This is a genomic window from Sphingomonas sp. SUN019, assembly GCF_024758705.1.
Classification (GTDB): domain Bacteria; phylum Pseudomonadota; class Alphaproteobacteria; order Sphingomonadales; family Sphingomonadaceae; genus Sphingomonas.
Genome location: NZ_CP096971.1, coordinates 2,675,009 through 2,730,184, shown reverse-complemented (window position 1 = coordinate 2,730,184; position 55,176 = coordinate 2,675,009). Strand labels below are relative to the sequence as shown.

Here is a 55,176-nt window from a genome sequence, read left to right as displayed (position 1 = left end):
GACTCCCGTGCTGGTCGATGCGACCACCGGCAAGCTCTCCGCCGCGGTGCCGATGCCGTGGTACATCCGCGCGATCGAGGTCAGCCGCCCGCTGCATTTCGGCGATTACGGCGGCCTGCCGCTGAAGATCATCTGGGCGCTGTTCGACATCGCCACGATCGTCGTGCTCGGCAGTGGCCTGTATCTGTGGATCGCGCGCGGCAGATCGGTCCGCCGCACCGACCGCTACGCGCCGCAACTGCAACCCGCCGAATGACCCGCAACCCGTACCAGTGGCGCTGGCCGATCGTGCTCGCCGTGCTGACGACGCTGGGGCTGATCGCGGCGTTGATCGGCGAGGGCGGGGTGTGGTGGCCCGCATCGTGGATCGCGCTGGGCGTGCCGCTGGTGCTGGCCGGCTGGCATATGTGGCGGCCGCGCTAGACTAATCCTCCCCTGCAAGGGGAGGTGGCTCGCGAAGCGAGACGGAGGGGTGTCGACCTCCGTTGCTATTGGTGACACCCCTCCGTCAGGCCTTCGGCCTGCCACCTCCCCTTGCAGGGGAGGATTGGGTTCTCAATTCCCCGCCACCGGAGCCGCAGGCGTCGCCGCCACCCCCTTCACATAATGACCGCCCGCCTTCACCTGCGCGGTCGACCCCGTCAGCGCCCCGCCGATCGGCTCCGCCCGTCCGCCCAGACACCCGGCGAGGAAATTCTCCGCCACCGCATTGAACGCGATCGAGTTCACCGGCCGCGCGAAGCCGTGGCCTTCGTCGGGGAACAGCACATAGGTGACGGGAATCTTCTTCGCCTGCATCGCCGCGACGATCTGGTCGCTTTCCGCCACGTTGACGCGCGGATCGTTCGCGCCCTGCCCGATCAGCAGCGGCACCTTGATCTTGTCGACATAGGTCAGCGGCGATCGTTCGGTCAGCAGCGCGCGGCCCGCCTCGGTCGTCGGATCGCCCATCCGCTTGTAGAATTGCAGCTTCACCGCCTCCCAATAGGGCGGGATCGTCTTCAGCAGCGTCTGCAGGTTCGACGGCCCGACGATATCCACGCCGCACGCGAATGTGTCCGGCGTCATCGTGACCCCCGCCAGCGTCGCGTAACCGCCGTAGGAGCCGCCGCCGATCGCGACCTTGTCCTTGGTCGTCACGCCCGACTTCACCGCCCAGTCGACCGCGTCGATCAGATCGTCGTGCATCTTCCTGCCCCATTGCAGGTCGCCCGCGGTGACGAAGCCCTTCCCGAACCCGGTCGATCCGCGATAGTTGACGCTCAGCACGGCATAGCCGCGGTTCGCGAACCATTGGTGATAGCTGTTGTAGCCATATCCATCGCGCGCCCACGGCCCGCCGTGCACCCACAGCACCATCGGCACGGGCTTGTCCGCCTTCCCGTCGCCGTTCGCATCCGCGCCCTTGGGCAAGGTCAGATACGACGTCAGCGTGAGGCCATCGCGCGCCTTCAACTCCTGCGGCCACATCGGCACCAGCGGCGCGCCGACCAGCTCGGGCCGCGCGATGTAAAGCTGCGTCAGCTTCTTCGATCCGCGGTCATACACCCACGTCGACGGCGGCGCTGAGACGGGATCGAACGCCACCAGCCAGCGATCGTCGGCGTCGGTGCGCGACGTGACGCTGAACTCGCCCTTGTTCTGGCTCTTGAGGAAGTCGAGATCGGCGCGGATGCTGTCGTCGACCGGGCGGTATTCGCTTTTCAGGTAATCATCCGAATAGGCCTGCAGCTTGCCCGTCTTCGGATCGAACAACCCGCTATCGACATCGGCCTTCGCACTCTCGCCGACTGCGGTCATCTTGCCGCTCGCCACGTCCTGCGCGAAGATCGCCGCGCGGTCACGGTTGCGTGAATCGGTCCAGTACAGCGTCTTGCCGTCGGTGGTGAAGCCGAGCGGATAGGTCGTCTGCGAATCGTCCAAGCCGAAACTGACGACCGGCTTCGCCTCCGGCACGTTGTTCACCACCCGGAACCAGTCGCTGCCCGCATCGGGGCGCGGCTTCGCCGCCAGCCGCAGGTTCAGCTGATCGTCGGCCTGGAAACTCGAATAGCCATCGTTCTTGAAGACGAGCGTCAGCTTGCCGGTGTTCAGATCCAGACTGTGGACGTCGTGCCAGCGCGGATCGCGGTTATTCACGCCGATCAGGATGCGGTCCTTGATCGTCGTGCTGAACCCGAGAGGGATGACGCGGGTCTTTTCGAACGGCGTGAAGGCGCGTTCCTTCCCGCTATTAACGTCGACGCCGTACAGCAGGAAATTCTCGTCTCCGCCCTTGTCGTTGATGAACAGCACCTGTTTCGAATCGGGCGACCAGAAGGTTTGGCGGATCGGCCGCGTCTTTTCCGCGGTCAGCGGCTTCGCGGCGGCGGGATCGGCGGCGGGCGCGACCCATACGTTCAACACCCCGTCGCGCGGCGCGATGTACGTGATCCACTTGCCGTCGGGCGACAGCTTGCCCGCGGTCTTGGTCGGATTGCCGAACAGTTTCGCCCGCTCGATCAGCGGCACGTCGCCGGTCTGCGCAGGTTTTGTTTGCGCGACCAGCGGCGCGGCGAGCATCACGCCCCCTGCCAGCAGGATGACTTTGCTCGAACGACGCATGATTCTCTCCCCGGTGTGTTGCCTCAACATTACACGTGTCCCGATCTCGGACAAGCGCGATTTGGGAACCCTTTGGCGCACCCGTCTGTTGTGTCGGACAGAGTGGAGGCGGTCATGGAACCGGTGTTTTTCGTACTTGCGATCATGGGCTGCGGCGACGGCGCAGAACTGTGCTCCGAGGCGCGCGTCGAACCCGCGCGCTACGTGACGATGGCGCAATGTCGCGCCGACCTGAACGCCGCGCTCTCGCGCAACACCGATCTGTCCTACCCCGTTATCAGCGCGGCCTGCCGCGCCAACGGCCCGCAATGGGTCGATAAGGATGCGGGCGCCAAGCGCGGCTAACGCGTTGCGGTGATGAAATAATCCAGCGCGGTCGAATCACTCAGCGCAAAACCCTTCCCCGGCGAGAATGACAGTCCGCGCACGTCGCTGACGGTCAGCCCGGCGTCCTTCACCAGACCGGTCAGTTCATCGGGCGTAAGAAACCGATCCCAATCATGCGTCCCGCGCGGGATGCGCCCTGTCCCCTCGGCCAGCGTAATCAGCGCCAGCCGCGACAACGGCGTCCGGTTGGGCGTAGACAGCACCAGCAACCCACCCTCCGCAACCGCCCCCGCCAGCCCGCGCACGAACGCCGCCGGGTCCGCGACGTGCTCGATCACCTCCAGGCAGGTGACCAGATCGAACGTCTCCCCCCCCGCCGCCTCGACCCCGCCGACACGGTAGTCGATCGTCAGCCCGCGCGCGTGGTCCCGCGCCACCGCGATACTTTCAGCCGCAGCATCGATCCCGGTCACTGCCGCACCCAGCCGCGCCAGCGGCTCCGCCAGCAGCCCCGCGCCGCACCCGACGTCCAGCACGCGCTTCCCCGTCAGCGGCGTGAACGACGCCGCATCCAGCCCGAAATGCGTATCCACCTGTTCGCGAATGTAGCGCAGCCGCACCGGGTTCAGCCGGTGGAGCATCGCCGACGATCCCTTCGGATCCCACCAGTCCGCCGCCAGCGCACCGAAATGCGCAGCTTCCCGCGCGATGATCGAGGACTCGTTGGTTGCGGTTGATACGGTTGCGTCGGACATAGACGCTTCGTAACAGGGCCGCCCTTCCACCCCAAGGAATTTGACCTTCCACATGGCGCGCATCGTGATGAAGTTCGGCGGCACGTCGATGGCCGGGATCGAGCGCATCCGAAATGTCGCCGCGCGCGTGAAGCGCGAGGTCGCGGCGGGCAATCAGGTCGCGGTCGTCGTCTCGGCGATGGCGGGGGAAACCGATCGCCTCGTCGGCTTTTGCCGCGAAGCCTCCGCGCTCTACGATCCGCACGAATATGACGTGGTGGTATCGGCTGGCGAACAGGTCACCAGCGGATTGCTCGCCATCGCGTTGCAGGCGATCGGCGTCCCGGCGCGCTCATGGCTCGGCTGGCAGCTCCCGATCCGCACCTCCGACGGACACGCATCGGCGCGGATCGGCGAAATCGACACGACCGCGCTGAACGAAAGTCTCGCGAGCGGCGAGGTGGCGGTCATCCCCGGCTTCCAGGGCGTTGCCGCGGGATCGCGCGTCACCACGCTCGGCCGCGGCGGATCCGATACGTCGGCGGTCGCGATGGCGGCGGCGATGAAGGCCGACCGCTGCGACATCTACACCGACGTCGACGGCGTCTATACCACCGACCCCCGCATCGTCCCACGCGCGCGCAAACTCGCCAAGGTGACGTATGAGGAGATGTTGGAACTCGCCAGCGTCGGCGCGAAGGTGCTGCAGACGCGCTCGGTCGGCCTGGCGATGAAGGAAAAGGTCCGCGTTCAGGTATTGTCGTCGTTCACCGGCGACGATGCCCCGATGGCGGACACGTTGCCCGGCACGATGATCGTCGGCGAAGAGGAGATTGAAGACGTGGAACGCCAGCTCATCACCGGCATCGCGCACGACAAGAATGAAGCGAAGATCACGCTGACATCCGTGCCCGACAAGCCCGGTGCGGTCGCCGCGATCTTCGAACCGCTCGCCGCGGCCAACATCAACGTCGACATGATCATCCAGAACATCGCGCACAACAGCAACGGCCGCACGGGCTCGACCGATGTGACCTTCACCGTCCCCTCGGCCGACCTGCCGCGCTCGATCGAGGCGCTGAACCAGGGCCGCGAGGCGATCGGTTTCGCCGAGCTGGTCCATGACTCCCGGATCGCGAAGATCTCGGTCGTCGGCGTCGGGATGCGCAGCCACGCGGGCGTCGCCAGCACGATGTTCACGACCCTGGGGCAACGCGGCATCAACATCCTCGCCATCTCGACCAGCGAGATCAAGGTGTCGGTCCTGATCCACGAGGACGAGACCGAACTCGCCGTCCGCGTCCTGCACACCGCCTACGGGTTGGATGCGGAGGACGTCGCGGCCTGAGAAGGCTGGCACAAGACAGCCGCCCCCGCTAACCCGCCGCGCATGACCACCACCACCATCGGCGCAGAGCGCCTTCAGCGCCGCATGGCGCGCGGCGTCGCGTTTCTCGGGTCCGAGGTCGCCATCATGGCGGGCGCGATGTCGTGGGTTAGTGAGCGCAACCTCGTCTCCGCCATGTCCAACGCCGGGGGGTTCGGGGTGATCGCGTGCGGGGCGATGACGCCCGCGCTGCTCGATGCCGAGATCGCAGGCACGAAAACCCTTACCGGCAAACCGTTCGGCGTGAACCTGATCACGATGCACCCCGACCTGTTCGAACTGATCGCGGTCTGCGCGAAGCACCAGGTCGGTCACGTCGTCCTCGCGGGCGGCCTTCCCCCGAAGGGCAGCCTCGAAGCCATCAAGGAAACCGGTGCGAAGGTCATCTGCTTCGCTCCCGCGCTCAGCCTTGCGAAGAAACTCATTCGCTCCGGCGTCGACGCGCTCGTGATCGAGGGGATGGAAGCGGGCGGCCATATCGGTCCGGTCTCGACCAGTGTGCTCGCGCAGGAAATCCTGCCCGAAGTAGCCGAGCAGGTGCCCGTCTTCATCGCCGGCGGGATCGGCCGCGGCGAGGCGATCGCAGGCTATCTCGATCAGGGCGCGTGCGGGGTCCAGCTCGGCACGCGCTTCGTGTGCGCGCACGAATCGATCGCGCACGCCAATTTCAAGAAAGCGTTCATCCGCGCCTCGGCCCGCGACGCGGTCGCCAGCGTCCAGATCGATCCGCGGCTCCCGGTCATCCCGGTCCGCGCGCTGAAAAACGCCTCCAGCGAACTCTTCACCGCCAAGCAACGCGAAGTCGCGCAATCGCTCGACGAAGGCGCGCTCGCGATGGCCGAGGCGCAGTTGCAGATCGAACATTATTGGGCTGGGGCGCTCCGCCGCGCGGTGATCGACGGCGATGTCGAACACGGCAGCGTGATGGCCGGCCAGTCGGTCGGCATGGTCACGAAGGAAGAACCGCTCGCCGAGATCATCGCGACGTTGATGGCCGAAGCCGCACACGCGCTGGAGAAACGCGCGCAATGAGCCAGATTCGGTGACCGAAGAGCGCGACGGATTGCCGATCCGTGCCTTCGTCGACGCCGCGAATTGGGAGGCTTGGCTGGCGCAGCAACCACGCGACAGCGTCGGCGTGTGGCTGAAGCTCGCCAAGAGCGGCAATCCCGAATTTTCGGTCACGAAGCCGCAGGCGATCGACGGTGCGCTGATCCACGGCTGGATTGACGGCCAGCTCAATCCCTATGATGCGCTGTGGTGGCTGATCCGCTTCACGCCGCGCAAACCTCGCAGCAAATGGTCCGAGAAGAACCGCACGCGGGCGATCGAGTTGATCGCGGACGGCCGCATCGCCGCCGCGGGCCTGCGTGAGATCGACGCGGCGAAAGCCGACGGCCGGTGGGACGCCGCCTACGCGCCGCAATCGACCGCCGCGGTTCCTGACGACCTCGCCGCCGCGCTCGCCGCGACGCCCGGCGCGCGCGCGTTCTTCGACGCGCTCGACGGCACCAACCGCTACGCGATCCTACACCGCACCGCCGACGCCAAACGCCCCGAAACCCGCGCCACGCGTATCGCGAAGTTCGCGACGATGTGCGCGGCGGGCGAAACGATCTACCCGGCGCGATCGGACCGGAAGAAAAAGTAAACGAAAAATTAACCATTCGCGCGCACCCTCTGATTACAAAGGGAAGAAAAGGGTGATTGCGATGCTAACGCAGCTACGGCCGCCGGTATGGGCGGCATTGGTGCTGATCCTCGCCGGATGCGCCAGCCGTCCCGAAGTGGCGGTTACACCGCCGACGATGTACGTCCCCGCACAGGTCGCGGAAATGCCCAAGGGCGCGTCGCCCGGCATGAGGATACCCGCGCGATTGGCCGACGGCAGCTACGCCACCCCCAACCGCGTACTGACCCCTGCCGCCACCGTCTGGCATCTGCGCGCGGCGCTGAACGTCGCCGCGCTTGCCTGCCGCGGTGTGCAGGAAACCACGACGGTCGCGCAGTACAACGCGCTGCTCCAAACGCAGAAGGCCGCGCTGAAGGACGCCGAGGCAAACCTGTCGGCCGAATATCGCGCGAGCGGTGGCGACTGGCAGGATCGCTACGACGATTCGATGACCCGTCTGTACAACTACTTTTCACAGAGTTTCGCGCGCGACGCCTTCTGCGCAAACGCCGCCGCGGTGCTCGCCGACAGCGCCACGGTCGCGCCCACCGCACTCCCCACCTTCGCCGCGACGCGTCTGCCGATGCTCGACCGCCCGTTCACCGATTTCTACGCGGCCTATGACGCGTGGCGCGCCCGCACCGCCTTCCCGAACCCGGTGATCGCGATGAACACGCCCGTCCGCCGCGCGCCGTCGTCCACGCCACGCCTGCAAGTCGACGTCGCCGATCTGGGGGAATAGCGCGTCGCGGGCGGGGTTCCGCCCGCCGCCCGCTTCGGTTAACACGCGCTGGCATGACGCTCGGCGCGACAGATCAGCCTCCTGAAGGGCGTTTCGAGGGAACCGAGCACCGCTTCCCCGTGCGCGTCTATTTCGAGGACACCGATCTGTCGGGCGTCGTCTATCACGCCAACTATCTGCGCTTCATGGAACGCGCGCGTTCGGACATGCTGCGCCTCGCCGGGATCGATCAGCGCGCCACCTTTGAAGCGGGCGAAGGCTCCTACGCCGTCGCCGACCTGACCATCCGCTACGCCGCACCCGCACGGCTGGACGACGCACTGATCGTCACCAGCCGCATCACGCACGTCCGCGCCGCGGCGGTTTCCATTCATCAACGAGTCATGCGCGGCGAGCTTGTGCTGACGCAAGCCGACGTCGTGGCGGCGCTGGTCGCACCGTCGGGGCGCGCACGGCGGCAACCGCACGACTGGACCGACCGCTTCGCCGCGCTCGTCGCAAAAGGGGACACGACGCCTTGAACCCGTTCTTCAATACCGACGCCGCCACATTGTCCCCGATCGCCTTGTTCATCCAGGCCGATTGGGTGGTGAAGTTCGTCATGCTCGGGCTGTTGCTCGCCAGCGTGTGGACGTGGGCGATCATCTTCGGTTTCTGGCGGCGCATCGGCCGCACGCGCAAGGAAACCGAGGCGTTCGAACGCGATTTCTGGAAGGCCGACGACATCGACGCTTTCTACAAGACCCGCGCCGACACCGATCTGCCGTCGGCGCGCATCTTCGCCGCCGGGGTCGCCGAATGGCGCCGCTCGACGCAGGGCACGACGATCGACCGCGGCGGCACGCGCGAACGGCTGGCGACGACGATGGGCGCGGCGGTCGCGACCGAGATCGACAAGCTCAGCGACCGGCTGAACATCCTCGCCACGGTCGGATCGGTCGCGCCGTTCGTCGGGCTATTCGGCACCGTGTGGGGCATCATGCGCAGCTTCACCAGCATCGCGAGCGCACAGAACACCTCGCTCGCGGTCGTCGCGCCGGGTATCGCCGAGGCGCTGTTCGCCACCGCCATCGGCCTGTTCGCCGCCATCCCCGCGGTCATCGCCTACAACCGCTTCAGCCACGGCATCAACCGCATCGAAGCGCGCCTGAACCGCTTTGCCGACGGTTTTCATGCCACCTTGAGCCGTCAGCTCGATCGCGAGCGCTGACGTGGCGATCAACCTTCCCTCGCAGAAAAGCGGCAGCCGCCGTGCGCCGATGGCGGACATCAACGTCACGCCATTGGTCGACGTGATGCTCGTCCTGCTCATCATCTTCATGGTCACCGCGCCGCTGCTGACCGCCGGCGTCCCCGTGAACCTGCCCGACAGCCGCGCGAAGCCGCTCGATCAGGATGCGGAGCCGACCGAAATCTCGCTCGACGAACAGGGCCGCATCTTCATCGCCAAGGAAGAGGTGTCGCAACAGGCGCTGCCACAACGCCTGGACGCGATCGCTGCAAAGGGCACCGCCGACGCCCCGCCACAGGTGTTCCTGCGCGCCGACAAATCGCTCGACTACGGCCGCATCATGCGCGTGATGGGCGAACTCAACCGCGCCGGGCTGAACCGCGTCGCGCTGGTCACGATCGGCGACGAGTAAGCCTGCGGTGGAGCGCAACGAGAAGATCGGGCTTGGCGTCGCCGCGGCGGGACATGTCATCCTGTTCGGGCTGCTCTCGGTCGGCTTCCTCGCCACGCCCAACCCGGAAAAACTGAAGACCCAGCCGGTCGAGGTCAGCCTGGTCGACGCGGTCGCGCTGGAGGCCACCGCCCCCGCCGCAGTCGAACCGCCCGCGCAATCGATCGCGCCCGAGCAAGGCGCGCCAGAAGACGCCGCGCCACCCGCCCCGGTCGAAGCCGCGCCCGAGCCAGAACCCGAACCGGTCCCCGCCCCGCCGCAACCGCAGCCCAAGCCCGCCCCTGCCAAACCTGCGCCGAAACCCGCCCCGGCTCCCAAACCCGCGCCGGTGAAACCGAAACCGAAACCGCCGACCCCCGCCGCGGAAAAGGCCCCGGCCAAGCCGACGAAACCCGCACAGACCGCCGCCGCCAAACCCGCGAAAAAGCCCCCCGCCGCCGCGCGCGGCAGCGGATCGACCGACACCGCGAAAACCACCCGCCCGCGCGGCAGCCGCCTCGGCGACGATTTCCTCAAAGGGCTGACCGATACGCCCTCGAAAAGCCGCACCCCCACGCCCCCCGCGGCGCGGATCGGCGCGCAGGCGGCGGCGAACATCGGCTCGGCGATCCTGCGGCAGGTCCAACCCTGCGCCGACCGTCAAGTGAACCCCGGCCCCGGCGCGGAACGGATCCGCGTGACGATCAACCTGCGCATCAACCGCGACGGATCGCTCGCCGCACGCCCCGTGATCCGGTCCCGCGACGGCGTCGACGACGACAACAGCCGCTATGTCGCGCGCGTCGATGATCTCGCCATCGCGACGTTCGTCGGCTGCGCGCCGCTCCGCGGCCTGCCCGACGAACTTTACGACGTACCCGGCGGGTGGAGTAATTTCACCTTGCGCTATAAGCTTCCCGGCTAAGGATAGTATCGATGTTCCGACCGCCACTCGCTCTCGCCCTCACCCTGCTGCTCGGCACCTCCGCGGTGGCGCAGCAGACCGCGCCCGTCACGCCGCCCCCGCTGCCCGCGACCGCGCCCCCCGCCCCGCAAAGCCAGGAGCTGGTCGTCGACGTCACCGGCGGCATCTCCGCGCCGATGCCGATCGCGATCCCCGCGATGGCGACCCCGGCGGTCGTCAACACCGCCGCCAAGCCGACCGACGTGATGGGCCGCGAACTCGCGCAGATCGTCACCAACGACCTGAAGAACTCCGGCCTCTTCAATCCCCTCCCGCCCGCGCAATTGCGCACCGTGATGTTCCCCGAAGTCACCGCCCCCGCGTTCGATTACTGGGGCGGTTCGGGCGCGCAGGCGTTGGTGCAGGGCTTCGTCCGCGCGAACGGCGATGGCACGCTGACCGTCGGCTGCTATCTCTACGACGTCTCCGCGCGCACTGAACTCGCCCGCCAGGGCTTCGTCGTGTCGCCCGGCGACTGGCGCCGCGCCGCGCACAAATGCGCCGACACGGTCTATGCGCGGCTGACCGGCGAAGGCCCGTATTTCGACAGCCGCATCGTGTACGTCAGCGAAACCGGACCAAAGGGCCGCCGCATCAAACGGCTCGCAATCATGGATCAGGACGGCGCGAACCACCGTTTCCTGACCAACGGCCAGTCGATCGTGCTGACCCCGCGCTTCGCGCCGAACCAGCAGTCGATCGTCTATATGAGCTATCTGAACGACAAGCCGTCGATCTACGTCTACGACATCGGCAGCGGCCGTCAGCGCCTCGTCGTGTCGAACGTCAGCCTGGCGTTTGCGCCGCGCTTCTCGCCCGACGGGCGCTCGATCCTGTTCTCGATGGCGCAGAGCGGCAACACCGACCTCTACCGCGTCGCGGCCAGCGGCGGCGCGCCGCAGCGGCTGACCAATTCGCCCGGCATCGACACCGGCGGCAGCTATTCGCCCGACGGCCGCCGCATCGTTTTCGAAAGCGATCGTTCGGGCGGGCAGCAGCTCTATGTGATGAACGCCGACGGTTCGAACCAGCAGCGTATCAGCTTCGGCGGCGGGCGTTATGCCACGCCGGTCTGGAGCCCGCGCGGCGACCTGATCGCCTTCACCAAGCTGGGCGGCGCGTTCCGTATCGGCGTGATGAACGCGAACGGCGGCGGCGAGAAATTGCTGACCAACAGCTGGCAGGACGAAGGGCCAAGCTGGTCGCCCAACGGTCGCGTGCTGACCTTCCTGCGATCGGCGCAGGGCAGCAGCGGCAAGGCCGATCTGTGGTCCGTCGACCTGACCGGGGTCAATGAACGTAAGATCCCGACCCCGCTCGACGGCTCCGACCCGGCGTGGGGACCACTTCGGCCGTAAAACTGTTATTGGGGGCGATAACGGGGACGACATCTCACTTTAGGAGACCGATAATGGCCAAATTCACGACCACGCTTCTGCTGGCGACCGCGCTCGTCGCGACCGCCGCCTGCTCGAAGAAGCGCCCCGAAGTCCTCCCCCCCGCTCCCGGCGAGGCCCCCGTCGATCCCAACGCCGGTGCTGGCGCCGGCCCCGTCACCGGCGCCGCAGTCCCCGGATCGGCCGAGGATTTCAAACGATCGATCACCAGCGACACGGTCAATTTCGGGCTCGATATGTACGATATCAACGGCACCGCACGCGGCATCCTCGATTCGCAATCCGACTGGCTGCAGCGCTACCCGAATGTCCGCATCACGGTCGAAGGCCACGCCGACGAACGCGGCACGCGCGAATACAACCTTGCCTTGGGTGACCGGCGCGCGAACTCCGCCAAGAACTATCTCGTCTCGCGCGGCGTCTCCGCGGCGCGCATCACCACAATCAGCTACGGCAAGGAACGCCCCGCCGCCCTGGGCTCGGACGAAGCCAGCTGGGCGCAAAACCGCCGCGCCGTAACGGTGGTGCTGAACTGAAACCAGTCCTCCCCTGCAAGGGGAGGTGGCAGCGCGCAGCGCTGACGGAGGGGTGTCGCGCTATCGAGAGGGCGACACCCCTCCGGCGCTACGCGCCACCTCCCCTTGCAGGGGAGAATTATCGAAGCCCCACCTTCTCCCCCAACCACCGCGCCGCCGCCTCCGGCGTCGCCTTGTCGGCATCGCGGTCGACCATGTAATTCGCCTCGCGCATCGCGCTCACCGGTATTCGCCCGACCAACGGCCGCAACGCCGCCACGAACGCGGCGTCCTTCGCCCGCTCCGGCGACACCAGCAGGATCGCATCATACCCCGGAATCGCGCGCTTCGGATCCCTCAGCACGGCCAACTTATCCGCCGCGATCCGCCCGTCCGATGAAAACGCGCTGATAACATCAGCCCGCCCGCTCGCCAGCGCGCGATACATGAACGTCGGGCTGTACGGCGTCGCCGCCCTGAACCGCAGCGGATAGGCCCGCTTCACCGCCGCCCACTCCGACCGTTCGAGAAACTCCAGATCAGACCCGAATGTTAGCTCGGGTGCAACCCACACCAAATCCGCAAGCGTCGCCACCCCCCGCCTGCGCGCATCGTCGCCGCGCATCGCGAACGCATAGGCGTTCTCGAACCCCAGCGCCCCGACCAGCCGCACGCCGTTGGTGCGCTGCGCCCATTCCCCGATCGCGCGTACCTGTTCCGCCCGCGGCGGCACGTCGGTCCGCTTCATCTGCCCGGTCCAGAGCGTCCCGGCATATTCGACATAAGCGTCGATCTCGCCCCCCGCGACAGCGCCGTAAGCCACCGCAGACCCCAGCCCGTCACGATACTCCACGCGATACCCGGCACGCTCCAGCCGATCCCCGATCAGCCGCGCAAGGATATACTGCTCGGAAAAGTTCTTCGCCCCGATCACCACCGTCTTTGGCCCCGACCGCCACAATGGCGCTGTCGCCACGACGACCCCGACGGCCAGCAACCCCAGCGCCACCCCCGTCAGCCACGGCCGCCGCGTCCGCAAGCCCCGCTCCGCCAGCCCGAGCAGCGCGTCGACCGCCAGCGCCAGCCCCGCCGCCGACACGCACCCCGCCAGCACCAACGCCCACGCCTGCGTCTGCAACCCGGCGAAGATCAGGTCGCCCAGACTCGGCTGGCCCACCGTCGTCGACAGCGTCGCCGCCCCGATCGTCCACACCGCCGCAGTCCGGATTCCCGCCATCACCACCGGCAGCACCAACGGTGCCTCGACCAGCCGCAACTTCTGTGCGCGCGTCATCCCCACACCATCCGCCGCCTCGATCACCGCCGGATCGAGTCCGGTCAGTCCCGTCACGGTGTTCCGCAGGATCGGCAGCAAAGCGTAGAGCGTCAGCGCGATCAGCGACGGCAGGAATCCCAGCGCAGGCACCCCGCCCCCGACCAGCGCCGACACCCACAGCAACACCGGATAGAATAACGCCAGCAATGCCAGACTCGGGATCGTCTGCACCAGACTGGCGAACCCCAAAGCGACCCGCGCCACCCGCGGCGATCGCGCCGACCACACCCCCAGCGGCAGGCTGATCGCGATCCCGAGCGCCAGCGCGCACATCGCCAGCAACAGATGCTGCGCCGCCAGCCCCGGCACCCGCGCGAAGGCGTCCCAGAAGGCGCTCACGCCTCAAGCCCCGCCATCCGTCGCGCCTGCTCGCGCGGCACCGCGACCAACGCCTGCGCCGCCGCCCCGCCCGAGCCCGCCACCAGCGCGCGCGGCGTCTCGTCCGCCACGATCCGCCCCGCCTGCATCACCAACACCCGCTCGGCGAGCAGCAGCGCCTCCGCCATGTCATGCGTCACCAGCACCGTCGTCAGGCCCAGCCGGTCGTGCAGCGCCCGGATCGCCGCCCCCAGCACGTCGCGCGTCACCGGGTCGAGCGCCCCGAACGGTTCGTCCATCAGCAACAGCTTCGGCCCACTGGCCAGCGCGCGCGCCACGCCCACGCGTTGCCGCTGCCCGCCCGACAATTCGTCCGGCATCCGCGCGCCCAGATCGCGCGGCAGTTCGACCAGATCGAGCATCTCCGCCACCCGAGCGGCATCCTCCGTCCCCGCCAGCCGCAACGGCACCGCGATATTCTCGGCAATTGTCATGTGCGGGAACAGCCCGACATTCTGGAACACATACCCGACACGCCGCCGCAGCAACGGCGCAGGCTCCGCCCCCACATCCCGCCCGTCGACCGTCACGCGTCCAGCGCTCGGCTCGACCAGCCGGTTGACCATCTTCAGCAAGGTCGATTTCCCCGACCCCGACGTCCCGACCAACGCGACGAAACTGCCGCCCGCCACCTCCAGCGTCACGTCGTCGACCGCGGCGGCCCCGGCGTAGCGCCTCGTCACGCCATCGAAGGCGACGGCTGGACCGGTTTGTTCTGGCATCGCGGCGTGTGATGCGGGATGGACAGACCAGCGTCAAACGGAGGAAAGATGAAGGCGATCCTGATCACCGGCGGCGGCTCGGGCATCGGCCGCGCAGTCGCGCAGCATTTCGCCGCGCAGGGCTGGCGCGTCGGTCTCGCAGACATCAACGAACGCGGCCTCGCCGAAACCGCAGCACTGCTCCCCGCCGATCGCACCACCATTCATCCGATGGACGTGCGCAGCATCGAGGATTGGGAGGAGACGCTCGCCGCCTTCACCAAGGCCAGCGGCGGTCGCCTCGATGTGCTGTTCAACAACGCCGGGATCGGCCAGGGCGGCCCCTACGGCCAGATCGCGCTCGACGAACTCGACCGCGTCATCGACATCAACTTCCGCGGCGTCGCCTACGGCGCCCGCGCGGCGTACCCGTATCTGAAGGCGACGCCCGACAGCTGCCTGCTCAACACCGCCTCGGCCTCCGCGATCTACGGCTCGGCGGGCCTCGCGCTCTATTCCGCCACCAAATTCGCGGTACGCGGGCTGACCGAGGCGCTCGACGGCGAATGGGCCGCCGACGGCATCAAGGTCCGCGACCTGATGCCCGGCTTCATCGACACCCCGATCCTGTCGCTTCGCGCGGACGGATCGAACCGCACCGCCCGCGACGCGGTGGTCGATGCAGGGCTGGAATTCACGCCCATCGAAACCGTCGCGCAGGCCGCCTGGGACGCGGTCCACGGCGACAAGGTTCACGCCGTCATCGGCAAGACCGCCCGCCGCCTTACCTTCGCCGCCCGGTGGACGCCCGGACGGCTGCGGAAATTGATGCGAAGCCGGGTGCTCAACGACTAAATCCTCCCCTGCAAGGGGAGGTGGCGCGCAGCGCCGGAGGGGTGTCGACCCCTCGATAGCGCGACACCCCTCCGTCAGCGCTTCGCGCTGCCACCTCCCCTTGCAGGGGAGGATCAGAAGGCTGAGCTAACCATCCAATATCGTATCAATCGCCTCGGCCAGCTCGATATCCCGCTCGCTCAGCCCACCCGCGTCATGCGTGGTCAGCAAAATCTCCACCCGGTTCCACACGTTCTTCCATTCCGGATGATGCTCGGCCTTTTCCGCGATCAGCGCGACCTGCGTCATGAAGCCGAACGCCTCGGCGAAATCGGTGAACACGATCGACCGCGTGATCGCGTCGCGCGCCTCGTCGTAATCCCAGTCGGGCAGGCCGTCCAGCGCATCCGCCCGTTCGGTCTCGTTCAATTGCTCGACCATGATCCGGCTCCTTCCCGCGTGCGATGTCACGGGGTATGGCGTAGGGCATGGACGGGCAAGACCTGATCGGCGAAGCGCCCTCCCCCGACACGTTCGAGCGCGTCGCACGCGCCACGATCGAAAAGCTGCCGGCCGAATTTCGCGCGCATCTCGGTGAAATCGTGCTGATCGTCGAGGAATTCGCCGACGACGAAACGCTCCGCGGCCTGAACATCGAACACCCGCTCGACCTCACCGGCCTGTACCACGGCCGCCCGATTGGGGAGAAATCGGTGTTCGAGAGCGGCGCGACGCCCGATCGCATCCACCTCTACCGCCAGGCCATTCTGGCCGAATGGTGCGAAACCGGCGTCCGCCTCGACGATCTGATCGCGCACGTCACGATCCACGAGATCGGCCACCACTTCGGCCTCAGCGACGACGATATGCACGCGCTGGAAGACGCGGTGGCGGATTGAGCCTGCTGCGGTTCGACCGGGTGGCGTGCGTCCGGCGCGGGCGAATGCTGTTCGAGGGGCTGTCGTTCACGCTGGAGCCGGGCGGCTCGGCGATCGTCACCGGCCCCAACGGCGTGGGCAAATCGAGCCTGATCCGCATCGCCGCCGGTCTGCTGCCCCCCGCCGCGGGCCGCGTCGAACGCGCCGACCCACCCGCGCTGCTGACCGAAGCCGCCGCGCTCGACCCCGAACGCACGCTGGCGCAGGCGCTGGACTTCTGGGCGAAGATCGATGGCGTTACGTTTGCCCGCATCGACGAGGCGCTGACCGACCTCGACCTCTCCGACCTGATCGACATCCCCGTCCGCCTCCTCTCCACCGGTCAACGCCGCCGCGCCGCACTCGCCCGCGTCCTCGCGTCGCCCGCAAGCCTGTGGCTGCTCGACGAACCCGCCAACGGCCTCGACGTCGCCGCGGTCGAGCGCCTCGAAGCCCTGATCGCGCGCCATCGCGAAACCGGCGGCGCAACGCTGATCGCGACCCATCAACCGATCGAAATGGCCGACGCGCAGGCGATCACGCTCCACCACCCCCACCCCGGCGAAGGCCAGGGCCCAGTTTCGGACCGCTTGCAACTGGGCCCCGGCCTGCGCCGGGGTGGTGCAGGGGTGGAGGCGCAATGATCCCCCTCATCCTCCGCGACATCCGCCGCGGCTACGCCTCGGGCGGCGCGACGCTGATCGTCGCCTTCTTTTTGCTCGTGACGACCCTGTTCCCGTTCGCGATCGGCCCCGACACCAAACTCCTCGCAAGGATCGGCGGCGGCGTGATCTGGGCCGCCGCGCTGCTCGCCGCCCTCCTGCCGGTAGAACGCCTGATCGCCCCCGATCTCGATTCGGGCGTGCTGGATCAACTGGCCACCCGAGGCATCCCCCTCCCCGCGATCGCCGCCACCAAGATCGCCGCCCATTGGCTGGCCTTCGCCCCCCCGCTGATGATCGCCGCCGTCATCGCCGCAGGCCTGCTCGACCTCTCCGCCGAAACCCTGCTGCTGGTCGAAGCAGGCCTCGCGATCGGCACCCCCGGCCTCGCCGCGCTCGCGGTCGCCACCGGCGCGCTAGTCGCAGGCCTCCGCGGCGCAGGCGCTGTCGCTGGCTTGGTCATGCTCCCGCTCGCCATCCCGCTGCTGATCTTCGGCGCAGGCGCGATCGAAGGCGGGCCGGGCGGGCTGAAACTGTTAGCGGCGGTCAGCCTCCTGCTGGTCGCAGGCGCGCCGTTCGTGGCGGCGGCGGCGATGCGGGCGGGGATGGAATGACGTCAGTGAAACGTAGGCGGCGTTCCGACAATGGCGTAGTGAGCCCAGTGTTCTAACGGTATTGCTTGAACGACTTCGGCGAATACGGTCTCTCCAGCAATAGCCTTATCAAACCAGAACGAAACATCCCCATCGGATCTGCGCTCGACATATATTGGCCGAAACCCCACCGCCTCGAACGACGCAACGACAGAGTCGGCATGTTCTGGCTTGATCCGGATACGTGCGCCGACCCGCCGATCCGATGGCGGTCGCTCGCTCAGCGTGACCACCGCGCCCAGATCGCGGTCGGCAGCACCAGCCCCCGCGCCTCCTCGCGCACGCCCAGTTCCCCCGCCTCCACCGTGCCCGGCAAATCAGCAAAAGCCTGCCGCAGCATCTCCCCGATCGCCAGCGCCGACATCCGCACGGCGTAAACCGTCAGGAACAGCGCGCGGGACTCCGCGTCCAGCAACCGCCGGCAATCCGCGATCAGTCCCGGCAGGTCTTCCTCCAGCCGCCACACCTCGCCCTCCGGCCCGCGGCCGTATTTCGGCGGGTCGAGCAGGATCGCGTCGTAGCGCCGCCCGCGCCGCACTTCGCGCGCGACGAACTTCGCCGCATCGTCGACGATCCAGCGCACCGGCTTGCCCGAATGGCCCGACAGCGCCGCGTTCATCCGCGCCGCCTCGACCGACTTCTTCGACGCATCGACATGGACGACGCGCGCCCCCTTAGCCGCGAACGCCAGCGTGCCGACGCCGGTATAACCGAACAGGTTCATCACCTCCGGCGCGTCCAGCCCCTCGATCTTCTCGCGAATCCAGCCCCACACCGGAGCCATGTCGGGGAAGAACCCCAGATGCCGGAACGGGGTGGTCTGCGCGTGGAAACGCACGTCGTCCCACGCCAGCGGCCAGCCCTCACGCGGAGTCGGCTCGGCATAATGCCATTGTCCGCCCCCGTCCTCGTCCGCGCCGGGAATGAACTCCCCCGTCGCGCGCCAGTCGTCGCTCGCGGGCGCCCACAACGCCTGCGGCTCGGGCCGGATGAAACGGAACCGGCCATAGCGTTCGAGTTTCCGGCCGTTGCCGGAATCGATCAGGCCGTAGTCGGCCCAGGGTTCGCCGATGAGGGTCTTCAGGTCCACGCCGACCTCACGCAGGGGTCGCGCGCGGCGACGTATTCGCTGACCGCATCGAACGTCGCATCGACCGTATCGAACCGCTCCGCACGATCGAACAGATCCCCGATCCGGCCCGGCAACGACGGCCGCAGTCCCGTCGCCCGCTCCACCGCGTCGCGGAACTTCGCCGGATGCGCGGTCGCCAGCGTCACCATTGGCACGCCGTCCACCGCCTGCCGCCGCGCCGCCGCCAGCCCGATCGCAGTATGCGGATCGATCACTTCGCCCGAATGCTCGCTCGCCCAGCGCATCGCCAGCGCCATCTCGTCGACATCGACCCGTTCGCTGAAAAACAAGCCACTCGCGCCCTGCGACTGCGCATTGGTCAACCGCATTGCGCGACTGCGCTCGAAATCCTTCATCTGCGCCGCTAGCGCGCGCCCGTCGCGCCCGCCCAGATCGAACAGCAGTCGTTCAAAATTCGACGACACCTGAATATCCATCGACGGCGTCGGAGTCGCAATCACCTCCCGGCTCGAATAGTCCCCGGTCGAAAGAGCACGCGCGAGGATGTCGTTGACGTTGGTCGCCACCACCAATTTGGCGATCGGCAACCCCATCTTCGCCGCGACATAGCCGGCGAACACATCGCCGAAATTCCCCGTCGGCACGCTGAACGCCACCGCGCGTTCCGGTCCGCCCAGCCGCACCGCTGCATAGAAATAATAGACCACCTGCGCCATCAGCCGCGCCCAGTTGATCGAGTTGACCGCGCTTAAGGTGAACCGCGACGAAAACGCCGGGTTGTTGAACATCGCCTTCACCAGGCCCTGCGCGGTGTCGAAATCGCCGCGGATCGCGATGTTGTGGACGTTGGGCGCGATCACCGTCGTCATCTGCCGCCGCTGGACGTCGCTGACGCGTCCCTCCGGGTGCAGCATGAAGATGTCGATGCCGTCACGCCCCGCCACCGCGTCAATCGCCGCCGACCCCGTGTCGCCGCTGGTCGCACCGATGATCGTCAGCCGCGTATCGGTGCCGGTCAGGAACTTCTGGAACAACTGCCCCAGCAATTGCAGCGCCACGTCCTTGAACGCCAGCGTCGGGCCGTGGAACAACTCCATCAGCCACTGGTCGTGGTCGACCTGCACCAGCGGCACGATCGCCGCATGCGAAAACCGCCCGTAAGCCGCCTCGCACAACGCCTTCAATTCGTCGCGCGTCAGCGATCCCGCGACAAACGGCGCCATCACCGCCACCGCCGTATCGACGTAGGACAACCCCGCCAACCCGGCGATCTCTTGCGCGCTCAGCGTCGGCCAAGTCTCGGGCAGATACAGCCCACCATCGGAAGCCAAGCCCGCCAGCGTCGCGCCGCGGAAATCGAGGGCGGGCGCATCCCCGCGGGTGCTGACGTACCGCATGGGAAGCGCGGTTAGCGGGGGTCGCCGCTCCGGGCAATCCTGCGCCGGACCGCAATGACATAGATCACCGCCGCCACGATCGCGAAGAAGAACCACTGGAACGCGTAGGCAAGGTGGTTGTTCGGCACCAGCGACACGTCCGGCCGCGTGTTTGCGGTCAGCCCCGCCGCGGGCGTATCCGCCACTAGCAGCATTTCGCGCGGGGCCTTATCGAATATCTTCGCGATCAACGGGCGCGCGTCGGGCGCGTGGCTGATCCAGCCCGACACTTTGCCGCCCCGCCAGGCGACCTTCGCGTCCACCGACCGAGTCGTCCCCAGTTGCACCCGAAACCCCGGTCCCTCCGCCCCGGTGCGGCAGTTCGCGATCATCCGGTAACCGGCGTTCCCCGCCCCCGACCGGTCGATCGACACCGGCTCCAGGCAAAACGCGCTCGTCCGCCGGAACAACAGGCTGTCGTCGGGAAAGCGCGGAAAGGCCGTAGCGGGCAGCGATGGATTGGCGGACAGCTGCGCCAGTTGCGCCTCCTTCTCCGGCAGGCGGATGAGCAATTGCCATAAGCCAAGCCCGATCATCGCCGCCACCGCCAGCGCGACGATCACGCTCGGCACCACCGGCCAGCGCCTCATTTCGCGATCCGTCCCTCTTCCGCCGCGTTGCGATATTCCAGCGCGAGCAGCCAGCCCTTCGCGAGCCTGAGCGACGCAAGCACCGCGCCCGCGGTGATCGGCACCCACAGGATGACATGGACCCACCACGGCGGCCCGGCCGACAGCTCCAGCACGATCGCCGCCGCCACCACCGCCGTACCCAGGATCAGCGTCAGGAACGCCGCCGGCCCGTCACCCACGTTGAAGCTGTTGAAATCGAGCCCGCACGCCGCGCATTCCGGCGCAAACCGCGCCACACCCGCGAACAACGTCTTCGCGCCGCACCGCGGACACAGGCCCTTCAGCCCGCAATCGAGCGGGCGCGGCTCTTTCGTGGCCGCGCCCTTATCGATCATCCGCCCCAATTACCCACCGTGCACCGGCGCGCCCCAGCCGCCCCAGACATAGACCGAGACGAACAGGAACAGCCACACCACGTCGACGAAATGCCAATACCAAGCCGCCGCTTCGAAGCCGAAATGCTGTTTCGGGGTGAAATCGCCGCGATACGCGCGGATCAGGCACACGATCAGGAAGATCGTACCGATCAGCACGTGGAACCCATGGAAACCCGTCGCCATGAAGAACGACGCGCCATAGTTCAGGCCCTTGAACGGGAACGGCGCGTGGGCGTACTCATAGGCCTGGATCGCAGAGAAGATCGCGCCCAGCACGATCGTGATCCACAGCCCCTTCAATACGCCGTCGCGATTGCCGACGCCCAGCATGCCCCAGACGCCGGTCTTTTCGCCACCGCGCTGGTTGTGGATCATCGCGTGATGCGCCCATGTCACTGTCGTGCCCGAACACAGCAGGATCAGCGTGTTGAGCAACGGCAGTTCGAACGCGTTGATGACTTCCAGCCCCTTCGGCGGCCATTGCGCGACCAGCGCCGCGCCTTCCGCTGCGCGTTCGACCTGGCCCTCGACGAAGCTCATCGCGGTCGGGAACAGCGAGAAATCGAAGAACGCCCAGAACCAGCCGACGAAGAACATCACTTCGGACGCGATGAACAGGATCATCCCGTAGCGGAAATGCAGCTGCACGACCGGGGTGTGATCGCCCGCGTGCGCTTCCTTGATGACATTGCGCCACCACGAGAACATCGTGAACAGCACCGCGGAAAGCCCTGCGAAGAACAGGAAACCGCCACCGTTGGGCTTGCCGACATGGCCACCGTGCATCCACATGATGCCGCCTGCGGCCATCGCCAGCGCGGAGAACGCGCCGATCAGCGGCCAGATATCGGGCGGAAGGATATGGTAATCGTGGTTCTTGGCGCCGGCCATCGGAGCTTCCCTGTCGTCTAAGTCGGTCTGTCTGATACGGCCCTAGCTTGCCGCTTTGCCGGAATCCACCGGGTAAAACGTATAGCTGAGCGTGATCGTGGATATGTCGTTCGCATCCGGGTCTTTCAGGATCGCGGGATCGACGTAGAAGATCACCGGCATCCGCACCGTCTCGCCGGGCTTCAACGTCTGCTGCGTGAAGCAGAAGCATTGGATCTTCGTGAAATATTTGCCCGCCTGCGCGGGCGTGACGTTGTACGTCGCGGTCCCGGTGACCGGCACCGCCGCGCGGTTCGTCGCGGTGAAGAACGCCATGTCGCGCGCGCCGATCGCCACGGTTTCGCTAGCCGCCTCGGGCGCGAAACGCCACGGCAGCTTCGGACTGACGTTCGCGTCGAATTCGATCCGCACCTGCCCGCCGACCGCGCCGGGGGCCTTCAGTCCGACCTGCGTCGTGCCGTTCAGCCCGGTCACCTGACAGAACAGCCGGTACAGCGGTACGCTGGCCCAGGCGAGCCCGGTCATGAAACAGATGCCCAGCACCGCGAACATCGCCGTCCGGCCCTTGCCCGCAAACACCCGCGGCGCTGCAGCCTGCGTCGCCATCAGTGGTTCATCCCTGCGCGGATCTTCACGATCGAGATCGCGAATACCAGGATCACGAACGCGCCCAGCAACAGCGCCATCACGGTCGCGCGGCTTTTTTGCCGGCGGCGGATCAGGTCTTCGTCGTCACGCATCATGCCAGCACCCAGCGATCGACGACCAGCGCCGCAAACACCACGAAGAGGTAGAGGATCGAGAATTTGAACAGCCGCTTTTCGGGCGTCATCTTGTCCTCGGCTCCCGTCCGCCGCACCGCGACGCGGTACGCCAGCCAGCCGAAATACGCCGTCGTCGCGACCGATACGATTCCGTAGATCACGCCCGCCAGCCCGAGTGGCCATGGCGCAACCGCGGCGATCGCCATCGGGATCGTGTAGATGCCGATATGCTGCCGCGTCACGACTTCGCCCGCCACCACTGGCAACATCGGCACGCCCGCATTCGCGTAATCGGTCTCGACGAACAGCGCGAGCGCCCAGAAATGCGGCGGGGTCCACAGAAAGATCAGCATGAACAGCAACACCGGCATCAATGTCACATCGCCGGTCGCCGCGGCCCAGCCGATCAGCGGCGGAAACGCGCCCGCCGCCCCACCGATGACGATGTTCTGCGGCGTCCGCGGCTTCAGCCACACCGTATAGACCAAAACGTAAAACAGGATCGAGATCGCGAGAATCACGGCCGACAGCACATTCACCGCCAGCCCCATCAGGATCACCGCGAAACTGCCGAGCCCGACGCCGAAATGCAGCGCCGCCTGCCGCTCCATCCGTCCGCCCGGCAACGGCCGCTTGGCGGTGCGCCGCATCGCCGCGTCGATATCCGCCTCATACCATTGGTTCAGCGCGCCCGCGGCACCCGCCGCCAACGCGATGCACAGGATCGCGGTGAAGCCGATCACGGGATGGATCGGCACCGGCGCAGCCAGCATTCCACACAATGCGGTGAACACCACCAGCGTCATCACGCGCGGTTTGGTCAACGCCAGAAAGTCGCGCCAGTCGGCCGGCGCCATCAGGGGGGTCGCGATGCTCATGATATGACCAGCGCCTATAGTCGCTTCGCGCGCACGAAGAAAGGCTCTGCGCACGCTGGCGCTAAGCCGTTCGCCCCGCACCAAAATCCGCATCTAACCCGTTTGGGTGATGCGCAATATCGTTACGGCCGTGATAACGATGTCACGAGGCGACGGACAGCAGCGACCGGGGGGTGCGCGCGGCCGTCGCCCCGAATCTACCCGGGGGCGGCGGCCGACATCGCGCAGATGTCGGCCGCTACGGGCAGCTTCCCGGACGGGCGCGCGGGTCTAGGCTCGCGCGTCGTTCGGGGCCGCCGGGCCGCGCGATTCATGCGACGCTTCGCGCGGTCCGGTGGCAAGCCTCAGCGGCGCTTCGCCAGCCAGTCGACCAGCAATCGTGTCACCGCCGCGGGCCGCTCCTGCTGCGTCCAATGCCCGCATCCGTCGAGCAGATGCCCCTCCAGGTCAGGCACGTTCGGCCGCATCAGCGCGACCGGATCAGCGACCGCGCCGAACAACGTCGTCGCCGGATCCTTCGTGCCGCCGATGAACAACGCGGGTTGCTCGATCCGCCAACCCTGGAACTGCTGCAGCCACTCGAAATCGCGTTCGTGGTTGCGATAGCGATTGATCGGCCCGCGAAACCCCGACGATTCGAACTCGCTCACGTAATAGTCGAGGTCCGCGGGCGTCAGCCATGCCGGAAAAGGATCGGGATCGACCATCTTGTCCAGCAGGGCCGCCCCCGCCGGCTTGTCGGGCCACGTTCCCGGCGGCGCATCGCCCGAGATCGCGAAATAGAACTTCCGCAGGAAATCGCGCACGTCGCGCTCCGCCTCCTCTTCGGGCGGCCCCTCGGCCTGGAACCACTCCTGATAGAAGAACCGCCCCTTGTCGGTGAACGCCTGCCGGAACACCTCGGTGAACGGCCTCGCAGGCACCCCGGCATACGGCACCGACAACGCCGCGACCGCACTGAACCGGTCGGGCCGGGCCAGCGCCGAATTCCACACGATCGGCGCGCCCCAGTCATGCCCGGCGAGGATCGCAGGCGCGTCCGGCTGCAACGCATCCGCGACCCCGACAAGATCGCCGACCAGCCGCTCCATCGCATAATCCGCGACTGCCGCCGGCCTGTCCGACCCGCCATAGCCGCGCACGTCGATCGCCGCCGCGGTGAAGCCCGCATCCGCGATCGGCCCCATCTGATGCCGCCAGGAATACCAGCTCTCGGGAAAGCCGTGGACAAGGATGACCAGCGGCCCGCTTCCCTCGATCGCAACGCGCAAGTTAACCTCACCGGTGTCGATCATGCGGAAGTCAGGCATTTCATGCTCCTGTTATCTCGTTGCATATAGTCGCGTAATATGGCGCATCATGCCGGGGCACCCGCACCAAGCTCACCCGTCGGGTCGAGCAAGGTCAGCGCCGCGCCGTCACCCGCGGTCGCTGCGTCATGCCAGCGCCACAGCACCAGATTGACGCCGTCCGGTCGCTGGAACGACGGCACGAGCGCGCCGGCGCAATCCGCTGCGACCAGGCGATCGACCAAGGGCCAAGTCGGCGGTACGCCTCGCTCAATCGCGTGGATCGTCCGCCACGCGCAAGCCAGATCGGAAGCCGTTACCTTCAACTTTTCGCAGATTGCAGGATCGGTAAGGTCGACGATCACGTCTGCCGTTACGTCATAGGCGACAAGCGTGCCGGGCCGGATCAGATCCTGATGCATTTCGGCGATTGCGGTGTTGTAGTCGCGAGAGAGATAAAGCGCGAGAACGCCCGGAGGATTGAAGCGCCCGCCGGTGACGTGTGATCCGCTATCGAACGGCCGCTGCTGCCAGCGAACCCCGAGCATCCGCCAGAAGCGGCCTGATAGCGGTGCGAAGAGCGAATCTATCGCCACTTTTATGCCGGTCGCGTCAATCCGCCGCCACCGACGTCAGGCATGGACGCCCTGTTCCATGCTTTCCAACGTCCACATCACTGCCGCCGCATGACCATCCTCGACCATCTGCTCAGCTGTGCGATTGCCGAAACCGGGGATCGGCTGATGCTTGAACCAGATGATCGCGCGACCTTCGTCGCCCGCCATCTCGGCCGCCCGCGCGATGATCCGCGCGATTTCGCCCAGTTTGGCCTGCACCGCCGGACTTCCCGGTCGGGCAGCCATCGTGTTGCGGTTCAGATGCGCCAACTTCGACAACCGCGTCATCGGCAACCGCAACCGGTCGGCCATGCGCTTCGGCGCGATCACGTCGCCGTCGCGAATGTCATCCAAAAAAGCAGCAAGCATCAGGCACTCCTTGCCCGATACATGCACCCAAAATGATTTCACTTCAATGATCACGCCCCAAACGAAAACGCCCCGCGGTTTCCCGCGGGGCGCTTCGTATAAGGCATCAGCGGCGCTAAGCCTCAGTCAAACCTCAGTGCTTGTGATCCTCGATCACCGGCAGCGTCTCGAACTGGTGGTACGGCGGCGGGCTGGATAGCGTCCATTCCAGCGTCGTCGCGCCGTCGCCCCACGGGCTGTCGCCAGCGGGCTTGCCCGCGATCAGCGACCAGATGACGTTGACGAAGAAGATCACCATCGACGCGGCCATGATCTCGTAGCCGTGCGAGGCGATCGCGTTCCAGTACGCATAGGCGTCGGGATAATCCGGATACCGCCGCGGCATCCCCTGCAGGCCCAGGAAGTGCATCGGGAAGAACAGCACGTTCACGCCCAGGAAGAACACCCAGAAGTGCAGCTGCCCCAGGAACTCATTCATCATCTTGCCCGACATCTTCGGGAACCAATAGGTGAACCCGGCGAACAGGCTGAACACGGCACCCAGCGACAGCACGTAGTGGAAATGCGCCACCACGTAATAGGTGTCCTGCATGTAATCGTCGACGCCGCCGTTGGCGAGCACGACGCCGGTCACTCCGCCGACCGTGAACATGAAGATGAAGCCGATCGCCCAGACCATCGGGGTCTTGAAGCTGATCGAACCGCCCCACATCGTCGCGATCCAGCTGAAGATCTTGATGCCGGTCGGCACTGCGATCACCATCGTCGCCGCGGTGAAGTACATCTTGGTATTCACCGAAAGGCCGGTCGTGAACATGTGGTGCGCCCACACCACGAACCCGACCACGCCGATCGCGACCATCGCGTACGCCATGCCGAGATAGCCGAACACCGGCTTGCGGCTGAACGTCGAGATGATGTGGCTGACGATGCCGAAGCCCGGCAGGATCATGATGTACACTTCGGGATGGCCGAAGAACCAGAACAGATGCTGGTACAGCACCGGATCGCCGCCGCCCGCCGGATCGAAGAACGTCGTCCCGAAATTGCGGTCGGTCAGCAGCATCGTGATCGCCGCGGCCAGCACCGGCAGCGCCAGCAGCAGCAGGAATGCGGTGACCAGCACCGACCATACGAACAGCGGCATCTTGTGCAGCGTCATACCCGGCGCGCGCATGTTGAAGATCGTGGTGATGAAGTTGATCGCGCCCAGGATCGACGACGCGCCCGCCAGATGGAGCGCCAGGATCGCCATGTCCGTCGACGGTCCGGGCTCGCCATAGGTGGACAGCGGCGCATACAGCGTCCAGCCGTTGCCCGCGCCGCCGAAGAACGGCGACGCCAGCAACAGGGTGAAAGCGGGCACCAGCAGCCAGAAGCTGATGTTGTTCATCCGCGGGAACGCCATGTCCGGCGCGCCGATCATGATCGGCACGAACCAGTTGCCGAAGCCGCCGATCATCGCGGGCATGACCATGAAGAACACCATGATCAGGCCGTGCGCCGTCACCATCACGTTCCACAGATGGAGCGATTCGTCGAAGCTCGCCTCGCCGCCGTGCAACATCGACGCCCAACCCTGCAGATATTGCACGCCCGGCTGCGCCAATTCGACCCGCATCAGGCCCGACACCGCGCCACCGATGATCCCCGCGACGATCGCGAAGATCAGGTACAAAGTCCCGATATCCTTGTGGTTCGTCGACATGAACCACCGCGCGAAAAAGCCCGGTTTGTGATCCGCATCGTGATGTTCGTGCGCATGATCGTCATGCGCCTGAAATGCGGAGGGGTTGAGTGCGGTGTCGGTCATGGTCTCAGCGTCCAGCGTCGCCGGTCGCCCCGGCATTGCCGGTGGCGCCCTGCGGGGAAGTGGGGGCGGTGGTGGTGGCGTTCTCGACCGGGCCGGTCGTATTGGCGGTCGCGGCCGCAGCATCGGTCGCCGCGGCGGCATTGTCGGCGCCCGCCTGCGGGATCGCGGCATTCGACGGCTGACCGGCGCCAGGCATGCTGCCGCCCTTCGCCGCGATCCATGCCGCGAACTGCGCCGGGCTGACCGCTTCTACCGCGATCGGCATATAGGCGTGACGCGCACCGCACAGTTCGCTGCACTGCCCGAAATACAGGCCCGGCTTCTCGATCGTGAAGCTCGTCTCGTTCAGGCGGCCGGGGATCGCGTCCAGCTTGATCCAGAAGGCGGGGACCGCCCAGCTATGGATCACGTCGTTCGCGGTCGTGATCAGCCGGATCGGCACGCCGACGGGCAGCACGACGCGGTTGTCGGTCGCCAGCAGCCGCGGGCCGTCCGCATCGGTGCGCGCGCGCTCGCCCGCGCCGATGTCCTTGGCTTCCTTCAGCATGTTGGCGGTAATCTCGACGCCGCCGTGGTCAGGATATTGATACGACCAATACCATTGGTTGCCGATCGCCTTCAGCGTCACCGCGCCCGCGGGCGCGGGCTTGAACTGCGCCGACAGCAGGCCGATCGACGGCACCGCGATCGCTACCAGGATCAGCACCGGGGCCAGCGTCCAGATCACCTCGATCGTGGTGTTGTGGCTGGTCTTCGACGGCACGGCATTCGCCGCCTTGCGATACCGGAACGCGACCCAGAACAGCAGCCCGAGCACGAACAGCGAGATGACCGTGATCAGCGGGAACAGGATGACGTCGTGGAACCACTGCGCGCGCTCACCATTCTTGGTGACCTGCGGCTGGATACCGATCAATCTGTCGACCGGCATTCCGATACCCGGCGTCGGGCGCAGCGCGGGCGCCGAATCCATCGCCAGCGAAGGCGACGCCGGAGCGGCGGTCGCGGGCGCGGCGGCCGACGTCGGCGCGGCGGCGGAAACATTGCCCGGCTCGGCGGCGGCTTGCGGCGCAGCCTCGACCGTATTGGCCGGCGCTTGCGCCCATGCGCCGCCCGCACCGGCGAGCATCAGCCCCGCCGCCAGTACGATCGTCTTGAAACCGGTCTTCAGCATCTTGTCCGTCTCACCCCTGCAGGCGCGCATCTTGAATCGGCACGCGGGCGGAAATACGCCCGTTTGGTCGGGCCTATACGCACCACACCCCCCGGCCTCAAGCGGCTCGACGTATTTTTGATGGAGGCCGCCGCGCCAATTGCGCCGGCCGCCGCCCGCGCTTAGGTGGAAAACAGACCGATCGCCATCAGGAGCGCGCTTTGACCGACGACGAGGTGCTGGCCGAATTCCGCGCCGCAGAGGCATTGCTCGAAGGCCATTTCATCCTGTCCTCGGGTCTGCGCAGCCCCCGCTACCTCCAATGCGCGCGCGTCCTGATGGACCCGCGCCGCGGCGCGCGGCTCGCCGAGGCGCTCGCCGCGCGCATCCCCGCCGATCTCCGCGCGCGCATCACCGCGGTCGTCTCCCCCGCGATGGGCGGCGTGATCGCGGGGCATGAGATGGCGCGCGCACTGGGGGTGGAGGCGATGTTCGTCGAACGCCCGACCGGCAGTTTCGAACTCCGCCGCGGCTTCCGCCTCTCGCTAGGCCAGGAAGTGCTGATGATGGAGGATGTCGTCACCACCGGCCTCAGCAGCCGCGAAGCGATCCGCGCGATCGAGGAAGCAGGCGGCAAGGTTATCGCGATGGCCTCGCTGATCGATCGCTCGAACGGCGCAGCCACCTTCGACATTCCCTTCTACCCGCTGATCCGGCTCGACGTCCCGACCTACGAGGCCGACGCGCTGCCCCCCGCCCTCGCCGCCATTCCCGCGATCAAGCCGGGGAGCCGCGCGGCGTGATCCGCGCCCTGCGCTTCGCCGCCGCGCTGATCGCCGTGTTTCCAGCGGCGGCGAACGCGAAGACGATGGCGCGGGGCATGGGCGGCGTTCAGCAGGTGATCGATGGAAGCGACATCAGGCGCGGTGGGGAGGTCATCGTCAGCCGGTCTGACAAGGTGCTGTATCAGGATCGCTGGGGCTCAGGAATCACCGCCGCGTCGGGCAAATGGCGCTGGGCGTCGGTCACCAAACAGGTGATCGCCACGCTGGTGATGCAGGAGGTGGCGGCAGGGCGCGTCGATCTCGACCAGTCCGTCGCGACCTATCTGCCCACCTTCGCCAGCCCGAACGCGAAGCTGGTCACGGTGCGCCAGTTGCTGCGCCACCAGTCGGGCCTGCCCAACCCCGACGACACCGCCGCCTCCCCCGACGCGATCCCCGCCTATGACGCGCCGGGCTACAAGGGGAGCCGCGACCCGCTCACCGGCTATTGCGCCGGTCCGGTGAAGGGGCCGCCGGGCGGCGATTGGTCGTACAACAATTGCGATTATGTCGTCGCCGGGGCCTTGCTAAAGGCGGTTACCGGCAAGGATTGGCCGTTGCTGGTGCGCGAACGGATCGCCGGACCATATGGAATGATATCGGTCGGGTCGTTCCCCACCCCTCGCCCGGTCGTATCGGGTACGATCGGGGGCAAGCCCGACAGCGGCTTCGATCTTGCCGCCTTCGGCGCCGCGGCGGGGCTGTACGGCACCGCGCGCGACCTGTGGAAATTCGATCGCGCGCTGATGAAGGACAAGCTGCTGCCCGCCGCCGCGCGCGCGGAAATGTGGGACGGGCATCCGCAGCTCGGATCGATCGCGCTGGGGCAATGGTCGTTCACCGCCCCGCTGAAGGGCTGCCCCCACCCCGTCCGCGTCGTCGAACGGCGGGGGCAGATCGGCGGCGTGCAGGTGCGCAACTTCATCATGCCCGAATGGGACGCGGTGGTGATCGTGTTCGCCGATCGCGCCGAGCTCGATTTCGGCGAAGTGTGGCAGGGCAAGGGGTTCAGCCATGACCTCCTCGCCGCGGCGGTCTGCGCATGACGCCTACCTCTCACCTGCGTCTGGGCGTCAACATCGATCACGTCGCGACCGTGCGCAACGCGCGCGGCGGGGATTATCCCGATCCGGTGCGCGCGGCATTGCTGGCGGCCGCAGCGGGCGCGGACGGGATCACCGCGCATTTGCGTGAGGATCGCCGCCACATTACCGACGCCGACATCGCGCGCCTCGCGGCCGAACTCACCGTGCCGCTGAACCTGGAGATGGCGGCGACCGACGAGATGCTCTCGATCGCGCTGCGCCATCGCCCGCATGCCGCCTGCATCGTCCCCGAAAAGCGCGAGGAACGCACGACCGAGGGCGGGATCGACGCCGCGGGCCAGCACAACCGTCTCGCCCCGATGGTGGCCGAACTCAGGAACGCCAACATCCGTGTGTCGCTGTTCATCGAACCCGACGCGCGCCAGATCGAGGCCGCGCTGCGGCTCGGCGCGCCGGTCGTCGAACTCCACACCGGGCGCTATTGCGAGCTGGAGGGAGAGGCGCGCGCCGCCGAACTCCGCCGCCTGACCGACGCCGCCGCGCTCGCCGCCAGAAACGGGATCGAGGTCCACGCCGGGCACGGCCTGACCTTTGACAACGTCGCCCCGATTGCGGCGATCCCACAGGTGAGGGAACTCAACATCGGGCATTTCCTGGTGGGGGAAGCGATCTTCATCGGCCTTGCCGAAAGCATCCGCCGCATGCGCGCGGAAATGGATGCGGCGCGGTGATCATCGGTCTCGGCTCCGACCTGTGCAATATCGAGCGTATCCAGGCCTCGCTCGACCGCTTCGGGCAGCGGTTCGAAAACCGCGTCTTCACCGAGACCGAACGCGCGAAGGCCGCGCGGCGGCCGTTCACGAAGGCCGGCACGCTCGCCAAACGCTTCGCCGCGAAGGAGGCGTTTTCGAAGGCCGTCGGCACCGGGTTCAGGGCGGGCGTGTTCATGCGCGACATCGGCGTCGTCAACGCCCTCTCCGGCGCGCCCACCCTCGCGCTGACCGGCGGCGCAAAGGCGAGGCTTGACGCGATGATCCCTGACGGCCACGCGCCCCGCATCCATCTCACCCTGACCGACGATCATCCCTGGGCGCAGGCCTTTGTGATCATCGAGGCGGTCCCCCAAGAGTAGGCGCGTGTGTCCGAGGAACTGGCGTTGACGGGCGAACCTCCCGCTACCGAAACCACCCCGGCAGCGAAACCGCGCCGCGGCGTCGACTGGTGGGGTGAGGTCAAGGGCCTGTTCTGGCTGATCCTCGCGGTGCTCGGCTTTCACAGCTTCATCGCGAAGCCGTTCTACATCCCGAGCGAATCGATGCTCCCGGGCTTGGAAGTCGGCGACCGGCTGGTGGTCAGCAAATTCGCCTATGGCTGGTCGTTCGTATCGCCCACCATCCCGAATCCCGCGGCGATCTTCCGCGAAGTCGTCCTGCGTCAGCCGCAGACCAGCTGGTCGGTGCAGATTCCCTTCACGTCGGGCCGCATCTGGGGTGAAATGCCGACCCGCGGCGACGTCGTCATCGTCACGCCACCGGGCCAGACCAGCGACTACATCAAGCGCGTCGTGGGCCTCCCCGGCGACACGCTCGCGGTGCGCGGCGGCACGTTGATCCTGAACGGCAAGCCCGTCGTGCGCGGCCCGCTCCACTATCGCGAGCTGCCGGTCGACGCGAACGCCACCTGCGACCCCGATCAATATTACGATGCGCGCATCACGAAAGCCGACGGCAGTCTGGTCTGCCGCCTGCCGATCGTTACCGAAACGCTCCCCAACGGCCGCCGCTTCGACACCGTCGAACTCGGGCCGAGCGCGGGCGACGATTATGCGCCGGTTCGCATCCCCGCCAACCACGTCTTCCTGATGGGCGACAACCGCGATCGTTCGGCCGACAGCCGCTTCTCGATCCTCGGCGCGCGTGGGCTTGGCGGGCCGGTGCCGTGGGAGAATATCGGCGGGCGCGCCGAATTCATCACTTTCTCGGTCGACGGCACCGCGACGTGGAACCCGCTGACGTGGTGGGGCGCTCTGCGACCGGGCCGCGCCGGCACATCGCTGCATCCGGAGACGAGCCAGTGACCGAACACGTTCAGGTCGTCGACGGCGCCAGTCCCAACGAGGTGCAGGATCCGCGCACGCGGTTCGAGATCAAGCGCGCGACGGTATGGCTCGGGCTGGCGTGCGCGATCGCGCTGGTCGTGCTGCTGATCCAGCCGTTGCTGCTGATCTTCGCCGCGCTCGTTTTCGCATCGATGCTCGATGGCGGGGTTCGCCTGCTGAACCGCATCCTGCCGATCGGGCGCGGCTGGCGGCTTTTGATCGTCGTCCTGCTGGTCATCGCGTTCATCGTCGGCACCTTCTATATCGCGGGCGTCCAACTGATCGAACAGGCGACGCAGCTCCGCTCGACGCTGGAGGTGCAGGTTCAGCGCGGCGCGCAGTGGCTGTCGGCACAGGGCATGATGCCGGGCACGTCGGACCTGAACGGCATGCTGCGGCAGGCGATGGGCTCGGTCGGGCGCGTCACCTCGTTCCTCGGCACCGCCGCCAGCGCGCTGACCAGCTTCTTCATGATCCTGGTGCTGGGGCTGTTCCTGGCGATGGAGCCGAACATCTACGAACGCGGGCTGCAGTGGATGGTCCCGGTCGACAAGCGCCGCGAATTCGCGATCACGCTGCGCCGGATGGGGGAAACGCTGCGAAAGCTGCTGGCCGGGCGCCTGCTCGGGATGGTGGCGGAAGGGATCATCACCTGGATCGCGCTGATGATCGCGGGCGTGCCGATGGCGGCGATCCTCGGCATCCTGACCGGCCTGCTGGCCTTCATTCCGAACATCGGCGCGTTCATCTCGGGCGCGCTGATGGTCGCGGTCGGTTTCTCGGCCGGATACGACACCGGCATCGCCGCGATCATCGTCTATGTCGTGGTGCAGACGTTCGACGGATATATCCTGCTGCCGATCGTCGCGCGAAAGACGGTCGATCTGCCGCCCGCGCTGACGCTGGGCGCGCAGATCCTGACCAGCGCGCTGTTCGGCATCATGGGCCTGGCGCTCGCCGATCCGATGACCGCGATGATCAAGGTCGCGCTGGAACGCCGGTCGGAGGCCGCAGCGGAGGAAATGGACGCGGAGGAACTGGTCGCATGAAGATCGTACTCCACGATTACTGGCGCTCCTCGGCCTCCTACCGCGTGCGCATCTGCCTGAACCTGAAAGGGGTGAAGTACGAAACCGTCCCGGTGAACCTGCTCGACGGCGCGCAGGCGTCGGCCGAAAATCGCGCGATCAACCCGCAGGGCTTCGTGCCGACGTTGGTCGTCGACGGCCGCCCGCTCGTCCAGAGCCTCGCGATCGTCGATTTCCTCGATGCGAATTTCAAGGATCCGCCGATGGTGTCGGGCGACCCGTTCGTCCGCTCGGCCCAACTCGCCCGCGCCTTGCTGATCGCCGCCGACGTCCATCCGCTCAACAATTTGCGCGTGCTGAAACGGTTGGAAACGCAATTCGGCGCGGATCAGGCGGCGAAGGACGAATGGTATCGCCACTGGATCGTCGAAGGGCTGACAGCGCTGGAACAGATGGTCGGCGACGGCCCGTTCCTCGGTGGCGCATCGCCCGACATCTCCGACATCTGCCTCGTCCCGCAACTCGCCAACGCTCGCCGCTTCGACGTGCCGGTCGATCCCTGGCCGAAGCTGCAAAAGGCCGAAGCCGCCGCGCTCGCGCTACCGGAGGTGCAGGCCGCCGCACCCGAGCGCGTGAAGCCCTCAAACTAGCGAATCGAACAGCGCCAGATACCGCGCGACCGAATCCACCCCCGGCGGCGTAATCGGTGCCGGCCGCGCCGCGCCGCCCAGCCAGCGATCGAGCGCCGCGACCAGCGCGTCATTATCCTCCCGCGCCACCACATCCCCCAACGCCGCCGACGAAACGATCTCCCGCATCGCAGGCGAACAATCGGTCGCCACCACCGGCGCACCTACCGACAGCGCCTCGCGCAACACGCCCGGCACGCCCTCATAGTCCGACGTCAGCGCGACAACCGCCGCCCGCTCCATCGCGCCCAGCGGATCGGCGCTATGGCCGGGCAACAGCACGCGGTCCGCCACCCCCGACGCCGCAGCCTGGGCCGTCAGCGCCCCCCGCTCCGCCCCCTCGCCCAGGATGACCAGCGCCACCGACGTGTCAGCCAGCCGCGGCAAGGCGGCGATCAGACGGTCCCACCTCTTCTGCGGCGCAAGCCGCCCCACGCCCAGAATATACAGTCCCGGCAAATCCAGCCCTACCGCCCCCGCAATCCGCATCGCAGGCGGGTTCGGAATGACCGCCACCCGCTCGCGCGCAATTCCCGTCGCCGTGATCGTCGCATCGGCCATCGCCGGGGTCATCGCCACCATCCGGTCGAGGAAATGCGGATGCAGCCGCAGCCACGCGCGATGCCCCGCCCCCACGATCGCCCCGTGATCGCCACGGTCCAGCGCATTCGACACCTTGCCCACGATCGGCGGACAGCCCCCGCGCAACCGCATCCGCGTCCATGCCGCCACGCTGGTGTAATGGCTGCCGGGGCAGAAGATCACATCCGGCCGCAACTGCGCCACGATCCGTGGCACGGCGAACAGCGCGCGATACGCCGTCGATCCCAGCACGATGAGTTCGACCCCGTCGCGCAATTCCGCCGCCAGCGGCCCCTCGCACGACCCGACCAGCAGCGTCACCCGCCGGCCGCTTGCGACCCAGCCGTCACACAGACGTAACAGCGCGCGTTCAACCCCGCCCCCGGCGAACGTCTGGGCGTAACTGAGGATGTGCTGGGCGTCCGCCATCTTGAAACCGCGATGCTACAGCCCAGATTGCCGCCGAAAGAAACCATATTCCGCTGCAACCGGCCCACGGCCTTCCCGGGCTATGACAGGAAATCCCTCTTGGCAGCGAACCCTTCACCGCCATCGATGACGACCCGCACGATCGACCCCGAACTGCCCGATATCGCGGCGCTGGAGCCGGTGCGGTCGATCAAGCGGCGCTGGCCGACGATTCTTGGCGGGGTGCTGACCGTCGCGATGATCGTGATGCTGGGGCGCGAATTGCTCGGCTCGGGCCTAGCCGGGCTCAGCCGCGCGGTGCCCGATTCGCCTTGGTTCTACGTCTTCTTCACGCTCCTGTACCTGTCCGCCCCGACCGGCGACTGGATCATCTTCCGCCGCCTGTGGCGCTTGCCCGCAGAGGGCTTCGTGGCCTTAAACAAGAAGCGGATCGCGAACGACGTCGTGCTCGGCTATTCGGGCGAGGCGTATTTCTACGCCTGGGCGCGCGCGCGGTCGAACATGGTCGCCGCCCCGTTCGGCGCGGTGAAGGACGTGTCGCTGCTGTCCGCGATCGCGGGCAATGCGGCGACGATCCTGCTCTGCGCGCTCGCGCTCCCGCTCGGCCACAAACTGATGCCGCCCGACGTGCTCCACGCCGTCGCCAGTTCGGCCGCGATCACCGTCGCGATCAGCGTGGCGATCCTGCTGTTCTCGAAACGCGTCTTCTCGCTGCCCCGGCACGATCTGTGGTGGGTCTTCGGCATCCACTGCCTGCGTCTCCTCGCCAGTTCGACCTTCGTCGCGCTCGCCTGGCATTTCGCGATGCCGGGGGTCAGCGTCGGGATGTGGCTGTTCCTCGCCGCTGGCCGTCTGCTCGTATCGCGCCTGCCGCTGATCCCGAACAAGGATCTGCTGTTCGCCAGTTTCGCGATCCTCCTGATCGGGCAGGACCGCGCGCTGTCGGAAATGATCGCCTTCTCCTCGGCGCTGACGCTCGCCGTCCATTTCGCGTTGATCCTGCTGTTCGGCGCGGTCGCGCTGGCGCAGGGCAAGAAGGTCTGGCGGCGGTGATCCGCCCCGCGCTGATCCTCATGTCGGTAATCGCCACCCCGGCGACCGCGCAAATCCTCGGCACCGACGCCGCCGCCTGCACGTCGCGCATCGGCCCGGCGATTCAGGTCGCGATCACCGGGTTGAAGGACCGCAAGGGCGATCTGAAGCTCGAACTCTACCCCGCGACCGAAGCCGATTTCCTGAAGGACGACCGCGACCTGATCGCCGCGGGCAAGACCTTCCGTCGCATCCGCGCGCCGACCCCCGCCTACGGCCCGACGACGATGTGCATCCGCGTGCCCCGGCCGGGCCAATATGCGCTGCTGTTCACGCACGACCGCGACGGCCGGAACAAGTTCAACTTCTGGTCCGACGGCGCGGGCTTCGCCTCGAACCGCAAGCTCGGCCGCTCACGTCCGAAGCTGGAGGAAGCGACGATCAGCGTCGGGCGCGGCGTCGCCACCACCCATATCCGCGCGCAATATCTCCGCGGCTTCGGCGGCTTCGGCCCTTTAAAGGCACGCTGAAATGCGGGTCGTCGACGTCAACGAACTCTATTCTCCCACCGGCGGCGGGGTGCGCACGTATATCGACCGCAAGATGGGGCTGATGGCCGATCTCGGTCACGAATTGATCGTCATCGCGCCGGGGCCGGACGAGCGGATGGAGGAACGTCCCGGCGGCGGCCGCATCCATTACCTCAAATCCCCGCCGCTGCCGTTCGACAAGAATTACGGGCTGTTCTGGGACGCCGAACCCGTCACCGCGCTGCTCGACTCGCTCGATCCCGACGTCGTCGAATGCTGCTCGCCATGGAAACCGGCGTGGATCGTCGGCGACTGGCAGGGTCGCGCGGTTAAATCCTACTTCATGCACAACGACAACATGGCCGCCTATGCGCAACGCTGGTTCGAGGGCGTCGCCAGCCACGAACGGATCGAACGTGCGTTCGGCTGGTACACCCGGTATCAGGCGCGCTTCCTCGACAAATACGATTGCGTCGTCACCAACGGCCCTGCGCTGGAAAAGCGCCTGCGCGCGCGCGGACTGCGGATCGACGCCGCCATGCCGCTCGGTATTGAACGGCGTCATTTCTCGCCCGATTTCCGCGACGAAGCCCTGCGTCGCGCGCTGCTCGAACAATGCGAATTGCCAGAGGACGGCCTGCTCCTGCTGGGCCTTGGCCGCCATCACCCCGAAAAGCGCTGGACGATGATCGTCGACGCGGTCGAACGCGCTGGCGCGTCGCTCCCGGTCGGTCTCGTCCTGCTCGGGCAGGGCATCGAAACCGACCGGATCGAAAAGCGCATCGCCGGTTCCCCCCACATCCGCCTGTTTCGCCCGGTCTACGACCGCGAACGCCTCGCGCGAATCATGGCGAGCGCCGACGCGCTGATCCACGGGTCGGAAGCCGAACCGTTCGGTCTCGTCGCCTCCGAAGCGATGGCCTCGGGCCTGCCGCTGATCGCGCCTGACACCGGGGGTTGCGCCGAGATCGCCGACCCGCACTCAGCCGAACTCTACACCGCGCGCGATGCCGCTTCCTGCGCCGCGGCGATCGCGCGGATGCACGCGCGCGATCCCAAACTCCTGCGCCGCGCCGCGCTGATCGCCGCTACCCACGTCCGCAGCGACCGCGACCATACGGTCGACCTGATGGCCTATTACGCCGCTCAGGCCGAGGCGAAGCGCCGCACCCTCACCGCCGCTTGAACACCGAAATCATCTCGTTCCCCAGCGGCGTCCGCGCGGCCAGCCGATAGTCCCGCGCCACCGCCGCGATAACGATCGCGCGTATCTCGGGCCGCTCGCCGATCGACAGCGGCCGCATCACGATCACCGCCGGTTTCACCGCCAGCACGCGGCGCACCTCGGCCTCCTGGTCGACCCCGATCGCGCCGGTCTCACGCGTCCGGTACAAATGGCTGGGAAAGACATAGCGCGTCACGCGGCAGCGCCCGGTCGCCGGATACAGTTTCGTCGTCCCCGAATAGACCCACAGGCACCCCGGCCCGCGCCCCACCGCCGTCGCCAACGCCGCAAATTCGCCCGGCCCTCCGCGCATGACGCGATTGACGACGATTGTGATCTGCCCGGCCAGCGCGACGACGCCCAGGATCGCCAACCCCGCGCCCCGTCTCGCGCCCCAGAATCGCGCGCCCAGGAATCGCGCTGCGCACACCGCCAGCGGCGCCACGGCGGGCAGGGCATAATGATCGAACCAGCCGCCGATCACGAACACGCCGAACAGCGCCGTCGCCGCCCACAGGATCGCAAACCGCCTGCCCTCGCCCGTCCCGCCTGCAGCGGTCCCACGCGCCGCAAACGCCATCGCGGCGAGCGGCGACAGCAACAGAACCAGTTTCGCCAGATTGCCCCAGCGTTCGTGCGGCGGATCGCTGTTCCGCCCCATGATCGACCACAGGTTCGCAAACCAGAAGGCGTCGAGCGCGCCGAGCGCCCGGTAATAGGCCACGATCCCCGCAGTCGGCGCGAACGCCAGCGCCGCCAGCCCCACAGCGCGCATCGCCAGCAGCATCGGCGCCCGTCCGTTGCGCCAGTCATGCACGATGATCCACAGCCCGAAGAACGCGCCTTCGAACACCGCCGACGTCTTGATCGTCAACGCGGTGCCGACCAGCGCCATCGCCGCCGCATCGCGCCACCAGCGCCGCGCCGGATTGCTTACGATCAGCAACGCCGCCGCCGCCATCGGGAAATTGTAGAACACCGGCGATTGCCCGCCCTGCCCGCCCGCCACGTTCAGCCAAAGGATATAGGCGACCCCGGCCAGTGTCGCGCCACGCCCCCACCCGGCGCGCATCGCGATCCGCCCGACGATCCACGCCGTCCCCACGACCGCGCCCAGCGCCATCGCCTGATACGCCCAGATGCCCCACCAGAACGGCAGCGCCGCGGGCGGCATGTACAGCAGGAACAGTCCCACCGGCTTCCTGTCCCACACATCCAGATACGGCACCGCCCCGCGCCACATCGCATCCGCGGCCGCGAAATAGAAATCCTCGTCGACATGAACCACCGGATCGCCGAACGTCGCCGCGCGCGCCGCCACGGCGACCAGCAACAGGATCAGCAACCGGTATCGATCGATCGCGCGGACCATCATCGCCGCGCCGGTAGAGAATCGCTCTCGCCGCGTCGACGCCGTTCTGTCACGTTCGCAGGCCAAGGCGCTCCAGACGCGTATCGTAAAGGGGATTCTCAATGACGCAGTTCGTCAGCCGCCGCTCTTTGCTGACCACCGGCACGCTCGGGCTGGGCGCGTTCTCCATTCCCGGCTTTGCGCAGACCCCGACGATCAGCGCCGCGCGCGGCTTCACGCATTCGGTGGCCAGCGGTGAACCCGGCCCCGACGCGATGCTGTTCTGGACCCGCTACGTCCCCGCCAGCGGCGATTCGGCGACGCTGAAGGTGGAGGCGAGCGAAACGCCCGACTTCTCCCGCGTCGCGGGCGGCGGCGCGATGACCACCGGCGCGTGGCGTGACTGGACCGCGAAGATCACGGTATCCGGCCTGCTGCCCGGCCGCATTTACCACTATCGCTTCGTCGCCCCCGACGGCGCGATGTCCCCCGTCGGCACCGCAAAGACCCTGCCCGACGACCGCGCGCGCCAGTTCCGCACCGCGATCTTCAGCTGCTCGAACATCGGCTTCGGCTTCTTCAACGCCTACGCCCACGCCGCTGCGCGCGACGACATCGACCTCTGCGTCCACCTCGGCGACTATTTCTACGAGTATGCGCCGAACAATTATCCCGCGACCAAGGACGCGATCCCCGGCCGCGTGCCGCTGCCCGCGACAGAGATCATCCACCTCGCCGACTATCGCCTGCGCTACGCCAGCTACCGCGCCGATCCCGATTTGCAGGCGCTGCACGCGAAATTCGCCATGATCGCGCAGTGGGACGACCACGAAAGCGCCAACGACAGCTGGGAGGGGGGGGCGCAGAATCACGATCCGGCCAAGGAAGGCGACTGGAACACGCGCCGCGCCGCCGCGATCCAGGCGTATCGCGAATGGATGCCCGTGTCGGACGAGGCATGGGAATCCTACGACATCGGCACGCTCGGCACGCTGTTTCGCACCGAAACCCGCCTGCTCGCGCGCACGCATCAGCATGAGATCGAGGATATCGCGGTCGGCCCCGATCCGGCCCGCGCGCTCGCCGCCTTCCGCGACGGCGCATGGCGCGATCCCACCGCGACGATGATGGGCACCACGCAGGAGGCTTGGCTGGCGCACGCGATGCGCAAATCGGTGCAGGCGGGGAAACGCTGGCAGGTGGTCGGCTTCGGCACGATCATGGGCAATACCAGCACCCCGCCGCAGGCGCGCGACTGGCTGACCGAGAACAACCCGCGCGCCCGCGCCTATGTCGACCGGGCGATCATGGCGGCGAAAGCGGGCCTGCCCTCCAATCTAGACGGTTGGGGCGGCTATCCCGAGGCCCGCGCGCGGTTCCTGAATGCGGCGCAGGCCGCGCAGGCCAATCTGATCGTCATCAGCGGCGACAGCCACAACGCCTGGGCCTACGACCTGGCGCAAGGCTCCGCGGTCGGGGTCGAATTCGCCGGCCAGGGCGTGACCTCGCCCGGCTACGAAAGCGCGCTGGCCGCCGATCCGAAGGTCGTCGCAAAGGCGATGGTCGCCGCGAACCCCGAGCTAAAATGGTGCGACACCTCACGCCGCGGCTATATGGCGATGACCCTCACCCCCGACCGCGTCACCAACGACTGGCTGTTCGTCGACACGATCAAGTCGCGGACGCCGCGGGCGAGCGTGGGGCACACCGCAACGGTGCGGCGCGGACGGGCGAAGATGGAGGCGTAACACTCCCTGCTACCACCCCGGCGAAAGCCGGGGCCCAGTTGCCAAGTTTTTCGTGAGAGAGCGCAGACCGCGCCCCATAAGACGCTGCAACTGGACCCCGGCTTTCGCCGGGGTGGTGAGGAAGGCGCCGTTACTCCCCGCGCTCGATCGGCCCACCTTCGATCGGCAACGCCCACCGAATCTGGTCGCGCAACATCGCCTCCAGGTCCGCCGCCCCCTGATCGTGCGCCGTCGCGCGCTTGCGCAGCAACGTCGCCAACAGCGTCGCGCGCGTCGGGGGGCTGCGCAGGACGCGCCCCTTCTCCAGCGCACGGGTCAGCGATAGCGAGAGCCGGGTCATACGGTAGTTTGTAGGCGGTTCCCGTTACGCACGCCTGTTCGATTCCGGTTAACGCGGCCTTGTCCACAACATCGCATCGCGCGGACTCTCCGTTACCGGCCGCAGCGCCGCGACCCCCGACCGCGCAATCCACGCCGCCTTCTCCGCTGCGCTTGTCGTCACCCGGTGATCCCACGCATGGCCTCCGCCCGCCGCGACCTTGCGCGCAATGTCGCCGTAAATCCCCGCCGCCGCCAGCACCGCCCAGCGCGACCGGTACGGCAGCCGCGCCGCCCCAACCCGTGCGCTGTCCTCATGCAGCGCCGCACGGGCCGCCAGCCGCCGCGCCAGCACCGCCAGCCGATCGCGGAACGGCGGCTTCATATGCTGCCCAGGCGGCATATCCATCTCGACCAGCCACTCCTCGGGAACATAGCACCGCCCAACCCGGTCATCCTCCTCGATATCGCGCGCGATATTGGCCAGCTGGAACGCCAGCCCCAGGTCGCACGCCCGGTCCAGCGTCGCCTCGTCGTCGGGCGACACCCCCATCACCACCGCCATCATGCACCCCACCGCGCCCGCGACATGGTAGCAGTACCGATACAGGTCATCCTCCGACCGCGGCCGCCACTCCGCCGCATCCAGCGCGAACCCCGCGATCACATCGCGCACGAATCGCGCCGGAATGCCCGTTTCCGCAACAACGATGCGCAACGCATCGAACGCCGGTTCTCCGACGACTTCCCCCGCCAGCGCCACCTCGGTCTTCACGCGAACGTCGTCGAGACGCGCCTCGACGTCGGCGACGTGCGTCATCCCATGCCCATGATCCTGCCCGTCGACCGCGTCGTCACACGCCCGGCACCACGCATACAGCAGCCACGCCCGCTCGCGCGTCGCCCGGTCGAACAGCTTCGACGCCACCGCAAAACTCTTCGACCCTCGCGCGATCGATGCGCGTGCGGCGGCTACCAGCGCAGCTCGATCACTCACAGATCCGCCGCGCTCATCCGCACGATCGGCTGCGTCGGCACGTGCGCGCTCATCCGCTCCAGCAGCACGTCCAGCGTATCCGCCACGATCAGCAGATCGCGGTGCTGCGCGCGCAGGAACCCCACCTCGCCCATCTTTTCCCAGAACGCGATCAGGTGATCGTAATAACCCGCCGCGTTCAGCAACCCGACCGGATCGGCGTGATAGCCAAGCTGCGCCCAGCTCAGCGCCTCCCACAATTCGTCCATCGTCCCCGTGCCCCCGGGGATCGTCACGAACCCGTCCGCCAGATCGGTGAAGCGGGCCTTCCGCTCATGCATCCCGCCCACGACGTGCAATTCGGTGAGGCCACGATGCGCAACCTCGGCATCGACCAGCGCCTGCGGGATCACCCCGATCACCTCACCCCCGGCCGCCAGCGCACTGTCGGCGATCGCCCCCATCAGCCCCAACCGCCCGCCGCCGTAAACGACGCCGATCCCACGCTCGGCGAGGGTACGGCCGACTTCACGAGCGATCTCCAGATACATCGGATCTCTGGGCGTGGCGGACCCGCAATACACAGCAAGCCGCTTCACACCCCCTCCAGCATCAGCGCAGCCGTCGCCTTCGCACTCCCGACGACGCCCGGAATCCCCGCCCCCGGATGCGTCCCCGCGCCCACGAAATACAGGTTCGGGATCGCGTCATCACGGTTATGCACCCGGAAATAGGCGCTCTGCAGCAACGTCGGCTCCAGCGAAAACGCGCTCCCCAGATGCGCGTTCAGGTCGTGCGCAAAGTCCTTCGGTGTATAACTGAACTTGGTCACGATCCTGTCGTGGATGTCGGGGATCAGCCGCCGCCCGATCTCGTCCAGGATACGCTTCTCCAGGATCGGCGCGATGCGGTCCCAATCCTCGGGGAACTTGCCCTGATGCGGCACGGGCGCGAGCACGTAGAAGGTCGAACATCCCTCGGGCGCCAGCGCGGGATCGGTGACGGTCGGGTGGTGCAGATAGAGCGAGAAATCCTCCGGCACCGTCCCATGGGTATAGATGTCGTCCAGCAACCCCTTATAGCGCGGGCCGAACAGGATCATGTGGTGCGGGATGCCCGGCCACGTCCCCTTGATCCCGAAATGCGTCACGAAAAGCGACGGCGAATAGCTCTTCCGCTCCAGTTTCTCTGCCGACCGCCGCGCCGCGCCCGATCCGCGCAGCAGATCGCGGTACGTATGCACGATGTCGCTGTTCGCCGCGATCATGTCGGTATGCTGCCGCCAGCCGCTCGCGGTTTCCACGCCGGTCACGCGGTCGCCGATCGTCTCGATGTTCGTCACCGGATCGCCCAGCCGGATCACCCCGCCCAGCCGCTCGAACTGCGCGACCATGCCCGCGATCAGCCGGTTGGTCCCGCCGCGCGCGAACCACACCCCGCCGTCGCGTTCCAGCTTGTGGATCAGCGCATAGATCGCGCTGGTCGTCATCGGATTGCCACCGACCAGCAGCGTGTGGAAGCTGAGCGCCTCGCGCAGTTTCTCCGACTTCACGAAGCTCGACACGATCGAATAGACCGACCGCCACGCCTGATATTTCATCAGGCTCGGCGCGGCCTTGATCATCGACGCGAAGTCGAGAAACGCGACCTTCCCGAGCTTCTCATAGCCTTCGTGGAAAACCCCCGCGGAGTAATCGAGGAACTTGCGATACCCCGCCACATCGTCCGGGTTCAGCTTGGCGATCTCGGCCAGCAGGATGCTGTCGTCGTTGGTGTAATCGAAGTTCGTCCCATCGGGCCAGTTCAGCCGATAGAATGGCGTGACCGGATCGAGCGTCACGTCGTCCGCCATGTCGCGCCCCGACAGCGCCCACAATTCCTTCAGGCAATCGGGATCGGTGATGACGGTCGGCCCCGCATCGAAGGTGAACCCGTCACGCTCCCAGAAATAAGCGCGCCCCCCCGCCTTGTCGCGACCCTCCACGATCGTCGTCGCGACCCCCGCGGATTGCAGCCGGATCGCAAGCGCCAGCCCGCCGAACCCGGCCCCGACGACGATCGCACTCTTCATTTACCAGCCTTTGCTCTGTGTGCCCTGACCACCCCGATCGCGCGCCAGAACGGCACCGGCGGCTTGCCCGAGAGGACGCGCAACTTGTCCGCCGTCGTCGATCGGCCGGCATAAAATCGCCCGATCAACCCCGGCCGCAACCGATAGAATCGCTCCAGCACGCGGTAACGCCCATCGGGATCGGCCGCACGGAACAGCATCGCGTCGAGCATCCGGTAGAAGCCCCGCGCGTCCCACGCCGCCTTCGCATAATCATGCGTCAGATCGTGCAGCGCAGCGCCCGACAGATCGCCAGTCTGCGCGATCCTCACCGCCAGCCGCACCGCATCGGGCAGCGAATAGCCCGTCGTCGGATGGAACAGCCCCGCCCGTGCGCCCGCCTTGGCGACCTTCGCCCCGCCCGACCGCCAATATGCCTCGAAATCGCCCCCGATCACCACCGGCAACGCCCCGCGCTCCTCGCGACGCGGGGTATTGGCGGGCCACGACGGCGCGACCGCCCACCCCTTCGCCTCGGCATAGACCTCGATCCGCCGGTTCAGCGCGCCAACGTTCAGGTCGGGCTTGTCGGCATAATAGGTATCCTCGACGAACACCCGCGTCGGCGAAAACGGCAGGCAATAGACGAAGCGATAGCCGTCATATTGCGTGACGGTGGCATCCATCACGATCGGCCGGTCCAGCCCGTGCCCGCCCGGCACCTCGATCTCGCGCCCGACAAACTTCTGCCACCCGCACTCGAGCATCGACAGGTCCGCCGCCCCGCGCGCGTCGATCACGCCCCCCGCCTCCACGCGGTCGCCATCGCTCAGGACCACCGCGGTCGCGCTCGTTGCGGACACCTTCCGCCCCGTCATGATCGCATCCGCGGGCAGCGCGGCGCGCACCACCGCGTCAAGCCGCTCGGACTCGATCGAATAATAGGGTTGCGTGAATGCGCGTGAATGCGCCGGAAACGCCACGTCATACCCCGGCCACGCGTGGCAGACGAGCTTGCCCAGCAGCCAGCGATCGTCCTTCGCCACGTCGGCGTCGAAGAACGACCAGATGTGGTTGCCGCCCAGCATCTCGCCCGCCTCGATCAGCCGGATCGACACGTCGGGGCGCTTCTCTGCCAGCGCCAGCGCGATGAGGCACCCCGCCAGCCCGCCGCCGACGATCGCCAGGTCACAAGTTTGGGAGGTCGGCATCCTCCCAGCGCCTAGCCCAAGGATCGTGTGCGCGAAAGGCCCGCGGGGCATGGCGCGCTCACGACCGGCGGTGTATCCGCTCGTCCGTGACCGTCACCCTCGCCATCCTGCTCTCCGCGCTCGCGATGACGCTCATCGTCGGCGTGCGCTATCTCATCACCAGCGGCGGCTTCGCGCTGGCGACGCGGGTGCGGCATCCCGGTCTCTACCGCGGGCTCGACGCACAGATGCGGCGCGAGATCGCGTACAGCCTGGCCGCCGCCGCGATCTACGGTATCCCCGCCGGGATCGTCGCCTGGGGCTGGCAAAATCGCGGCTGGACGCAGATCTACAGCGACGTCGCCGACTATCCGCTGTGGTATCTGCCCGTATCTATCCTGCTCTACCTGTTCGCGCACGACACCTGGTTCTACTGGACCCACCGCTGGATGCACCGTCCGAAGCCGTTCCGCATCGCGCACGCGGTCCATCACGCCAGCCGCCCGCCCACCGCCTGGGCGGCGATGGCGTTCCACCCGATCGAATCGCTGACCGGCGCTGTGGCCATTCCGCTACTGGTCTTCGTAATTCCGATTCATGTTGCGGCACTCGGGGTGGTGCTGGCGGTGATGACCGTTATGGGGGTCACCAATCATATGGGTTGGGAAGTTTTCCCGCGGTTCATGTGGAGGGGACCATTGGGGGCATGGCTCATAACCGCCAGCCACCATCAACGTCATCACGAGCGGTACGGATGCAATTATGGCCTCTACTTCCGGTTCTGGGATCGCCTCTGCCGCACCGATGACGGGATCGGCGATTTCGCGCGCGCCCATGCCGTGGCGGCTGGTCGCGCTGGCCAGCGCGGCGACGTTCCTGATGGGGGCCACCCCGGTCGCGCGGCTTGACGTCGGCATCGACAAGGTCCGCTCGGCGAAGGGCCTGCTGCGCGTCTGCCTGACTGCCGATCCGGCCAATTTCCCCGCCTGCGTCGACGATGCCGACGCCGTCACACGGTCGATCCCCGCCTCCGACCGCACGATCAGCTTCGACGGTCTGCCGCGCGGCAATTACGCCGTCGCCGTGATCCACGACGAGAACGGCAATGCAAAGCTGGATACGTTCGCGGGCATCCCGAAGGAAGGCTTCGGCTTCTCCCGCAACCCCGCAATCGGCTTCGGCCCGCCCCGCTTCGCCGCCGCACGCTTCACGTTGGACGGCGACGCCGCGGCGCAGAATATCCGGCTGCGGTATATCCTGTAATTCACGGCGGCGGTCAGGGTCGAAACGGCCTTCGAGAAAATCCTCCCCTGCAAGGGGAGGTGGCAGGCGCAGCCTGACGGAGGGGTGTCACCCTATCGAGAGGGCAACACCTCTCCGGCGCTGCGCGCCACCTCCCCTTGCAGGGGAGGATTGAAGAAGCACCCCTACAACCTAACCAACGCCCCCGTCGCCACCACCGGCCCGGTCGGCAGCCCGGTCGGCGATCCGCCCTTCGGCTCGATCGACACCGCCAGCGTGACCCCCGCCGCCAGTGCGTCGCGATCGGCGCGCGGCAGCGTGATCGTCGACCGCCCCACCGCCACCATCAGCCCCAGGGATTTCGGCACGCCATCCGTGCCGATCCGCCACAATTCGGCGTCGCGCTCGCTCGGCACCGCCAGATCGCCCGCGACACGCACCGCACCCGATGCCGGATCATAGATCGCGACGAACGGCTTCCCGCCCTCCGGCGCGGCATCGGACGGCACCATCGCCGCGGTCAGCCCGATCGGCATCGTCGTCGGCGCGCCCGGCACGCGCACCATCACCCGCTCGGGCGGCCGCAGCACCAGCACGCCGGCCAGCGCCGCCGCCATCAGGGACGCGACGCCGGTCGCCCAGCGCCACTTGCCCGCGCCGCCGTCGATCGCACGCATCACGCGCGCCTCCAGTTCGGGCGGTGGTGCGACCGGCGTAACGCCGTCCAGCAGGCTGGCGAAATGCGCACGCCATCGCTCCACCTCGCGCGCGAAACCGGGCTCGGCCATCGTCCGGCGAAGCGCGACGGCGCGGTCCTCACCCTCGACCAGCCCCAGCGCCAGTTCGGCTGCCATCACGCTGTCGTCCGGGGGCATGTCGTCGGGGGTCGCCGCATCAGGAGTCGGCATCGAGACACTCCTTCAACCGCATCAGCCCGCGCCGCACCCAGCTCTTGATCGTGCCCAGCGGCGTCGCATCGCGCGTGGCGAGCTCAGCATAGGTCACCCCTTCGAAAAAGGCGGTGCGGATCGCCCCGCGCTGGCGCGGCTCCAGATCGTCCAGGCACAGGTGCAGCTTCCGGTCGGCCTCCCCGCGCAGCATCAGGTCGCTGGCCAGCGGCGCATCGTCGGGCAACGCCTCGGCTTCCTCGACCGGGCGCGTCGCGCGCGCCGGATGGCGTCGTCGCCAGTCGATCGCCCGGTTGCGCGCCACCGCCGACAGCCAGGCGATCGCGCTGCCGCGTGCGGGATCGAACCGGTCCGCGCGCACCCACACCGAGAGATAGACTTCCTGCAAAACGTCCTCCGCCGCCTTTCGTTCGCCGCAGATACGCAGGCAAATCCCGAATAGCTTCGCAGAGGTCATGCGATAGACGCGATTGAAGGCGCGCGCATCCTTGGCTGCGGTGCGGGCCAGCGCGTCGGACAGCCGCGCCCGCGCATCGTCGATCCCCATGCCGCCCGCTGCTTCGCTCACGCTCGCATCCCCGCCATCGCCCCGCCTTTACCTCCCTTAGGCGCACGCCCGCGGGCACGGCCACAGCTGTTTGCGGTTGTTACACTTTTTTACATTTTGGCGCGTGCATCCTTTTTCGTGGCAAAGCGTAACTAGGCCGACCGGATAGCATGACGTGCGTCGGTCCCGGTGTGGGCACCTCGGTCATCGGTGTCGCGAATAGTCGCCTTGGCCACGACCGGTCCGGACAACGGACTGGCCCGGTCGGGAGGATGGGAAAGGGTGCCAGATATGTCCGAAAGTGAACAGCTGATCGAGGTTCTCGACGGCCGGGTGCAGCGACGCGAAAATCGTCGCGCCTTCTTCACCGCGGCGTTCGGCGCAGCCGCCGTCGGCGGCGCTTTCGCCTACGCCAACTCCGCCGCGGCGCAGGCCGCCCCGACCGATGCCGACGTGCTGAACTTCGCGCTGAACCTCGAATATCTCGAAGCGCAATTCTATCTCTATGCGGTCAACGGCACCGGCCTTCCCGCCGCGTCGACCACCGGCCCGTCTGGCACCACGCCCGGCGCCGTGACGCCGGGCCGCAAGGTCAATTTCACCGATCCGCTGGTGGCCGCCTATGCGAAGGAAATCGCGCAGGACGAACTGGCGCACGTCAACTTCCTGCGGACCGCGCTCAGCACCGCCGCCGTCGCGATGCCAGCGATCGACGTCGGTTTCGGCGCGAACAACGCGTTCAGCGTCGCGGCGCAGGCAGCCGGCGTCGTGCCGGCCGGCACCGCATTCGACCCGTATTCCTCCGATGAGAACTTCCTGCTCGGGGCGTTCATCTTCGAGGATGTCGGCGTCACCGCCTACAAGGGCGCAGCCGCGCTCATTTCGAACAAGACCTTCCTCGAGGCAGCGGCCGGCATTCTCGCGGTCGAGGCCTATCACGCCGCGATCGTGCGCACCGTGCTGTATCGCAAGGGGATCGACACGCCTGCGCTGGTCACCGCGGCGGGCAAGATCTCCGACGCGCGCGACATGCTCGACGGCGCGCCTACCGAGGACAGGATCCGCGGCATCGCGCCCGACGACGATCAGGGCATCGCCGCGACGTCCAGCGCCGCTGGTCCGGTGTCGAACATCGTTCCGCTGAACGAAAACGGCCTGGCCTACAGCCGCACGACCGGGGCGGTGCTCAACATCGTGTACCTGGGCAATGCGTCGAAGACGATGGGCGGGTTCTTCCCCGCGGGCGTCAACGGAAACATCAAGTCGGCCACGTGAGCCGCGATATTTTCCGTTCTTAACTTTTCAGGGATGACTTCGCCATGATCAAGGACTCCATCTTCGCGTTGATCGATCAGACCAACGAACGACGCGCGGCCCGCCGCCGCTTCCTGAAGGTCGCCGGCGCATCGACCGCCGCGGTCGGCACGCTCGCCTTCCTCTCCGCCTGCGGCGACGATGACGACGATACGCCGACGCCGACCCCCAGCCCTTCGCCAACCCCGACGCCGACCACCGTCGATCAGGATCCCAACATCCTGAACCTGGCGCTCAACCTCGAATATCTCGAAGCGCAATTCTATTCGTTCGCGGCGTTCGGCGTGGGCTTGCCCGCATCCAGCCAGACCGGCGTGACCGGCACATCGGGCGCGCAGGGCGCGGTCACCGGAGGCCGTCAGGTGATCTTCACCGACCCGGTCGTCGCAGCCTATGCGCGAGAGATCGCCGCGGACGAGATCGCGCACGTCAACTTCCTGCGCACCGCGCTCGGCGCGGCGGCGGTGGCGCAGCCTGCGCTCAACATCGACGGCGGCGCAAACGGCGCGTTCACCGCGGCGGCGCGCGCGGCGAAGATCGTCGGCGCAAACGAAACCTTCGACCCCTACGCCAACGACGAGAACTTCCTGCTCGCGGCGTATCTGTTCGAAGATGTCGGGGTCACCGCCTACAAGGGCGCGGCGCCGCTCCTGAACAGCAAGGTGTTCCTGGAGGCCGCGGCGGGCATCCTGGCGGCGGAGGCATATCACGCCGGCCTCGTCCGCACCGTGCTCTATGCGAAGGGTCTGGCGACCCCCAGCCTGCGCACGGCGGCGGGCGCAATCTCCGACGCGCGCGATTCGCTGGATGGAGCGAGCGACCTCGATCAGGGCATCGTCGGGCCGGATGCGTCGGTGTCGAACATCGTGCCGACCGACGCCAACGGCCTCGCGTTCAGCCGCACCTCGGCGCAGGTCCACAACATCGTATACCTCCGCAATACCGCCGGGATCGGCGGCGGCTTCTTCCCGGCCGGCACCAACAACGCCAATCAGGATCTGCGGACCAGCGGCGCGAACTAAGCCTCTCGCATCTGGCACTGCAGTTAAAAAGGCCGCGCGGCTCCCCCCTCCCGCGCGGCCTTTTCGTTTGTCCGGCCCGCCGCTTGCGCCTATGCCGGTTCCATCCCCGGGGGACCGCGCCTTAGCGGTTGAGATTTGGCTGAAGCCATGACCCGCCGAACCTGATCCGGTTGAGACCGGCGGAGGGAGGGAGGTCACCAAAGACCGTCCTTGCTCCGATACTGGAGCATAAATCATGGCCGACGTCCCCGCCCGCACCGAAATCCCCCTCGCGGGCAGCGCAATAGGCGTAACCACCGGCCCAATCCGCGGCTCGCGAAAAATCCACGTCGGTCCCTTGGGCGTAAAGATGCGCGCGATCGACCTCGATCCGTCGTGCACCGAACCCCCGCTGAACGTATACGACACGTCCGGCCCCTACACCGACCCGAACGTCCGCATCGACATCCAGGCCGGCCTGCCCCCACTCCGCCGCGAGTGGATCGAGGCGCACGGCGACGTAGAATCCTACGCCCGCCGCGAACTCCGCCCCGAGGACAACGGCCAGCTCGGCCCCGACCGCAGCGGCGGGGTACAGCCCTTCCCCAACGTCGTCCGCCGCCCCTTGCGCGCCAAACCCGGCCAGAACGTCAGCCAGATGCACTACGCCCGCCGCGGCATCATCACGCCCGAAATGGAATATGTCGCCACCCGCGAGAACCTCGGCCGCGAGATGATCCGCGGCCACATCCGCGACGGCGAAAGCTTCGGCGCAGCCATCCCCGACTACGTCACCCCAGAATTCGTCCGCGACGAAGTCGCCCGCGGCCGCGCCATCATCCCCAGCAACATCAACCACCCCGAATCCGAACCGATGGCGATCGGCCGCAATTTCCTGGTCAAGATCAACGCCAACATCGGCAACAGCGCGGTCGCCAGCAACGTCGCGGCAGAGGTCGACAAGCTCGTCTGGTCGATCCGCTGGGGCGCGGACACCGTCATGGACCTCAGCACGGGCCGCAACATCCACGACACCCGCGAATGGATCATCCGCAATTCGCCCGTCCCGATCGGCACCGTGCCCATCTACCAGGCGCTGGAAAAGGTCGGCGGCGTCGCCGAAGACCTGACGTGGGAAATCTTCCGCGACACGCTGATCGAACAGGCCGAACAGGGCGTCGATTATTTCACGATCCACGCCGGCGTCCGCCTCGCGTACGTCCCGATGACCGCCAAGCGCGTCACCGGCATCGTCAGCCGCGGCGGCAGCATCATGGCGAAATGGTGCCTGTCCCACCACAAGGAATCGTTCCTCTACGAACGCTTCGACGAGATCACGGAGATCATGAAGGCGTACGACATCGCCTACAGCCTCGGCGACGGCCTGCGCCCCGGCAGCATCGCCGACGCCAACGACGAGGCGCAGTTCAGCGAGCTCTACACATTGGGCGAACTAACCCACCGCGCGTGGAAGAGCGACGTCCAGGTGATGATCGAAGGCCCCGGCCACGTGCCGATGCACAAGATCAAGGAGAACATGGACAAGCAGCTGGAGGTCTGCGGCGAAGCCCCCTTCTATACGCTCGGGCCGCTCACCACCGACATCGCGCCGGGCTACGACCACATCACCAGCGGCATCGGCGCCGCGATGATCGGCTGGTACGGCACCGCGATGCTCTGCTACGTCACCCCCAAGGAGCACCTCGGCCTCCCCGACCGCGACGACGTAAAGGTCGGCGTCGTAACCTACAAACTGGCCGCCCACGCCGCCGACCTGGCCAAAGGCCACCCCGCCGCGAAAATGCGCGACGATGCTCTCAGCCGCGCAAGATTTGAATTCCGCTGGCGCGACCAGTTCAACCTGTCACTCGACCCCGACACCGCCGAACAATACCACGACCAGACGCTACCGGCAGAAGGCGCCAAGACCGCGCATTTCTGCTCGATGTGCGGCCCCAAATTCTGCTCGATGAAGATCACGCAGGAAGTGCGCGATTTTGCCGCGAAGCAGAATTCGAGCGCGGAGACGTTTATTGCCGCCGAGGAGGCGGAGGCTGGGATGGCGCATATGAGCCAGCTCTACAACGAGACAGGCCGCGAGCTTTACGTGGGTGCCAGCGGGCGGGAGCACGACTGATGGCGTCAGAGTTTGACGGCCTTGATGGCCGCATACTCGTTGGCGTCTTGGATCGCGGCAATCAGTTTATCGATCCAGTCCTGAGAGTAGGTGTAATCGCCATGCGCAGGATGGTAAGTGCAAAATTTCTTATTGCAGCCCGACGGATCGGTGCTGTCGGCTTTGGGCCGCACTCCATATTTCCTCCATGCTTGAACGTGATTATGTGAAGAGAAGGCGAGCCCTGTAGCCATCTTGACGGCTTTCACGACGGTCATCGGTTTATAGGGCCATTGCTCATCGGCAGCCACTTTTTGTACTACGACCTCATGTTTTTTGTCGCTGCCTGGATTGTTATTTGTGAAGACGATGTTTGCGTCACCCTTTGATACCTTTTCAAAGGAGTATGCGACTTTGAACTGAAATTGCATACCTTCTGTTCCGTCTTGTTCGGACACCTCCTTAATGTGCTCGTTGATCGCATTGATTTCTGGATTTAAGTCGTACTTTTGTAATTGTGCAATTTGATCCGGACTCATTTTTGAGAACTGAAGCGCGTATGATAATGTACTCCCCAAACTCATTCTTGATCCAAAAAAAGCACAAATCACCTCTTCAAAGTTTAAGCAATTGGCTTGAAACAAGGGATAAAATGAACGTCCTAGCGACGCCAGAATTTTGTGCTCTACATCATCACGAATTGTTTTTATCGCTAGAAGATTTTTTTTGATATCCTTAGCTAGCGGGCAGTCAGATCGCTTGAGCATTTGGCTCAGCAAGAGAGTATTTCCCGTCTTGTCTTCAAGTTTTACGCCCTTTCGGTCATAAAACTCGTGAAGCAGGTAGGTCCATGCCACGTTTGCTAACATGGAAAAGAGCTCGGTCTTAAACAGCAGTCCTGGCAAATTAAAAACCTGAACAGCGAGCATCATCGCCTCGCGCGACCGAACCAGACGCTCGTCTTGGAAAGGCGACAAACCGGTTTTCAAATCGACGAGCGACTTCTCAAATTTGAATGCGCCCGTCTCGTCCGCCGTCGCTGGTTGGATCGACCAGTCCTTTACGCCCGATAATCGTCCAAAATTTACTGAGGGTGTTCGACCGATATTTATAAGGATATGAATATCCTGATTTCTCTCACCATCGATCGCTAGAGCCTTTGCGATTCTTTGCTCGGCAATCGTTAGTGACGGTGTAAGTGCCATAATGCGTAGATCCTGCCGACAAAGCCGGAATTACAAACTAGCTTGCTGTCAGGGTCAATCACAGACGGACTGAATGAATTGCCCCACCTAGCCCACATCGCCCTCGTCGTCCGCGACTATGACGAGGCGCTCGCCTTCTACGTTGGCAAACTCGGCTTCGAGCTGGTCGAGGACACCCACCAGCCCGAACAGGACAAGCGCTGGGTCACGATCCGCCCGCCCGGCGCGCCCGCCAGCGCCACCAATATCCTCCTCGCCCGCGCCGCCACCGACCACCATGCCCAATACATCGGCGATCAGACCGGCGGCCGCGTCTTCCTGTTCCTCGCAACCGACGACTTCGCCCGAGACCACGCCCGCTTCACCGCCGTCGGGGTCGAATGGGTCCGCCCGCCCGCCGACCAACCCTACGGCCGCGTCGCGGTGTTCAAGGATCTCTACGGCAACCTGTGGGATTTGGTGCAGTTCGCGCCCGGTCACCCGGCGGCGTCACCGACTCAATAATGATACCGGCACGACAGCACTTCGACCACCTGCGCGTCACCCGACCGGAGCGCGCGGTAGATCAACCGGTGCTCGCCGGTGATCCGCCGCGACCACCAACCGGCAAGGTCGCGCTTCAACGGCTCGGGCTTGCCCGTCCCACGAAACGGATCGCGGCGGCATTCCTCGATCAGGCCACTGATGTTCTCCAGCACGCGCACATCCTCGCGCTGCCACTGGAGATATTCCGCCCACGCCTCGCGATCGAACGAGACCTTCACGGCCGGATCAGTTCATGCTCCTCGCCTTCGCCGGCGTCGAACCGCTTGATTCCTTCGAGCAGACGCCTGGCGTTCGCTGGCGATGACAGAAGGTGCAGCGTCTCTTCCATCCCGGCCCATTCGCTCTCGGAAATCAGCACCGCGCCCTCGCCGCGCTGACGCGTGAT

The 55,176-nt window shown here is 66.7% G+C and carries 64 protein-coding genes and 1 riboswitch (2 of these 65 only partly in view); of the genes, 34 read left to right on the top strand and 30 right to left on the bottom strand.

Translation table 11 applies throughout. The features are described from left to right. Both M0208_RS13145 and M0208_RS13140 read left to right on the top strand, forming a co-directional pair. Nucleotides 1–256: the 3' portion of a PepSY domain-containing protein gene (locus M0208_RS13145; protein ID WP_258892128.1), read on the top strand. It extends 896 nt beyond the left edge of the window; 256 of the gene's 1,152 nt are visible here — the last part of the coding sequence; its start codon lies off the left edge, out of view; the stop codon is at nt 254–256. Beyond that, nucleotides 253–423 (top strand): hypothetical protein, encoded by a 171-nt coding sequence (locus tag M0208_RS13140; protein ID WP_258892127.1) that lies wholly within the window; start codon nt 253–255, stop codon nt 421–423. Before M0208_RS13145 ends, M0208_RS13140 begins: the two co-directional genes overlap by 4 nt. Before the next feature lie 132 nt (nt 424–555). On the opposite strand, the gene M0208_RS13135 is transcribed toward M0208_RS13140, so the two are convergent. Next, nucleotides 556–2,604, bottom strand: coding sequence for a S9 family peptidase (locus tag M0208_RS13135; protein WP_258892126.1), 2,049 nt, complete (start codon nt 2,602–2,604; stop codon nt 556–558). Nucleotides 2,605–2,718: 114 nt separating this feature from the next. Between M0208_RS13135 and M0208_RS13130 the strand changes: the two genes are divergently transcribed. Then, a complete protein-coding gene (locus M0208_RS13130) occupies nt 2,719–2,949 on the top strand; it encodes a hypothetical protein (protein ID WP_258892125.1) in 231 nt (76 codons plus the stop codon). On the opposite strand, the gene ubiG is transcribed toward M0208_RS13130, so the two are convergent. Further along, nucleotides 2,946–3,686, bottom strand: coding sequence for a bifunctional 2-polyprenyl-6-hydroxyphenol methylase/3-demethylubiquinol 3-O-methyltransferase UbiG (gene ubiG, locus M0208_RS13125; RefSeq protein ID WP_258892124.1), 741 nt, complete (start codon nt 3,684–3,686; stop codon nt 2,946–2,948). The two genes, M0208_RS13130 and ubiG, sit on opposite strands and share 4 nt — an antisense overlap. 52 nt (nt 3,687–3,738) lie before the next feature. Here ubiG and M0208_RS13120 point away from each other — a divergent pair, with 52 nt between their 5' ends. From M0208_RS13120 to pal, 10 genes are all read left to right on the top strand, one after another. Further along, entirely contained in the window at nt 3,739–5,013 is a 1,275-nt protein-coding gene (locus M0208_RS13120) for an aspartate kinase (protein WP_258892123.1), read from the top strand. Between the two features lie 84 nt (nt 5,014–5,097). Beyond that, on the top strand, nt 5,098–6,084 hold the full coding sequence (locus M0208_RS13115; protein ID WP_258893255.1) for a nitronate monooxygenase family protein: 987 nt from the start codon (nt 5,098–5,100) through the stop codon (nt 6,082–6,084). A 10-nt stretch (nt 6,085–6,094) separates the two neighbouring features. Then, nucleotides 6,095–6,703, top strand: a complete 609-nt coding sequence (locus tag M0208_RS13110) for a YdeI family protein (RefSeq protein WP_258892122.1) — start codon at nt 6,095–6,097, stop codon at nt 6,701–6,703. Between the two features lie 61 nt (nt 6,704–6,764). Further along, a complete protein-coding gene (locus M0208_RS13105; RefSeq protein WP_258893254.1) occupies nt 6,765–7,466 on the top strand; it encodes a hypothetical protein in 702 nt (233 codons plus the stop codon). 53 nt (nt 7,467–7,519) lie between these two features. Further along, a complete protein-coding gene (locus tag M0208_RS13100; protein WP_258892121.1) occupies nt 7,520–7,987 on the top strand; it encodes a YbgC/FadM family acyl-CoA thioesterase in 468 nt (155 codons plus the stop codon). Then, nucleotides 7,984–8,676, top strand: coding sequence for a protein TolQ (gene tolQ / locus M0208_RS13095; protein WP_258892120.1), 693 nt, complete (start codon nt 7,984–7,986; stop codon nt 8,674–8,676). The genes M0208_RS13100 and tolQ overlap by 4 nt, the downstream gene beginning before the upstream one ends. A gap of 1 nt (nt 8,677) precedes the next feature. Further along, a complete protein-coding gene (gene tolR, locus M0208_RS13090; RefSeq protein WP_258892119.1) occupies nt 8,678–9,109 on the top strand; it encodes a protein TolR in 432 nt (143 codons plus the stop codon). Nucleotides 9,110–9,116: 7 nt separating this feature from the next. Then, on the top strand, nt 9,117–10,052 hold the full coding sequence (locus M0208_RS13085; protein WP_258892118.1) for a cell envelope biogenesis protein TolA: 936 nt from the start codon (nt 9,117–9,119) through the stop codon (nt 10,050–10,052). 11 nt (nt 10,053–10,063) lie between these two features. Then, nucleotides 10,064–11,449, top strand: a complete 1,386-nt coding sequence (gene tolB, locus M0208_RS13080; RefSeq protein ID WP_258892117.1) for a Tol-Pal system beta propeller repeat protein TolB — start codon at nt 10,064–10,066, stop codon at nt 11,447–11,449. A gap of 53 nt (nt 11,450–11,502) precedes the next feature. After that, nucleotides 11,503–12,024: a peptidoglycan-associated lipoprotein Pal gene (gene pal / locus M0208_RS13075; protein WP_258892116.1), complete on the top strand. Its 522-nt coding sequence runs from the start codon at nt 11,503–11,505 to the stop codon at nt 12,022–12,024. A gap of 118 nt (nt 12,025–12,142) precedes the next feature. On the opposite strand, the gene M0208_RS13070 is transcribed toward pal, so the two are convergent. Beyond that, nucleotides 12,143–13,678 (bottom strand): ABC transporter permease/substrate-binding protein, encoded by a 1,536-nt coding sequence (locus M0208_RS13070; RefSeq protein ID WP_408988098.1) that lies wholly within the window; start codon nt 13,676–13,678, stop codon nt 12,143–12,145. Then, nucleotides 13,675–14,439: an ABC transporter ATP-binding protein gene (locus M0208_RS13065; protein WP_258892115.1), complete on the bottom strand. Its 765-nt coding sequence runs from the start codon at nt 14,437–14,439 to the stop codon at nt 13,675–13,677. The genes M0208_RS13070 and M0208_RS13065 overlap by 4 nt, the downstream gene beginning before the upstream one ends. A gap of 48 nt (nt 14,440–14,487) precedes the next feature. On the opposite strand from M0208_RS13065, the gene M0208_RS13060 reads away from it, so the two are divergent. Then, nucleotides 14,488–15,273 carry an SDR family oxidoreductase gene (locus tag M0208_RS13060; RefSeq protein ID WP_258892114.1) on the top strand — a complete coding sequence of 262 codons (786 nt, stop codon included), beginning with the start codon at nt 14,488–14,490 and terminating at the stop codon, nt 15,271–15,273. A 126-nt stretch (nt 15,274–15,399) separates the two neighbouring features. Here the strand turns inward: M0208_RS13060 and M0208_RS13055 are convergent, their stop codons facing one another. Further along, nucleotides 15,400–15,693 (bottom strand): 4a-hydroxytetrahydrobiopterin dehydratase, encoded by a 294-nt coding sequence (locus tag M0208_RS13055; protein WP_408988097.1) that lies wholly within the window; start codon nt 15,691–15,693, stop codon nt 15,400–15,402. A 47-nt stretch (nt 15,694–15,740) separates the two neighbouring features. On the opposite strand from M0208_RS13055, the gene M0208_RS13050 reads away from it, so the two are divergent. From M0208_RS13050 to M0208_RS13040, 3 genes are read left to right on the top strand one after another with little or no spacing between them, the layout of a single operon-like run. After that, nucleotides 15,741–16,151 (top strand): metallopeptidase family protein, encoded by a 411-nt coding sequence (locus tag M0208_RS13050; RefSeq protein WP_258892113.1) that lies wholly within the window; start codon nt 15,741–15,743, stop codon nt 16,149–16,151. Continuing rightward, on the top strand, nt 16,148–16,813 hold the full coding sequence (ccmA, locus tag M0208_RS13045) for a heme ABC exporter ATP-binding protein CcmA (protein WP_258892112.1): 666 nt from the start codon (nt 16,148–16,150) through the stop codon (nt 16,811–16,813). The genes M0208_RS13050 and ccmA overlap by 4 nt, the downstream gene beginning before the upstream one ends. Beyond that, a complete protein-coding gene (locus M0208_RS13040; protein ID WP_258892111.1) occupies nt 16,810–17,445 on the top strand; it encodes a heme exporter protein CcmB in 636 nt (211 codons plus the stop codon). Before ccmA ends, M0208_RS13040 begins: the two co-directional genes overlap by 4 nt. 259 nt (nt 17,446–17,704) lie before the next feature. Here M0208_RS13040 and M0208_RS13035 read toward each other — a convergent pair whose 3' ends face one another. The 13 genes from M0208_RS13035 to coxB form a co-directional block, all read right to left on the bottom strand. Beyond that, nucleotides 17,705–18,574 carry a class I SAM-dependent methyltransferase gene (locus M0208_RS13035; protein WP_258892110.1) on the bottom strand — a complete coding sequence of 290 codons (870 nt, stop codon included), beginning with the start codon at nt 18,572–18,574 and terminating at the stop codon, nt 17,705–17,707. Continuing rightward, nucleotides 18,565–19,974 carry a threonine synthase gene (gene thrC, locus M0208_RS13030; protein WP_258892109.1) on the bottom strand — a complete coding sequence of 470 codons (1,410 nt, stop codon included), beginning with the start codon at nt 19,972–19,974 and terminating at the stop codon, nt 18,565–18,567. Before thrC ends, M0208_RS13035 begins: the two co-directional genes overlap by 10 nt. Nucleotides 19,975–19,985: 11 nt before the next feature. Beyond that, nucleotides 19,986–20,603, bottom strand: a complete 618-nt coding sequence (locus tag M0208_RS13025; protein ID WP_258892108.1) for an SURF1 family cytochrome oxidase biogenesis protein — start codon at nt 20,601–20,603, stop codon at nt 19,986–19,988. Continuing rightward, nucleotides 20,600–20,980 carry a DUF983 domain-containing protein gene (locus M0208_RS13020; RefSeq protein WP_258892107.1) on the bottom strand — a complete coding sequence of 127 codons (381 nt, stop codon included), beginning with the start codon at nt 20,978–20,980 and terminating at the stop codon, nt 20,600–20,602. Before M0208_RS13020 ends, M0208_RS13025 begins: the two co-directional genes overlap by 4 nt. A gap of 9 nt (nt 20,981–20,989) precedes the next feature. Further along, nucleotides 20,990–21,913, bottom strand: a complete 924-nt coding sequence (locus M0208_RS13015; protein ID WP_258892106.1) for a cytochrome c oxidase subunit 3 — start codon at nt 21,911–21,913, stop codon at nt 20,990–20,992. 42 nt (nt 21,914–21,955) lie between these two features. Further along, complete coding sequence (locus tag M0208_RS13010) at nt 21,956–22,519, bottom strand: cytochrome c oxidase assembly protein (protein ID WP_258892105.1); 564 nt, start codon at nt 22,517–22,519, stop codon at nt 21,956–21,958. After that, nucleotides 22,519–22,653 (bottom strand): hypothetical protein, encoded by a 135-nt coding sequence (locus tag M0208_RS13005; RefSeq protein ID WP_258893314.1) that lies wholly within the window; start codon nt 22,651–22,653, stop codon nt 22,519–22,521. Before M0208_RS13005 ends, M0208_RS13010 begins: the two co-directional genes overlap by 1 nt. Beyond that, complete coding sequence (locus tag M0208_RS13000) at nt 22,653–23,555, bottom strand: heme o synthase (RefSeq protein WP_258892104.1); 903 nt, start codon at nt 23,553–23,555, stop codon at nt 22,653–22,655. The genes M0208_RS13005 and M0208_RS13000 overlap by 1 nt, the downstream gene beginning before the upstream one ends. Before the next feature lie 344 nt (nt 23,556–23,899). Further along, on the bottom strand, nt 23,900–24,865 hold the full coding sequence (locus M0208_RS12995) for an alpha/beta fold hydrolase (RefSeq protein ID WP_258892103.1): 966 nt from the start codon (nt 24,863–24,865) through the stop codon (nt 23,900–23,902). A 47-nt stretch (nt 24,866–24,912) separates the two neighbouring features. Continuing rightward, complete coding sequence (locus M0208_RS12990; protein ID WP_258892102.1) at nt 24,913–25,440, bottom strand: RES family NAD+ phosphorylase; 528 nt, start codon at nt 25,438–25,440, stop codon at nt 24,913–24,915. 36 nt (nt 25,441–25,476) lie between these two features. Continuing rightward, nucleotides 25,477–25,830, bottom strand: a complete 354-nt coding sequence (locus tag M0208_RS12985; RefSeq protein ID WP_258892101.1) for an MbcA/ParS/Xre antitoxin family protein — start codon at nt 25,828–25,830, stop codon at nt 25,477–25,479. A gap of 133 nt (nt 25,831–25,963) precedes the next feature. After that, nucleotides 25,964–27,643 carry a cytochrome c oxidase subunit I gene (gene ctaD / locus M0208_RS12980; protein WP_258892100.1) on the bottom strand — a complete coding sequence of 560 codons (1,680 nt, stop codon included), beginning with the start codon at nt 27,641–27,643 and terminating at the stop codon, nt 25,964–25,966. Nucleotides 27,644–27,647: 4 nt separating this feature from the next. Further along, the gene (gene coxB / locus M0208_RS12975) at nt 27,648–28,817 is read right to left on the bottom strand and encodes a cytochrome c oxidase subunit II (RefSeq protein WP_258892099.1); all 1,170 of its coding nucleotides are present in this window, start codon (nt 28,815–28,817) and stop codon (nt 27,648–27,650) included. 200 nt (nt 28,818–29,017) lie between these two features. Between coxB and pyrE the strand changes: the two genes are divergently transcribed. The 7 genes from pyrE to maiA are packed head-to-tail and all read left to right on the top strand — an operon-like array spanning nt 29,018 to nt 34,442. Then, on the top strand, nt 29,018–29,599 hold the full coding sequence (gene pyrE / locus M0208_RS12970; protein ID WP_258892098.1) for an orotate phosphoribosyltransferase: 582 nt from the start codon (nt 29,018–29,020) through the stop codon (nt 29,597–29,599). Next, on the top strand, nt 29,596–30,666 hold the full coding sequence (locus tag M0208_RS12965) for a serine hydrolase (RefSeq protein ID WP_258892097.1): 1,071 nt from the start codon (nt 29,596–29,598) through the stop codon (nt 30,664–30,666). Before pyrE ends, M0208_RS12965 begins: the two co-directional genes overlap by 4 nt. After that, on the top strand, nt 30,663–31,397 hold the full coding sequence (locus M0208_RS12960; protein ID WP_258892096.1) for a pyridoxine 5'-phosphate synthase: 735 nt from the start codon (nt 30,663–30,665) through the stop codon (nt 31,395–31,397). Before M0208_RS12965 ends, M0208_RS12960 begins: the two co-directional genes overlap by 4 nt. Next, nucleotides 31,394–31,798, top strand: a complete 405-nt coding sequence (acpS, locus tag M0208_RS12955; RefSeq protein ID WP_258892095.1) for a holo-ACP synthase — start codon at nt 31,394–31,396, stop codon at nt 31,796–31,798. Before M0208_RS12960 ends, acpS begins: the two co-directional genes overlap by 4 nt. 6 nt (nt 31,799–31,804) lie before the next feature. Then, entirely contained in the window at nt 31,805–32,743 is a 939-nt protein-coding gene (lepB, locus tag M0208_RS12950) for a signal peptidase I (RefSeq protein WP_408988096.1), read from the top strand. After that, a complete protein-coding gene (locus M0208_RS12945) occupies nt 32,740–33,813 on the top strand; it encodes an AI-2E family transporter (protein WP_258892094.1) in 1,074 nt (357 codons plus the stop codon). The genes lepB and M0208_RS12945 overlap by 4 nt, the downstream gene beginning before the upstream one ends. Continuing rightward, nucleotides 33,810–34,442, top strand: coding sequence for a maleylacetoacetate isomerase (maiA, locus tag M0208_RS12940; protein ID WP_258892093.1), 633 nt, complete (start codon nt 33,810–33,812; stop codon nt 34,440–34,442). The genes M0208_RS12945 and maiA overlap by 4 nt, the downstream gene beginning before the upstream one ends. On the opposite strand, the gene M0208_RS12935 is transcribed toward maiA, so the two are convergent. Continuing rightward, entirely contained in the window at nt 34,434–35,492 is a 1,059-nt protein-coding gene (locus M0208_RS12935; RefSeq protein ID WP_258892092.1) for a glycosyltransferase, read from the bottom strand. The genes maiA and M0208_RS12935 overlap by 9 nt on opposite strands. A 126-nt stretch (nt 35,493–35,618) precedes the next feature. Between M0208_RS12935 and M0208_RS12930 the strand changes: the two genes are divergently transcribed. Genes M0208_RS12930 through M0208_RS12920 form a run of 3 tightly spaced genes read left to right on the top strand, consistent with a single transcriptional unit; the run spans nt 35,619 to nt 38,240 of the window. Further along, nucleotides 35,619–36,545 (top strand): hypothetical protein, encoded by a 927-nt coding sequence (locus M0208_RS12930; RefSeq protein ID WP_258892091.1) that lies wholly within the window; start codon nt 35,619–35,621, stop codon nt 36,543–36,545. Nucleotides 36,546–36,565: 20 nt separating this feature from the next. After that, complete coding sequence (locus tag M0208_RS12925) at nt 36,566–37,054, top strand: DUF2141 domain-containing protein (protein ID WP_258893250.1); 489 nt, start codon at nt 36,566–36,568, stop codon at nt 37,052–37,054. A gap of 1 nt (nt 37,055) precedes the next feature. Then, on the top strand, nt 37,056–38,240 hold the full coding sequence (locus M0208_RS12920; RefSeq protein WP_258892090.1) for a glycosyltransferase: 1,185 nt from the start codon (nt 37,056–37,058) through the stop codon (nt 38,238–38,240). On the opposite strand, the gene M0208_RS12915 is transcribed toward M0208_RS12920, so the two are convergent. Continuing rightward, a complete protein-coding gene (locus M0208_RS12915; protein WP_258892089.1) occupies nt 38,227–39,654 on the bottom strand; it encodes a DUF2029 domain-containing protein in 1,428 nt (475 codons plus the stop codon). The genes M0208_RS12920 and M0208_RS12915 overlap by 14 nt on opposite strands. A gap of 98 nt (nt 39,655–39,752) precedes the next feature. Between M0208_RS12915 and M0208_RS12910 the strand changes: the two genes are divergently transcribed. Next, nucleotides 39,753–41,378: an alkaline phosphatase gene (locus tag M0208_RS12910; protein ID WP_258892088.1), complete on the top strand. Its 1,626-nt coding sequence runs from the start codon at nt 39,753–39,755 to the stop codon at nt 41,376–41,378. Between the two features lie 130 nt (nt 41,379–41,508). Here the strand turns inward: M0208_RS12910 and M0208_RS12905 are convergent, their stop codons facing one another. The 5 genes from M0208_RS12905 to crtY are packed head-to-tail and all read right to left on the bottom strand — an operon-like array spanning nt 41,509 to nt 45,933. Further along, entirely contained in the window at nt 41,509–41,718 is a 210-nt protein-coding gene (locus M0208_RS12905) for a hypothetical protein (protein WP_258892087.1), read from the bottom strand. A gap of 48 nt (nt 41,719–41,766) precedes the next feature. After that, on the bottom strand, nt 41,767–42,693 hold the full coding sequence (locus tag M0208_RS12900; RefSeq protein WP_258892086.1) for a phytoene/squalene synthase family protein: 927 nt from the start codon (nt 42,691–42,693) through the stop codon (nt 41,767–41,769). After that, nucleotides 42,690–43,271, bottom strand: coding sequence for a TIGR00730 family Rossman fold protein (locus M0208_RS12895; protein ID WP_258892085.1), 582 nt, complete (start codon nt 43,269–43,271; stop codon nt 42,690–42,692). The genes M0208_RS12900 and M0208_RS12895 overlap by 4 nt, the downstream gene beginning before the upstream one ends. Further along, a complete protein-coding gene (locus M0208_RS12890; RefSeq protein ID WP_258892084.1) occupies nt 43,268–44,743 on the bottom strand; it encodes a phytoene desaturase in 1,476 nt (491 codons plus the stop codon). Before M0208_RS12890 ends, M0208_RS12895 begins: the two co-directional genes overlap by 4 nt. Further along, complete coding sequence (gene crtY, locus M0208_RS12885; RefSeq protein WP_258892083.1) at nt 44,740–45,933, bottom strand: lycopene beta-cyclase CrtY; 1,194 nt, start codon at nt 45,931–45,933, stop codon at nt 44,740–44,742. Before crtY ends, M0208_RS12890 begins: the two co-directional genes overlap by 4 nt. A 125-nt stretch (nt 45,934–46,058) precedes the next feature. On the opposite strand from crtY, the gene M0208_RS12880 reads away from it, so the two are divergent. Together M0208_RS12880 and M0208_RS12875 are read left to right on the top strand one after the other, a co-directional pair. Next, nucleotides 46,059–46,820, top strand: coding sequence for a sterol desaturase family protein (locus M0208_RS12880; RefSeq protein ID WP_258893249.1), 762 nt, complete (start codon nt 46,059–46,061; stop codon nt 46,818–46,820). Continuing rightward, nucleotides 46,747–47,175, top strand: coding sequence for a DUF2141 domain-containing protein (locus M0208_RS12875; protein ID WP_258892082.1), 429 nt, complete (start codon nt 46,747–46,749; stop codon nt 47,173–47,175). The genes M0208_RS12880 and M0208_RS12875 overlap by 74 nt, the downstream gene beginning before the upstream one ends. A gap of 164 nt (nt 47,176–47,339) precedes the next feature. Here the strand turns inward: M0208_RS12875 and M0208_RS12870 are convergent, their stop codons facing one another. Together M0208_RS12870 and M0208_RS12865 are read right to left on the bottom strand one after the other, a co-directional pair. Beyond that, nucleotides 47,340–48,062 carry an anti-sigma factor domain-containing protein gene (locus tag M0208_RS12870; RefSeq protein WP_258892081.1) on the bottom strand — a complete coding sequence of 241 codons (723 nt, stop codon included), beginning with the start codon at nt 48,060–48,062 and terminating at the stop codon, nt 47,340–47,342. Further along, nucleotides 48,049–48,609, bottom strand: a complete 561-nt coding sequence (locus tag M0208_RS12865; protein ID WP_258893247.1) for a sigma-70 family RNA polymerase sigma factor — start codon at nt 48,607–48,609, stop codon at nt 48,049–48,051. Before M0208_RS12865 ends, M0208_RS12870 begins: the two co-directional genes overlap by 14 nt. Before the next feature lie 291 nt (nt 48,610–48,900). Here M0208_RS12865 and M0208_RS12860 point away from each other — a divergent pair, with 291 nt between their 5' ends. The 3 genes from M0208_RS12860 (at nt 48,901) to thiC (ending at nt 53,061) form a co-directional block, all read left to right on the top strand. Further along, nucleotides 48,901–49,884, top strand: a complete 984-nt coding sequence (locus M0208_RS12860; RefSeq protein ID WP_258892080.1) for a ferritin-like domain-containing protein — start codon at nt 48,901–48,903, stop codon at nt 49,882–49,884. Nucleotides 49,885–49,928: 44 nt separating this feature from the next. Further along, nucleotides 49,929–50,945, top strand: a complete 1,017-nt coding sequence (locus M0208_RS12855) for a ferritin-like domain-containing protein (protein WP_258892079.1) — start codon at nt 49,929–49,931, stop codon at nt 50,943–50,945. Between the two features lie 97 nt (nt 50,946–51,042). Beyond that, nucleotides 51,043–51,150, top strand: a riboswitch (TPP riboswitch). A 30-nt stretch (nt 51,151–51,180) separates the two neighbouring features. After that, on the top strand, nt 51,181–53,061 hold the full coding sequence (gene thiC / locus M0208_RS12850; RefSeq protein ID WP_258892078.1) for a phosphomethylpyrimidine synthase ThiC: 1,881 nt from the start codon (nt 51,181–51,183) through the stop codon (nt 53,059–53,061). A 5-nt stretch (nt 53,062–53,066) separates the two neighbouring features. On the opposite strand, the gene M0208_RS12845 is transcribed toward thiC, so the two are convergent. Beyond that, the gene (locus M0208_RS12845) at nt 53,067–54,245 is read right to left on the bottom strand and encodes a DUF3644 domain-containing protein (RefSeq protein WP_258892077.1); all 1,179 of its coding nucleotides are present in this window, start codon (nt 54,243–54,245) and stop codon (nt 53,067–53,069) included. A gap of 78 nt (nt 54,246–54,323) precedes the next feature. On the opposite strand from M0208_RS12845, the gene M0208_RS12840 reads away from it, so the two are divergent. After that, nucleotides 54,324–54,749, top strand: a complete 426-nt coding sequence (locus M0208_RS12840) for a VOC family protein (RefSeq protein WP_258892076.1) — start codon at nt 54,324–54,326, stop codon at nt 54,747–54,749. On the opposite strand, the gene M0208_RS12835 is transcribed toward M0208_RS12840, so the two are convergent. Both M0208_RS12835 and M0208_RS12830 read right to left on the bottom strand, forming a co-directional pair. Further along, nucleotides 54,743–55,009, bottom strand: a complete 267-nt coding sequence (locus M0208_RS12835) for a Txe/YoeB family addiction module toxin (protein ID WP_258892075.1) — start codon at nt 55,007–55,009, stop codon at nt 54,743–54,745. The two genes, M0208_RS12840 and M0208_RS12835, sit on opposite strands and share 7 nt — an antisense overlap. Continuing rightward, on the bottom strand, nt 55,006–55,176 hold the 3' portion of the coding sequence (locus tag M0208_RS12830; protein ID WP_258892074.1) for a type II toxin-antitoxin system Phd/YefM family antitoxin. It continues 87 nt past the right edge of the window; the window shows 171 of its 258 coding nt (coding positions 88–258); its start codon lies beyond the right edge, outside the window; its stop codon occupies nt 55,006–55,008. Before M0208_RS12830 ends, M0208_RS12835 begins: the two co-directional genes overlap by 4 nt.

Excerpts from the sequence above, each read along its gene's own strand:
- M0208_RS13000 (WP_258892104.1), bottom strand. The coding sequence starts at position 23,555 with ATGAGCATCGCGACCCCCCTGATGGCGCCGGCCGACTGGCGCGACTTT.
- M0208_RS12960 (WP_258892096.1), top strand. The coding sequence starts at position 30,663 with ATGACGCCTACCTCTCACCTGCGTCTGGGCGTCAACATCGATCACGTC.
- M0208_RS12865 (WP_258893247.1), bottom strand. The coding sequence starts at position 48,609 with ATGGGGATCGACGATGCGCGGGCGCGGCTGTCCGACGCGCTGGCCCGC.
- M0208_RS13040 (WP_258892111.1), top strand. The coding sequence starts at position 16,810 with ATGATCCCCCTCATCCTCCGCGACATCCGCCGCGGCTACGCCTCGGGC.
- M0208_RS12915 (WP_258892089.1), bottom strand. The coding sequence starts at position 39,654 with ATGATGGTCCGCGCGATCGATCGATACCGGTTGCTGATCCTGTTGCTG.
- M0208_RS12925 (WP_258893250.1), top strand. The coding sequence starts at position 36,566 with ATGTCGGTAATCGCCACCCCGGCGACCGCGCAAATCCTCGGCACCGAC.
- M0208_RS12860 (WP_258892080.1), top strand. The coding sequence starts at position 48,901 with ATGTCCGAAAGTGAACAGCTGATCGAGGTTCTCGACGGCCGGGTGCAG.
- M0208_RS12870 (WP_258892081.1), bottom strand. The coding sequence starts at position 48,062 with ATGCCGACTCCTGATGCGGCGACCCCCGACGACATGCCCCCGGACGAC.
- M0208_RS12905 (WP_258892087.1), bottom strand. The coding sequence starts at position 41,718 with ATGACCCGGCTCTCGCTATCGCTGACCCGTGCGCTGGAGAAGGGGCGC.
- M0208_RS13050 (WP_258892113.1), top strand. The coding sequence starts at position 15,741 with ATGGACGGGCAAGACCTGATCGGCGAAGCGCCCTCCCCCGACACGTTC.
- tolB (WP_258892117.1), top strand. The coding sequence starts at position 10,064 with ATGTTCCGACCGCCACTCGCTCTCGCCCTCACCCTGCTGCTCGGCACC.
- M0208_RS13055 (WP_408988097.1), bottom strand. The coding sequence starts at position 15,693 with ATGGTCGAGCAATTGAACGAGACCGAACGGGCGGATGCGCTGGACGGC.
- ubiG (WP_258892124.1), bottom strand. The coding sequence starts at position 3,686 with ATGTCCGACGCAACCGTATCAACCGCAACCAACGAGTCCTCGATCATC.
- M0208_RS13065 (WP_258892115.1), bottom strand. The coding sequence starts at position 14,439 with ATGCCAGAACAAACCGGTCCAGCCGTCGCCTTCGATGGCGTGACGAGG.
- M0208_RS13115 (WP_258893255.1), top strand. The coding sequence starts at position 5,098 with ATGGCGCGCGGCGTCGCGTTTCTCGGGTCCGAGGTCGCCATCATGGCG.
- M0208_RS13130 (WP_258892125.1), top strand. The coding sequence starts at position 2,719 with ATGGAACCGGTGTTTTTCGTACTTGCGATCATGGGCTGCGGCGACGGC.
- M0208_RS13015 (WP_258892106.1), bottom strand. The coding sequence starts at position 21,913 with ATGGCCGGCGCCAAGAACCACGATTACCATATCCTTCCGCCCGATATC.
- M0208_RS13140 (WP_258892127.1), top strand. The coding sequence starts at position 253 with ATGACCCGCAACCCGTACCAGTGGCGCTGGCCGATCGTGCTCGCCGTG.
- M0208_RS12920 (WP_258892090.1), top strand. The coding sequence starts at position 37,056 with ATGCGGGTCGTCGACGTCAACGAACTCTATTCTCCCACCGGCGGCGGG.
- M0208_RS13120 (WP_258892123.1), top strand. The coding sequence starts at position 3,739 with ATGGCGCGCATCGTGATGAAGTTCGGCGGCACGTCGATGGCCGGGATC.
- M0208_RS12880 (WP_258893249.1), top strand. The coding sequence starts at position 46,059 with ATGACGCTCATCGTCGGCGTGCGCTATCTCATCACCAGCGGCGGCTTC.
- M0208_RS12845 (WP_258892077.1), bottom strand. The coding sequence starts at position 54,245 with ATGGCACTTACACCGTCACTAACGATTGCCGAGCAAAGAATCGCAAAG.
- M0208_RS13135 (WP_258892126.1), bottom strand. The coding sequence starts at position 2,604 with ATGCGTCGTTCGAGCAAAGTCATCCTGCTGGCAGGGGGCGTGATGCTC.
- M0208_RS12855 (WP_258892079.1), top strand. The coding sequence starts at position 49,929 with ATGATCAAGGACTCCATCTTCGCGTTGATCGATCAGACCAACGAACGA.
- M0208_RS12910 (WP_258892088.1), top strand. The coding sequence starts at position 39,753 with ATGACGCAGTTCGTCAGCCGCCGCTCTTTGCTGACCACCGGCACGCTC.
- M0208_RS12930 (WP_258892091.1), top strand. The coding sequence starts at position 35,619 with ATGACGACCCGCACGATCGACCCCGAACTGCCCGATATCGCGGCGCTG.
- M0208_RS13005 (WP_258893314.1), bottom strand. The coding sequence starts at position 22,653 with ATGCGTGACGACGAAGACCTGATCCGCCGCCGGCAAAAAAGCCGCGCG.
- M0208_RS12995 (WP_258892103.1), bottom strand. The coding sequence starts at position 24,865 with ATGCCTGACTTCCGCATGATCGACACCGGTGAGGTTAACTTGCGCGTT.
- M0208_RS13100 (WP_258892121.1), top strand. The coding sequence starts at position 7,520 with ATGACGCTCGGCGCGACAGATCAGCCTCCTGAAGGGCGTTTCGAGGGA.
- crtY (WP_258892083.1), bottom strand. The coding sequence starts at position 45,933 with ATGCCGACCTCCCAAACTTGTGACCTGGCGATCGTCGGCGGCGGGCTG.
- ctaD (WP_258892100.1), bottom strand. The coding sequence starts at position 27,643 with ATGACCGACACCGCACTCAACCCCTCCGCATTTCAGGCGCATGACGAT.
- M0208_RS12890 (WP_258892084.1), bottom strand. The coding sequence starts at position 44,743 with ATGAAGAGTGCGATCGTCGTCGGGGCCGGGTTCGGCGGGCTGGCGCTT.
- thrC (WP_258892109.1), bottom strand. The coding sequence starts at position 19,974 with ATGCGGTACGTCAGCACCCGCGGGGATGCGCCCGCCCTCGATTTCCGC.
- M0208_RS13010 (WP_258892105.1), bottom strand. The coding sequence starts at position 22,519 with ATGGCGACGCAGGCTGCAGCGCCGCGGGTGTTTGCGGGCAAGGGCCGG.
- M0208_RS13025 (WP_258892108.1), bottom strand. The coding sequence starts at position 20,603 with ATGAGGCGCTGGCCGGTGGTGCCGAGCGTGATCGTCGCGCTGGCGGTG.
- M0208_RS13060 (WP_258892114.1), top strand. The coding sequence starts at position 14,488 with ATGAAGGCGATCCTGATCACCGGCGGCGGCTCGGGCATCGGCCGCGCA.
- M0208_RS12985 (WP_258892101.1), bottom strand. The coding sequence starts at position 25,830 with ATGCTTGCTGCTTTTTTGGATGACATTCGCGACGGCGACGTGATCGCG.
- pal (WP_258892116.1), top strand. The coding sequence starts at position 11,503 with ATGGCCAAATTCACGACCACGCTTCTGCTGGCGACCGCGCTCGTCGCG.
- M0208_RS13020 (WP_258892107.1), bottom strand. The coding sequence starts at position 20,980 with ATGATCGATAAGGGCGCGGCCACGAAAGAGCCGCGCCCGCTCGATTGC.
- M0208_RS13105 (WP_258893254.1), top strand. The coding sequence starts at position 6,765 with ATGCTAACGCAGCTACGGCCGCCGGTATGGGCGGCATTGGTGCTGATC.
- M0208_RS12935 (WP_258892092.1), bottom strand. The coding sequence starts at position 35,492 with ATGGCGGACGCCCAGCACATCCTCAGTTACGCCCAGACGTTCGCCGGG.
- thiC (WP_258892078.1), top strand. The coding sequence starts at position 51,181 with ATGGCCGACGTCCCCGCCCGCACCGAAATCCCCCTCGCGGGCAGCGCA.
- M0208_RS12875 (WP_258892082.1), top strand. The coding sequence starts at position 46,747 with ATGCCGTGGCGGCTGGTCGCGCTGGCCAGCGCGGCGACGTTCCTGATG.
- maiA (WP_258892093.1), top strand. The coding sequence starts at position 33,810 with ATGAAGATCGTACTCCACGATTACTGGCGCTCCTCGGCCTCCTACCGC.
- coxB (WP_258892099.1), bottom strand. The coding sequence starts at position 28,817 with ATGCTGAAGACCGGTTTCAAGACGATCGTACTGGCGGCGGGGCTGATG.